Source organism: Solilutibacter silvestris (genome assembly GCF_050574925.1).
Taxonomy (GTDB): domain Bacteria; phylum Pseudomonadota; class Gammaproteobacteria; order Xanthomonadales; family Xanthomonadaceae; genus Solilutibacter; species Solilutibacter silvestris_A.
The window spans coordinates 225,258-273,837 of record NZ_JBCMOO010000003.1 but is presented as its reverse complement, the minus strand read 5'-3'; the positions used below and the strand labels follow the sequence as shown (position 1 = coordinate 273,837).

Genomic DNA, 48,580 nt, shown 5'->3' with positions numbered 1-48,580 from the left:
TGCGTACGAGCCTACATGGATGTATTCACGGCGTGTCGGCGGCTGCAGACAACCGCGATAGGCGCACAGCCGGGCGATGCTTTCAGCCCTTCTTCGAAGTGATCCAGCGATCGACCTTCTGCTCCAGGATCGACATCGGCACCGCGCCGTCCTTCAGCACTTCGGCGTGGAATCCGCGCGGGTCGAAACGATCGCCAAGCTCGGCCTGTGCCTTCTTCTTCAGGCGCTGGATGGTGAGTTCGCCGATCTTGTAGGCCACCGCCTGCGACGGCCACGCGACGTAGCGCTCGGCTTCCGCAGTGGCATCGGTGAGCGACACCGCCGAGTTCTTCATCATGTAGTCGATGGTCTGCTCGCGCGTCCAGCTCTTGCTGTGCAGGCCGGTATCGGTGACGAGGCGGATCGCGCGCCACAGTTCGTCCTGCAGGCGGCCGAAGTAGTCGTACGGCGTTTCATACACGCCCAGCGGCTTGCCCAGCGATTCCGCGTACAACGCCCAGCCTTCCACGTAGGCCGTGTTGCCGCCGAAGCGACGGAAGGCCGGCACGCCCTTCAATTCCTGCTGGATGCCGATCTGGAAGTGGTGGCCGGGAATCGCTTCATGCAGGAACAGGTCTTCGGCGGACCAGGTCTTGCGCGAGGGCAGGTCGAAGGTGTTGACGTAGAAGATGCCGGGGCGGCTGCCGTCTTCGCTCGGGCTCTGGTATTCGCCGCCAGCGGCGGATTCGGCGCGGAATGCTTCCACCGGACGGATCTCGAAGCCGGCCTTGGGCACCAGCGAGAACTGCTCGGGGATGCGCTTCATGATCCGCGCTTCCAGGCCGCGATAGAACTTCAGCAGATCGTCTTCGGACTTGAACTGGAACTGCTTGTCCTCGCGCATGAACTTGAAGAAGTCCTGCAGCGAGCCCTTGAAGCCGACATCTTTCATCACCTGCTGCATCTCGCCGTGGATGCGCTCGACTTCCGACAGGCCGAGTTCGTGGATCTGCGCAGGCGTCAGGTCGGTGGTGGTGGTCTGGCGCACGTTGAAGGCGTACCACGCGGCGCCATCCGGCAGCTTGTCGAGGCCGACGCTGTCGCGCGTCTTCGGCAGGTAGTCGTTGGCGATGTAGCCGCGCAGTTTACGGAACGCCGGCATGATGTCGTTGGCGATCATCGACTGGTATTCCTTCGTCAATCGCGCCTTGTCGGCTGCGCTGAAACTCGCCGGCATCTGCTTGATCGGCCCCCAGAATAGGCTGTCTTCGGCCTTGTCCTTGATGATGGCGTCGTACTGCGGCACCACCTTGGTCATCAGCGCCTTCGGCTGCACCACGCCCGCTTTCACGCCGGCCTGCATGTCGGCAATGATGCTGTCGACCAGCACCGGAATGCGGCGGCCGCGCTTCAGCCAGTTGTCGTAATCCTTCACCGTCTTGAACGGTTGCGCGCCGGTGCCGTTGCCGAGCTGAGCCATGTTGGTGGCGATGCTGCCCATCTGGTCCACCGGCATCATCCAGCCCGGATAGCGTTCGCTTTCCAGCGACTCCTTGGAGTCATGCACGAAGATGTCGTAGCTGATCAGGGCCTGGCCATCGAGGCCTGTGCTGCCGACCGATTCGATCTTCTTCAGCCAGCGCGCGGTGAAATCGTGACTCTGCTTGCGGAAGGCCGCGGAATAGAAATCCGGCAGCTGGTCGTTGTAGCGGTTGTCTCCCTGGTAGGTCGCGCCCAGTGGATTGAGCTTCAGCGATTCTTCCCAGTACTGCGCGTAGAGCGCATCGAGCTGCTTGGCCTTGGCGCTGCTCGCCGGCATCGCGTGCGAGGTCTTGGCCGGAGCGGCATGAAGGGTCGGGACTGCAGCGGCGATGGCTACCGCAAGAGCGAGACGGGCGAGGCGCATGGTCGACATCCGGTGGGGATAGCAGGCGAGTGTGCGCCAGCCCCGTATCGGCGACCCGTGCCCAAAGTCAGGGGCGAACGTAGTAGACGACGCCGGATTTGTCGTCGGTGAAGAGGAAGGCGTCGGGACCCACGCGCAGCACGCCGCAGGGGCGGCCCATCACCTTGCCGGCCTGCAGGAATCCGTTGATGAGGTCGCGCTGGCCCGAGCCGTCGCGACGCATCCGCACCAGCTTGTAGCCACGCCCGAGGCGGACGCTGCCGGAGCCATGGAGGGCGACCACGATTTCGTCGCCAAGCTGGGCGTTGTCGCCCTTGGCGAAGACATCGAAGCCGAGTGCCGATGCGTGCGCGGGAAACGTCGCCAGCGGACGCATCACATTCGCGCAACCTTCCTTGCGCGGGTATTTGGGATCGGCCTTGATCGCCTTGCCGGTGACGTAGCAGGACGGCCAGCCGTAATCGCCGGACTTGATCGCGTAGAAGGTTTCGTTGGGGACATTCGGACCGAGATGGTCGACGCCCTGGTTGGTTGCCAGCAACTGGCCATCGACCATCGCCATCCACACCGCATTGCGCAGGCCGCGCGCCACGATGCGCTGGCCGCTGCCATCGGGATTCATCTCCACCACCACCGCGCGCAAGGCCTCCGTTTCCACGCAGGCGTTGCAGCTGCTGCCGATCGAGACGTAGAGCCTGCCGTTGGACGGCACCACGGTGCGGGTGAGATGCCAACCGCCGTTGGCCGCGCTCATGCCGTGGTCGGGGAAGCGCGCGACCAATTGTGCCGATCCGGTTGGATGCAGTTCGCCCGGGGTGTAGCGATAACGCAGCAGCGAATCCGTCAGCGCGACATAGATCCACTGCACGCCCTGTGCGTCCTTGAAGAAGGCGACACTGTTGGGGTTGCGCAGGCCGGTCGCCCACGCCGTGATCTTGCCGACTTTCCCGTTCGCGGCATCGAAACCGTCGAGGATGTAGACCGCACCGCGCGTGTTGTCGCTGAGGTCGTGCATGTCGGTGAGGAAGATGCGGCCATCCGGGCTGCGCGTGAAGAAGCGCGGGCGCTTGAAGCCTTCGGCCAGCGGCGTGATGCGCAACGATGCCGGTGCCTGCAGGTCGAAGCTGTGGCCGTCCTTCAGCGCAATGCGGTGTGGCGTCAACGCATCGTTCGTTGCCGACCGGCCGATGGATGGCGCGATGGCCAGCGTTGCGGCGAGGATCAGGGCGGCGATGCGCATGGCGGTCGTTACTCGGGTTTGCGGAACGAAATCGATTCGGGCGCGACGGTGCCGCCGGAGATGATGAAGCTCATCGCCTGGTCGACGGACCATGTGGTCGCGACCAGGCGTTCGACCGGCACGATTTCCAGGTAACCGCCGGTCGGATTGGGCGTGGTCGGGATGAACACCGCGGCGAGTTCTTCGCCGGTGTTGGCGTCGTGGAAGACGCGCGTCACCAGCCCGACGGTTTTCATGCCCGGATGCGGGAATTCCACCAGCACCACGCGCTGGGTGCCATCGGGTGACGTCTGCACGGTGTCGAGCAATTTGCGCGCGCCGGAATAGACGCTGTTGGCGAGCGGAATGCGCGAGATCAGCGCTTCGAACCATTCCAGCAGCGCCTGGCCGACCAGGTGTTCCGCCAGCCAGCCGACAACCAGGATCACCAGCAAGGTGCCGAACAGCGCGACCGCGCCCATCACCACCGACTGCTGCAACCACGCCAGCGCCGGCGAGGTGTGTGCCAGCGACGACAGCAGCGGTTGCACCCACGGTCGGCTGATGTCGCTGAGCATGCGGAACACGAAGCTCAGCACCACCCAGGTCAACCAGATCGGCAGCAGGGTGAGGAGACCGGTGACGAGCAGCCGGCGCAGGGACAGATTGAAGCGTTTGGAGGCCATGGCGCGATTTTACGTTGTCGCGGTCTTCGGCGGCTTCCTGCGCACGTAGATCTGCTTGCGCACGCGCGCGATCACTTCGCCGGAGCCGTCGACGACGTCGGTATCGAACCAGTGCAGGACCTTGCCGCCGGATGCGGCTTCATCGACCAGCGACTGGATGTCGGCATCAGTGAGATGGAATTGCGCGAACACGTCGCCACGGCCCGGCTTGACGAATTCGATCGCCGCCGCCTTGTCCCAGACGAAGTAGTCGTTGCCGATGGCATGCATGATCAACAGCATCCAGAACGGATCGGTCATCGCGAACAGGCTGCCACCGAACTGGGTGTTGACGAAGTTGCGGTTCCATGGACGCTTGCGCAGCACCACGCGCGCGCTGCGCCAATCCTCGCCGATGTGTTGCACGCGGATGCCGGTGAACAGGAAAGGCGGCCAGATGTTCATCACCCAGCGCAGCCGCGTTGGCGTCACCCGCATGTCAGGACAGCAGCAGCGCCGACATCTGGCGGCGATACTTGCCCACCAGATCGTCGTCTTCGGTCACCCGGAAGGCATCGATCAACGCCTTGCGCGGCAGTCCGTCCTCGAACTGGCGGTCGCGACGCAGCATCTCCATGAACTGTTCGAGCGCGCCTTCGGCGTCGCCCGCCACCAGCTTGTGCGCGCCGAGCAGATGGCGCGCGTGGAGATCGCCGGGATTGGCGACGATCGCCTGTTCCAGCGCGGCCGCCGGCGGCGCATCCTTCAGCAATGCCGCGAAGCCGAGGCGCGCGCGTGCCTGCACGGCGCGGTCGTCAGTGGCGAGATTGGCCGGCAGCGCATCGAGCAGGGTTTCCGCTTCCTGCGCGGCGCCGGTCTTGAGCAATGCCAGCGCGAGGTCGAGGCGATGTGCGGGCTTGTCCGCTTCGGTCTCGACCAGCTTGCGCAGGCGCACCACTTCCTCGTGCGGGTCGACGGGGGCGGGCACGGCTTCGACAGCATCGCCGCCTGCGGCGGCTTCGATGCCGTTGCGGGCAAGGAATTCGCGTAATTGGCCTTCCGGCAGCGCGCCCTGGAAGCCGTCGACCGGCTGGCCATTGCGGATCAGGTAGACGGTCGGGATCGAACGGATCTGGAACGCCTGGGCGATCTCCGGTTCGCTTTCGGTGTTGACCTTGGCCAGCGTGAACGCACCGTTGAATTCGGCTGCGAGTTTTTCCAGCACCGGCGTCAGCGACTTGCAGGGGCCGCACCATTCGGCCCAGAAATCGACCAGGACCGGGCCCTGCATCGATGCCTGCAGCACCTCGCTCTCGAAGGTCGTCATGGAAACATCGAGCACGTGCGTGGACATGGATCACCTCGTCGGAACAGGTGCAAATGATCGCATGCCCGCTGCCGGGATGATCGCAACAAGGCAGACTGTCGCGATGAACCGGAATCATTTCGACCGCTGGATGGGCCTCGTCGCGCTTGTGGCATTCGTGCTTGCCTTGGCCTGGGCCAGCCATGCCAGCGAATGGACGCCGCGGCATGCGCTCGCGGTTGCGGGTGCACGGGACACGCCGGGCGCGCTCGTCTTCAATCTCCTGGCCTTCATCGTGCCGGGAGCGGCATTGCTGGCGGCCGCGCTATGGCGACGCTGGCATTCGCGCGATGCGAGTGGAATGGCGACTGGCATCGCCTTGTGGCTGCTCGCCATCGCGGCGCTGGCATGGTTCGCGCTCGGCCTGTCGCCGATCGATGCCGGCGACCTCGCGGGCGAGGGCGGCCAGCACCATGCCGCGCTATGGATGCTGTGGCTGATCGCGGTATCGGCTGCGACTGTGGCCCTGGTGATCGCTGCCGCGCCCGGGCAACGCGGGATGATGGGTGTCCTGGCCGTGCTGTGGTTCGTGGCCGTCTTCGTCCTTCCGGTCCTGCTGGGGGGCTGGGCGCAGGCATTGGCCGCCTTGGCGTGGATGGCCTGGCCGTTGACGGCCCCTGCCCACATCTGCATAATGACCGGCTCAGCGCGCCCGTAGCTCAGTTGGATAGAGCACCAGGCTACGAACTTGGGGGTCGGGCGTTCGAATCGCTCCGGGCGCGCCATTAACGGAAAAGCCAGCACATCGTGCTGGCTTTTTTCGTATACGCCCGGTCGATTTCCGCCGGGTTACTCCCCCGTCTCGCGGATCGCCGGATTGACCAGCGGATTCGGCTTGGCCGGCGCGATGCGTCGCATCGTGTTGGTATCGCGATGGTCGAATGCCGGCGTCTTGCCGCGGATGGCCAGATCGGTGCGGGTCACGTAGGTCCAGCTGTCGTCATCGTTGAAGTCGATGTCGATGCGGTAATAGTCGGTGCGGAACGCTTCCTCGAGGAAGGTGGTCGAGCAGATGCCGAAACGGGTATCGCCGCGACGGGCTTCGACCGAAATGCGCTTGTCGTCGGGGCGTGCGGTACCGCCGGCCAGTAGTGCCTGTCCGCGCGGGATGGTCAGGCTCTGCATGATCAATCCGGTCGCCGGCTCCCACAGCCAGTAGCCGACCTGGTCGTGGAAGGTGATCTGCTCTTCCGGCGTGTTGATGTGGACGTGATAGCGCAGTCCGTACAACAGTTGCGGTCCGTTCGACTGCGGGTCGATCGGCTGCATGCTGATGTATTCGCTGTAGACGCGACGCTCCGGGCCATCGGCCTTGGGATTGATGTCGACGCCCTTGTCGGAGCGCCACTCGCCAGCGAGTCGACGCAGCGGACCGAGGCTCGCCAGGGTGTCGGGCGAATACCCTTCCTGCTCGGTATAGATATCGGGGAGATCGTTGCTCATCGCTGTCCTGTCGCGAAGCCGGTGTTGTCGTCAACCATCATAGGCCAGCGCGTCGATCCAGTAGCGCCGCTTGCGCATGCCGGTTTCGGCATCGAAGCGTTCGTCCTCGAACACGCCACCGTTTTTCTCGATCACGCGGATCGACGCGAGGTTGCCGGGGTCGCAGGTGACGAGGACGCGCGGGATGTGCAACCGTTCGCGGGCATGCCCGGTCGCGAGGCGCAGGATTTCACTGGCATGGCCACGGCCGCGGAATTCCGGCAGCACCGCGTAACCGATATGGCCGGTCATCTGACCCAACGGGTGATCGAGGCAGTGGCGGATCGACGCGCGCCCGACGATGCGGTCGCCGACGAAGGCGAACAGGAAGATCGATGGCACTTCGCGGCCCGGCGTGGGATCGATGCCGAGCGCCTGTTTCCCCAGGACGTCCACGTATTCGGCAAGCGACATGCCCGGGCGATGGAAATGCAGAAAGGTCGGATTGTCAGTGGGCACTGCAGCCACTGCCCGCCGGAATTCGGCTTCTTCCTGTGGCGCGGGCAGTCTCAATTCCATGCGCTGGATGTTAGGGCATCATGTCGCCAACGCATCCATCGAACCGCCGCCCATGCCCATGACATTGATCGTCGTCGCCATCACTGTAGTGATCTCGTTCCTGGCATGGCAGAAGCCGGCGCTGATGGCGCGCCTCATCCTGTGGCCGCCTGCGGTCAACCGCAGCAAGCAGTACGACCGCCTGGTGACCTACGGCTTCATCCATGCCGACGGCATGCACCTGTTCTTCAACATGTTCACCCTGTATTTCTTCGGGCGGATCGTGGAACGGTTGTTTGGCACGCTCGGTTTCGTGGCGTTCTATCTCGCGGCGCTGGTGGTGTCGATCCTGCCCAGCTATCTCGCGCATCGCGATGACGCCGGCTATCGCAGTCTCGGCGCATCGGGCGCGGTCTCGGCCTGCCTGTTCGCCTTCATCGTGATCGCGCCGTGGGAAAAGATCTATCTCTACGGTGCGATCGGCATCCCGGCGATCATCTACGCCGTGTTGTATGTCGCCTATTCGATCTGGATGGATCGGCGCGGGCAGGACAACGTCAACCACAGCGCCCATCTCTGGGGTGCGGCGTTCGGCATGCTGGCGGTGCTGCTGGCCGTCCCCGGGGCGGCAGGCGATTTCCTGCGGGCGCTGTCCCATCCGAACGGCTGAAGCCTGATCGCATTCAATTTGATGAATGCGACATATTTCTCATAATTCGGTGCGCGACCCGAAATATCGGACTTTTCCTAAATCATTCAGATTCGAAGCTTGCTAGCGTGAGTCCGCCAAGACCCAAGGGGGGCGGAAGGGTTTCCGCAGGGTCTCCGGCATATGGACATCATTCCTAACGAAGGGGAGACAAAATGAAGATCATGAAGTCTTGCGTCGCATTGGCGCTGGCGTCGTTGGCCTGTGCCGCGCACGCGCAGTCCGGTTCCGCGAACTGGAACGGGTTCTACATCGGCGCCAACGCCGGGCAAGTCAACGGCAGTTCGAAAATGACGACGTCGGTCGTCTTCAGCCCGACGGGGTATTTCGCATCGTCGAGCACGCCGGCGATCAGTTCCAGCGGCACCGGCAAGGTGAAGCCGAGCGGCTTCGCGGGTGGCGTCGATCTGGGCTACAACTGGCAGAGCGGTGCCGTGCTCGTGGGCGCGGAATTCGACTGGAACAGCGTCGGCGCGAACAAGACCCGTTCGGCCTCGGCGACCTATCCGTGCTGCGCGCCGACCAGCTACACGGTGACTGAAAAGTCATCCATCGGCGACATGATGACGCTGCGCGGACGCATTGGTTACGTCCATGGCAATTCCCTGTTCTATGCAACGGCAGGCGGTGCCCAGGCACGCATCAAGCTGGAGGACCAGTTCAGCGATACCTTCGCCACCGCCAAGGAAAGCTTCAAGTCGTCCAAGAGCAAGACAGCTGCCATCTACGGCGTCGGTTACGAATACGCATTTCCCAAGAACTGGTCGTTGAAGGCGGAATACCTGCACGCCGACTTCGGCAAGGTGTCGGGAACAAGCACCAATCTCACCGCGTTCACGCCGCCGATCGCATTCCCGAGCAATACCTTCACGCATTCGAGCAAGACCAGCCTGGATCTGCTGCGGATCGGCGTCAATTACCGGTTCTGAACAGCGAGTCGGTGACGGCAAAACGGCCCGGAATCCCGGGCCGTTTTCGTTCGTTTCGGCTTCAGGCCAAGGCGTCTTCCGCGAGCGATTCCACGCTTTCCGGCAGCACCGGGTGGGCGAGCCATGCGGCCTGCAGCTCCGCGGCATTCGCGGCGGCCTTCTCCTGCTGGCGCTTGAAGATCGGGCACAGCTGGTTCATGTAGTCCACGTCGAAGCTGAAACGCTCGACCAGGAAATCGACGAACGCGCGCACCTTCGGCGATTGCGTCATGCCGCGCGGGAAGACCGCGTTGAATTCGTATTCGGGTCCGGTCCAGCCGGCAAGCACGCGCTGCACGAAGCCGTTTTCGACCAGCGGTTTCATCATCACGTCGGCCGACATCATCATGCCTTCGCCGCACAACAGTGCGCCCCTGAGCGCACCATAGTCGTTGGCGACGAAGACGGGCTCGACGCGGAAATCGGCGGTGCGTTCGCCATCGCCGAGCGTCCATATGAATTCGTTGCCATTGCGGCGCGATTTGGTGAATGCCAGCACGGAGTGATGCACCAGGTCGTCGGGATGCAGCGGCTCGCCGTGACGGCGAATGTATTCGGCGCTGGCGAATACCTGGGTGCGGAAAGTCGCCAGCCGGCGCGCGACGAGATTGGAGTCGGGCAGGTTGCCGACGCGCAGGGCGACGTCGATTTCCTTGTCGATCAGGTCGAGCGGTTCGTTGCTCAGGTGCATCTCCACGCGCACTTCGGGGTGGCGCTCGTGGAACTCGCCGAGCAACGGCGCGATCTTCTCGGTGCCCAGCGAGTAGGGTGCGGTGAAGCGCAACCAGCCGCGCGGACCGCTTTGCAACTGGCCGACGGCGCTTTCCGCTTCGTCGAGTTCGCGCGCAATGCGTTGGCAGTGTTCGAAATAGATGTTGCCGGCTTCGGTCAGGCCGAGCTTGCGCGTGGTCCGGTGCAGCAGTTGCGCGCCGAGGCGCGTTTCCAGTTCCTGCACCTTGCGGCTGACGGTGGTCTTGGGCAGGCGCAGCGAGCGCGCCGCGGAGATGAAGCTGCCGTGTTCGACCACCTTGACGAATACCAGGGTGTCGTTGAGATCGCGGGTCATAGGGGGAGTCTCGTTTCGATTGGACCGATCACGGGATAATTATTCCCTGAATTGCTGACTTATCAAGTGCCGGTCGTCGGCCTAACCTGCGCGCCATTCCCCTTGGTGCCGCCGTCATGCTTTCCGCCTCCGGTGTTCGTTGGATCTATGCCCTGGTCGTTTCGGCCGGGCTGGTTGGCGTGCCTTGGCTTGCTGTCATCGAGCTGCAACGTGCTGTTTCCATTGGAACTGCCGAGGCCTGGATGCTGGTCGGGGTGATGGCGATCGTCGCGGGACTGCCGGTGCTGATGGTCCTGCTGGTGGTGGTCGACTGGCTGCGCCGAGGCCTCCAACGGCATGCGACTGTCCCAGTGACGGGAGAAAATGTCCCATGAGCGGGATGGTCAAACCCGCCATCCTCGTCCTTGGCGCGACCGGGACCGTGGGCCGGGCGGCCGTGAAGGCCGCTGCCGACGCCGGCTGGCCAGTGGTGGCAGTGGCCCGCGATGCCCGTGGCCTGGCAGCGCTGGAAGTGCAATTCCCGGGCGCCATCCTGCGCACCATCGAGGCCTCGCTGGCGAACGATGCCGGCGCGCTGGCGCTTGTCGCGTCGTTGCGCGAAGTCGGGCAGCCCTTCCTTGGCGTGGTCGCCGCGCTGGGTGCAGGCGGCGTGCGTGGCCGCCTGATCGACCAGTCCTCGGAAGAGTTGCGCCGCAACTTCGACGAAGCGGTGTTGCCGCACCTGGTTGCCGCGCGCCATCTATTGCCATGGCTCGCCGAGTCGGGACGCAATTGCGGTTACGTGATGATCGGCGGTCCCGGCGGGCAGAACCCCTGGGCCGGTTACGGCCATCGTTCGATTTCCGCGGCCGCCCTGCGCATGCTCGCGCGCGTGCTGCACGACGAAGCACGCACCCACGCCGTGCGCTTGCAATTGCTGGAAGTCGAATCGCCAGCACGCACCGACGCCAACAAAAAACACGCCTGCCAGGGCTGGCCATGCGTCGACCACATCGGGCGCAAGGCGCTGGAACTGCTCAGGCACCGCAATGACGCGCGCTGCACCCAGGCGATCTTGACCCTGGAGCCGGACAACGCCGCACGCTCCGTGCACGAACTGCTCGACGCCGTCGCATCGAAATTTTCCCCATCAAAAAACGCCGCAAACAGGAATCAGGAGCACACGAGATGATGTACGACAATTCTTCCAGTCCGGAACTGCAACGCACGGCATCGGGCACGACATGGCCGGGGCTTGCGCTGGGTGCGGCGCTCATGGTGGTGCTGGCCGGTTGCAGCAGCCAGGCCGCGCCGAATGCCGGCATGCCGCCGCCGCCCGAAGTGAGCGTCGCCAATGTGCTGACGAAGTCGGTGCACCAGTGGGACGAGTACAGCGGGCATGTCGCCGCGGTGGAAAGCGTCGAGCTGCGGCCGCGCGTCAGCGGTTACGTGCAGCGCGTCGCCTATCGCGAAGGGCAGGACGTCCGCAAGGGCGATCTGCTGTTCGTGATCGACCAGCGTCCGTATCGCGCGGCACTGGATCGCGCGCAGGCCGATCTTGAGCGTGCCCGCAGCGAGTCGCGACTGGCGCAGGCGCAGGATGCCCGCGCGCAATCGCTGATCGAAGCGAAAGCGATCTCGCGCGAGGAATTTGACCAGCGCCGTGCCGCCACGTCCGGTACCGGTGCGTCGGTGCGCGCCGCCGAAGCCGCGGTCGCGGCCGCGCGATTGAATCTCCAGTTCACCGAAGTGCGTTCGCCGATCAACGGTCGCGCCGGTCGCGCGCTGGTGACCGAGGGCAATCTCGCCCAGGCCGATGCGACGCAATTGACGACGGTAGTGTCGCAGGATCCGGTCTTCGTCTATTTCGAAAGCGACGAGCAGAGCCTGCTGCGTTACGCCGAGATGGCCCGCAAGGGCGAGCGCAACGCGACGAAGAACCCGGTGCGCGTCGGGTTGGCCAGCGAGAACGGCTATCCGCATGAAGGCACCGTCGATTTCGTCGACAACCAGGTCGATCCCAAGACCGGAACCATCCGCGCCCGCGCGGTGCTGAAGAACCCCGATCGCCTGTTCACGCCGGGTCTGTTCGCACGCGTGCAGTTGCAGGGCAGCGGCGAGTTCAACGCCATGCTGATCGACGACAGCGCCGTGCTCACCGACCAGGACCGCAAATACGTCTATGTCGTCGGCCCGAACAACGCGGCCATGCGCAAGGACGTGGTGCTCGGTCGCAGCATCGACGGGTTGCGCGTGGTGCAGTCGGGTCTTGCGCCCACCGACAAGGTGATCGTCCACGGCGTGCAGAAGGTGTTCATGCCGGGCATGCCGGTGAAGCCGCAACAGATCGCGATGGGCGCCCCGGCGCCGCAGCCGGCAGCCGCAGGCCCCGCCTCGAACTGACGCGCCCGCAACAGACAAGGATCTTTCAATGGATTTCTCGAAATTCTTCATCGACCGGCCGATCTTCGCCGCGGTGCTGTCGATCGTGATCTTCGCCGCCGGCCTGATCGCGATGCCGATGCTGCCGATCAGCGAATACCCGGACGTGGTGCCGCCGTCTGTGGTGGTGCGCACGGTGTATCCCGGCGCCAATCCCAAGGTGATCGCCGAAACAGTGGCGACGCCACTGGAAGAGGCGATCAACGGCGTCGAAAACATGATGTACATCAAGTCGGTCGCCGGTTCCGACGGCGTGCTGGTCACCACCGTGACCTTCCGCCCCGGCACCAATGCCGACGATGCCGCGGTGCGCGTGCAGAATCGCGTCAGCCAGGCGCTGGCGCGCTTGCCCGAGGACGTGCGTCGACAGGGCGTGACCACGCAGAAACAGTCGCCGACCTTCCTGATGGTGGTGCACCTGACTTCACCCAACGGCAAGTACGACACGCTGTACCTGCGAAACTACGCGCGCCTGCACGTCAAGGACGCGCTGACGCGCTTGCCCGGCGTGGGTGATGCGCAGATCTTCGGTGGTGGCGACTACGCGATGCGTGCGTGGCTGGATCCCGACAAGATCGCTTCGCGTGGCCTGACCGCGGGCGACGTGGTGCGGGCGATGCGCGAACAGAACGTGCAGGTGTCGGCGGGACAGCTCGGCGCCGAACCGATGCCCGACAGCAAGTTCCTCACCCTGATCAATGCGCAGGGCCGACTGAAGACGCCGGAAGAGTTCGGGAACATCGTGCTGAAGTCCGGCAGCGATGGCGAAATCGTCCGTTTGTCCGATGTCGCGCGCCTCGAACTCGGCGCCGGCGATTACACCTTGCGCTCGCAACTCGACGGCAAGAACGCGGTCGGTATCGGCATCTTCCAGGCCCCGGGCGCCAATGCGCTCGATATCCAGAAGAACGTGATCGCGACCATGGACGGGATGGCCAAGCGCTTCCCCGACGGCATCAAGTACGAGGCGGTGTACGACACGACGATCTTCGTTCGCGATTCGATCAAGGCGGTGGTGTCGACCCTGCTGGAAGCGGTCGCGCTGGTGGTGCTGGTGGTGATCCTGTTCCTGCAGACCTGGCGCGCCTCGATCATTCCGTTGATCGCGGTGCCGGTGTCGATCGTCGGCACGTTCGGCGTGCTCTACCTGCTCGGGTTCTCGATCAACACGCTCAGCCTGTTCGGCATGGTGCTGGCGATCGGCATCGTCGTCGATGACGCCATCGTGGTGGTGGAGAACGTCGAACGCCACATCGAACATGGCGCCACGCCGTTGCAGGCCGCGCACTTGGCGATGAAGGAAGTGTCCGGTCCGATCATCGCGATCGCGCTGGTGCTGTGTGCGGTGTTCGTGCCGATGGCCTTCCTCTCGGGCGTCACCGGCCAGTTCTACAAGCAGTTCGCGGTGACGATCGCCATTTCGACGGTGATCTCGGCGATCAACTCGCTGACCCTGTCGCCGGCGCTGGCTGCACGCCTGCTGAAGTCGCACGATGCGGCCAAGGACGCGCCGTCGCGCCTGATCGATCGCCTGTTCGGCTGGGTGTTCCGTCCGTTCAACCGCTTCTTCAAGCGCAATTCCGATCGCTACGAAGGCGCGATGAAGCGCACGCTCGGTCGTCGCGGCGCGGTGTTCGCGGTGTATGCGGTGCTGCTGCTCGCCACCGGTTTCGTGTTCAAGCTGGTGCCCGCGGGCTTCATCCCGACCCAGGACAAGCTCTACCTGATCGCCGGCGTGAAGCTTCCGGAAGGCGCGTCGATCGCGCGTACCGACGCGATGCTGCGCAAGGTCGCGGATATCGCCCAGCACACCGATGGCGTTGCCCACACGATTTCGTTCCCGGGTCTCAACGCGTTGCAGTTCACCAATACGCCCAACACCGGCGTGGCCTTCATTCCGCTCAAGCCGTTCAGCGAGCGCCATGGCCGTACCGCCGAGCAGATCAACGCGGAAATCAGCCAGAAGATCGCCGGCCTGCAGGAAGGGTTCGCCTTCTCGATGCTGCCGCCGCCGATCCTGGGTCTGGGCAATGGCAACGGTTACCAGCTGTTCGTCGAAGACCGTGCCGGCCTCGGCTACGGCGCGTTGCAGAACGCGGTGCAGGGACTGCAGGGCGCGGTGATGCAGACGCCCGGAATGAGCTATCCGATCACCAGCTACCAGGCCAACGTGCCGCAGCTCGATGCCGAGGTCGATCGCGTCAAGGCCAAGGCGCAGGGCGTGCCGCTGACGGAGTTGTTCGACACGCTGCAGACCTACCTCGGTTCGGCCTACGTCAACGACTTCAACCAGTTCGGTCGCACCTGGCAGGTGATCGCGCAGGCCGACGGCAAGTTCCGCGGCAATGTCGAGGACATCGGCAACCTGCGCACGCGCAACGAACGTGGCGAGATGGTGCCGATCGGATCGATGGTGACGATCAAGCAAAGCTACGGACCCGATCCGGTGCTGCGCTACAACGGCTATCCCGCCGCCGATCTCGCCGGCGCCGCCGATCCGCGTCTGCTTTCCTCCGCGCAGGCGATGGCGGCGCTGGAAGGCACCGCACAGAAGGTGTTGCCCAACGGCATGAACATCGAGTGGACCGACCTCAGCTACCAGCAGGTGATGCAGGGCAAGGCCGCGCTGGTGATCTTCCCGCTCGCCATCCTGCTGGTGTTCCTGGTGCTCGCCGCGTTGTACGAAAGCTGGACGTTGCCACTGGCGGTCATCCTGATCGTGCCGATGTGCCTGTTGTCGGCATTGCTCGGCGTCAAGTTGACCGGCGGCGACAACAACGTCTTCGTGCAGGTCGGCCTGGTGGTGCTGATGGGCCTGGCGTGCAAGAACGCGATCCTGATCGTCGAGTTCGCCCGCGAACTGGAAATGCAGGGCAAGGGGATTGTCGAGGCGGCGTTGGAAGCCTGCCGCCTGCGCCTGCGCCCGATCGTGATGACGTCGATCGCGTTCATCGCCGGCACCGTGCCGCTGGTGTTCTCGCATGGCGCCGGTGCGGAAGTGCGTTCGGTCACCGGCATCACCGTGTTCTCGGGAATGCTCGGGGTGACGCTGTTCGGCCTGTTCCTGACGCCGGTGTTCTACGTCGCGCTGCGCAAGCTTGCGCGCCGGGAACTGGTGCGCCATGACGCGCTGCCCGCGCATTCGTCCACGACCGCCTCGTCGGTTCTCTGATCTCTCTCTCACGGCGGGCGAAAGCCCGCCTCATCAAAGGAACTCCAATGTCTGCCAACAGCAATTCCAAACTCGCGCTCGTCACCGGGGCCACCCGCGGCATCGGTTTCGAGACCGCCCGCCAACTTGCCAGCCAGGGCGTGCACGTCCTGCTTGCCGGTCGCGATCGCGGCAAGGCGGTCGAAGCCTCGTTGAAGCTGCAAGCCCAAGGGTTGCCGGTCGAGGCGATCGCACTCGACGTCACCAAGCCCGACAGCATCGCCGCGGCCGCACAGGAAGTCGCGCAGAAGCACGGCAAGCTCGACATCCTCGTCAACAACGCCGGCATTCTGGTCGATGACGCCGCCAAGGGCGTGTCCGGCCAGTCGCTCGCGACCTGGCGAACCACCTTCGACACCAACGTGTTCGGCCTGATCGAAACCACGCAGGCCTTCCTGCCGCTGCTGAAGAAGTCGGATGCGGGCCGCATCGTCAACGTATCCAGCCTGCTAGGCTCGATCTCGGAACACCAGAACCCCGAGTCCTTCATCTATGAGTTCAAGGGTGTTCCGGCCTACAACGTGTCCAAGAGTGCGGTGAACGCATGGACGGTGCATCTGGCGCACGCACTGAAGGACACCGGAATCAAGGTCAACGCCATCCATCCTGGCTACGTGCAGACCGACATGAACAAGTCCGGTGATCAGCAGAACGGCGAATTGCCCGTGCCGGAAGGTGCGCGCACCAGCGTGCAGCTTGCGCTGGTCGGCAACGATGGCCCGACCGGTGGCTACTTCTACTTCGACCAGGTGCTGCCATGGTGAGCCTTGCTACCGTTCGACCGCTCGTCGTCGCCATCGCTTCGGCGATGCTGGCGGCCTGCGCGGTCGGGCCGAATCATGTCTATCCCGCGATGCAGGTACCCGAGCGTTTCGTGCAAGCGGAAGCGGGCACGGATGTCGCGACGGCCGATCATGCAACGAATGCGTTCGACAGCGAATTCTGGCGCGGCTTCAACGATCCGTTGCTGACGCGCCTGGTCGACGATGCCTTGTCCGCCAACCACGATCTGCGCATCGCGCTGGCCAATCTCGATCGCGCCAATGCGTTGCTGCGTGGCGCCAAGTTCGATTACCTGCCGACGATCACCGCGCAAGGGCAGGCGTCCGACAATCGCGCCAGCGCCGACCAGCAACCCGGTGTTTCGCGTGCCGATCGCGATTACGAAAGCTACAGCGTCGGTGCGCAGGCGTCGTGGGAACTCGATCTCTTCGGTCGCGTTCGCCGCAGCGTGGAAGCGCAACGTGCGGACCTGCACGCCTCGTCGGCAGACCTGCAGGCATTGCAGGTGGCGATCGTCGGTGAAGTCGCGAACACCTATGTCGCCCTGCGTGGATCGCAGGAGCGCCTGCGCGTGGCGCGCCAGAACGCCGACAACCAGGCGCAAACGCTGAAGCTGGTCGAGGCGCGCTTCAACGCCGGCCGTGGCACCGAATTCGACACCTCGCGTGCGCGTGCGCAACTGGAAGCGACGCGATCGCGGGTGCCGGCGCTGGAAGCGCAGGTCGCCGTGTCGATGCATCGGTTGGCGGTGTTGACCGGGCACATGCCGGAAGCCTTGATTCCCGAGCTCACGCCGTCGGGCGCGCTGCCGGTATTGCCGGCGCGCATCGATCCGTCGACGCCGGGCGACCTGCTGCGTCATCGCCCCGACGTCGCCGCGGCCGAACAGCGCCTGCATGCGGCGACCGCGCGGATTGGCGTGGCCACCGCCGACTTGTTCCCGCGCTTCACGCTCGGTGGGTTGATCGGTTCGCAGGCGGCAGGGACCGGCGCTTTGTTCTCCCGCGATAGCGAAACCCATCTGGTCGCGTTGGGGATCGACTGGTCCTTCCTCGATGTCGGTCGGGTCCGTGCCCGCATCAAGGCCGCGAATGCCGATGCCGAAGGCCAGCTGGCGCAATACGAGAAGACCGTGTTGCTGGCATTGGAGGACACCGAGAACGCATTGGTCCGCCACGACCGTGCGCGCAGCGAGGACGCGCATCTGGAGCAGGCGGCGCTCGACAGCGCGAAGGCGGCACAACTGGCGCGCTTGCGTTATCACGCCGGCGCCACCGACTTGTTCGAGGTGCTGGATGCCGAGCGCACCCAGCTGCAGGCGGAAGACGCCTTTGCCGATGCCCGCACCCGCAGCGTCGGCAGCGCGATCTCGCTTTATAAAGCGTTGGCCGGAGGCTGGCCGGATCGCCTCCCGGAACGCAGGAAACTCGCGGCGCGATCGCCGTGAGGGCAGGGGCCGGACCGGCTGGCAGGGGCCTCCCCCATTGACCCGCAGCCGCTCCGGCCCTATGTTTTCCTATCTCCACCGGACACGGGTGGCCTGCGGCGACGCCGGCCGAGCGTGCGACATGAGCACTACCACCGCCCATCGCTGAAGCGTCCCGAGGTCCCGATCAACGGCGCCCTCGTGGCGCCGTTTGCGTTTGTGGTCCGCTTGTTCCGGATCGAATTCCGAATTTCCAATAGCCAGTCTGCTTCCCATGATCAACATCACGCTCCCCGACGGTTCGCGCCGTGAATTCGACCATCCGGTCACCGTCGCCGAAGTCGCCGGTTCCATCGGCGCCGGCCTCGCCAAGGCCGCGTTGGCCGGCAAGGTCGACGGCCAGCTCGTCGATACCGGCTTCCGCATCGATCGCGACGCCGAACTCGCCATCGTCACCGACAAATCGCCGGAGGCGCTCGACATCCTCCGTCACTCCACCGCGCACCTGTTGGCGCAGGCGACGCAGCGGCTGTTCCCGGATACCCAGGTCACCATCGGCCCGGTGATCGACAACGGCTTCTATTACGACTTCGCGCGCAAGACGCCGTTCACCCCGGAAGACCTCGAGAAGATCGAGGCGGAGATGAAGAAGATCGTCGCCGAATCGCTGCCGGTGGCGCGCTCGGTGCTGTCGCGCGATGAGGCGGTGAAGTTCTTCCGCGGCAAGAACGAGGAATACAAGGCGCAGATCATCGAATCGATCCCGGCCAACGAGGAACTCTCCCTCTATACGCAGGGCGAATTCACCGACCTCTGCCGCGGCCCGCACGTGCCCAACACAGACAAGCTGCGCGGCTTCAAGTTGATGAAGGTCGCGGGCGCCTACTGGCGCGGCGACTCCAACAACGAGATGCTCCAGCGCGTCTACGGCACCGCCTGGCTCAACGACAAGGACCTCAAGGCCTACCTGACCCAGCTGGAAGAGGCCGAGAAGCGCGACCACCGCAAGATCGGCAAGGCCCAGGACCTGTTCCACCTGCAGGAAGAAGGCCCCGGCCTGGTGTTCTGGCATCCCAAGGGCTGGGCGATCTGGCAGATCGTCGAGCAGTACATGCGCCGCGTCTATCGCCAGACCGGCTATGGCGAGGTGCGCTGCCCGCAGATCCTCGACGTGTCGCTGTGGCAGAAGTCCGGCCACTGGGACAACTACAAGGACAACATGTTCTTCACCGAATCGGAGAAGCACACGTACGCGGTGAAGCCGATGAACTGCCCGGGCCACGTCCAGGTGTTCAACCAGGGCCTGCACAGCTACCGCGACCTGCCGATCCGCTACGGCGAATTCGGCGCCTGCCATCGCAACGAGCCCTCGGGCGCGCTGCACGGCATCCTGCGCGTGCGCGGCTTCACCCAGGACGACGGCCACATCTTCTGCACCGAAAACCAGATCGAGTCCGAGGTCCGCGACTTCCACCAGCAGGCGCTCAAGGTCTATTCCGATTTCGGCTTTACCGACATCCAGATCAAGATCGCGCTGCGCCCGGATTCCCGTCTCGGCGACGATGCGACGTGGGACAAGGCCGAGGACGCGCTGCGTTCGGCCCTGCGTGGCGCCGGGGTGGAATGGCAGGAACTGCCGGGCGAGGGCGCCTTCTACGGTCCCAAGATCGAGTACCACCTGAAGGACGCCATCGGCCGTACCTGGCAGCTCGGGACCATGCAGGTCGACTTCATGATGCCGGGCCGCCTCGGCGCGGAATATGTCGATGAAACCAGCCAGCGCAAGCATCCGGTGATGCTGCACCGGGCCATCGTCGGCTCGATGGAGCGCTTCATCGGCATCCTGATCGAGCATCATGCCGGCCAGTTCCCGGCGTGGCTGGCCCCGGTCCAGGCGGTGGTGATGAACATCACCGACGCCCAGGCCGAATATGCCGATCAGGTCCGCAAAACCCTTGCAGAGCAAGGCTTCCGGGTGGTTTCCGATTTGCGGAACGAGAAGATCGGCTATAAGATTCGCGAGCACACGCTGCAGCGCGTGCCTTACCTGCTGGTCGTGGGCGACCGCGAACGCGAGGAAGGCCGGGTTGCGGTGCGTACCCGCGGAGGCGAGGACCTGGGGACCCAGTCGATCGAAGACTTCGCAAACAGGCTGCGTACGGAACACGTACCAGGCTGATCACACAACCGGGCTGCGATGAGAAACGCGGCCCGGACCCAGAACCCTCCGGAGACCGCAACATCAGTACGCCCGTCGATAACAAGCAGAACCGCAAGAACAACGAAATCCGTGTCCCGCGCGTGCGCGTGATCGGGTCCGACGGCGAAATGGTCGGGGTGCTCTCGCGCGACGAAGCGCTGCAGATGGCCCAGGAGGAGGGTCTGGACCTTGTCGAAATCCAGCCGCAGGCCGATCCGCCGGTCTGCAAGATCATGGACTTCGGCAAGTTCAAGTTCGAACAGCAGAAGAAGGCCAACGAGGCCAAGAAGAAGACCAAGCAGGTCGAGATCAAGGAAGTGAAGTTCCGCCCGGTGACGGACGAGGGCGACTACCAGATCAAGCTGCGCAAGATGCGCGAATTCCTGGTCGAAGGCGACAAGATCAAGGTCAACATCCGCTTCCGTGGCCGCGAAATGAGCCACCAGGAGCTGGGCATGGAGATGGCCAAGCGCATCGAGGGCGACCTCGGCGAGGACGTGGTGATCGAGTCCCGCCCGCGCCTGGAAGGCCGCCAGATGGTGATGATGATCGCCCCGAAGCGGAAATAAGCCGCTTCTCCTTGCACCCCGTTCACCTTTCCGCCATACTAGGCGGCTCCCGGTTTGCCGGGACGGGCCTGCCGCGCCCGCACGGATAGCGGCTCGAACCCGACATGGGCATGGATGGAAAGAGGGGCTTCGCGGCTTCCGCCCGGTCAGTCAGAACACAACGAAGGAACTGTCATGTCGAAGGTCAAGATCAAGACCCATCGCGGCGCGGCGAAGCGATTCCGCAAGACCGCCAGCGGCAAATACAAGTGTGGCCATGCCAACCGCAGCCACATCCTCACCAAGAAGGCCACCAAGCGCAAGCGCAACCTCCGCCAGACGAACCACGTTCGTGCGGAAGACGCAGGTCGTTTGGACCGCATGCTGCCCTATCTCTGAGGAGGACTGAACAATGGCACGAGTCAAGCGTGGCGTGGTCGCACGTCGTCGTCACAAGAAAGTCCTGAAGGCTGCGAAGGGTTATTACAACGCCCGCCGCAAGGTCTTCCGCGTTGCCAAGCAGGCCGTCACCAAGGCCCAGCAGTACGCGTACATCGGTCGCAAGCTGAAGAAGCGCCAGTTCCGCAGCCTGTGGATCGCGCGTATCAATGCCGCGTCCCGCATGCATGGTCTGTCCTACAGCCGCTTCATGAACGGCCTGCTCAAGGCCGGCGTCACCCTCGACCGCAAGGTCCTGGCTGACATCGCCGTGCATGACATGCACGCGTTCGGCGTGCTGGCACAGACCGCCGCCAAGGCGCTGGGCATGGAAGTGAAGCAGCCGGAAAGCCTGCCCAAGTCGTACGTCATGGAACCGGCCAAGCCGGCCAAGGCGAAGAAGCAAGGCTGATCCACAGCCCTGACGCTGGTTGCGGTCTGCAACCGGCATCTTCGGATGATGGGGAAGGGCGCGAGTCCTTCCCCATTTTCATTTGTGGCACGCGGAACGCACCGATTATTCTTTGCACATGAGCGAACTCGACAATTTGCAGGCCCAGGCGCTGTCCGACATCGCCGCCGCCGCGTCTCCCGATGCGCTGGAACAGTTGCGCGTCGCGCTGCTGGGCAAGAACGGCAGCATCACCGGCCGCCTGAAGGCGCTGGGCACGCTGTCGCCCGACGAGCGCAAGCTGCAGGGCGAGGTGGTGAACCGCGTGCGCACCGTCGTCACCGACGCGTTGACCGCGCGCAAGCAGTCGCTGGACAGCGCCGCACTCGATGCGCGCCTCACCGGCGAAACGCTGGACATGACGCTGCCCGGCCGCGACGGCGCGATCGGCGGCATCCATCCGCTCAACCGCGCGCTGGAACGCATCGTCGACATCTTCGCGCGCCTCGGCTACGAACTCGCCGACGGCCCCGAGATCGAGGACGACTGGCACAACTTCGAGGCGCTCAATTTCCCGCCGCACCATCCGGCGCGCGCGATGCACGACACCTTCTACTTCGGCGACGGCCGCCTGCTGCGCACGCATACCTCGGGCGTGCAGGTGCGCTACATGCAGGAGATCAAGCCGCCGTTGCGGATGATCGCCGCCGGCAAGGTCTACCGCAGCGACAGCGACCAGACCCATTCGCCGATGTTCCACCAGGTCGAAGGCCTGCTGGTGGACGAACACGCGACGTTCGCCGATCTCAAGGGCACCATCGCCGAATTCCTGCGCGGCTTCTTCGAGCGCGATTTCGAGATGCTGTTCAAGCCGACCTACTTCCCGTTCGTCGAACCCGGCGCCGACGTCGTCATCAAGTGGGACACCGGTGATGGCGGTTCGCGCTGGCTGGAAGTGCTGGGCTGCGGCATGGTCCACCCTGAAGTGCTGCGCAATGTCGGCATCGATCCCGAGCGCTACACCGGTTTCGCTTTCGGCATGGGTGTCGAACGCCTGGCCATGCTCCGTTACGGCGTCAACGACCTGCGTGCGTTCTTCGAGAACGACGTGCGGTTCCTGAGGCAATTCGCATGAAGTTTTCCGAACGCTGGCTGCGCGCACTGGTCCCGACCACGGCGACGCGCGAACAACTGGAATCGACGCTCACCGCGATCGGCCTCGAGGTCGAGGGCAGCGAGCTGCTGGGGCAGGGCCTCGACAGCGTCGTGGTCGCGCAGATCCGCGAATGCGTGCGCCATCCCGAAGCCGATCGCCTGCAGGTCTGCACGGTCGATGCCGGATCGCACGGCGTACTGCAGATCGTCTGCGGTGCCCCCAATGCGCGCGCCGGACTGAAGGCGCCGCTGGCGATGGTCGGCGCGCAGATCGGCGACATCACCATCAAGGCGGCCAAGCTGCGTGGCGTCGAATCGAACGGCATGCTGTGTTCGGCCAAGGAGCTCGGCATCGATGCCGATGCTTCCGGACTGCTGGAACTGTCGGCTGACGCACCGATTGGCACCGCACTGGCCGATTACCTCGAATTGCCGGATGCGGTGATCGAACTCGGCCTGACGCCCAATCGCGCCGATTGCTTCTGCCTGCGCGGCATCGCCCGCGATGTCGCGGCTGCAACCGGCACTGCGCTGGCCGAACAGGCGATCGCCGCAGTACCGGCGCAGTCGACTGCAACGCTGCCCATCACCCTGGATGCCGGTGCCGATGCGCCGCGCTATGCCGGTCGCGTGATCGAAGGCGTCGACGCGAAAGCCGCGACGCCGCTGTGGATGGCCGAACGCCTGCGTCGCAGCGGCATCCGTCCCGTCAGCTTCCTCGTCGATGTCACCCAGTACGTGATGCTTGAACTTGGCCAGCCGATGCATGCCTTCGATCGTGATCGCCTGCAAGGCCCGATCGGTGTCCGCCACGCCCGCAAGGACGAAGCACTGAAGCTGCTCGATGGTCGCGACGTCACCGTCGACGAGGGGTTCCTCGTCATCACCGACAACGATCGCGCAGTCGCATTGGCCGGCGTGATGGGTGGCCATGACACCCGTGTCACCGATGACACCCGCAATGTGTTCCTGGAGGCCGCGCATTTCGCGCCGGCGGCGATCATCGGCCGTTCGCGCAAGCTTGGCATGCACACGGATGCATCGCATCGCTTCGAGCGTGGCGTCGATCCCGAATTGCCACGGCAGGCGATCGAACGCGCGACCGCGCTGATCCTGGAAGTCGCCGGCGGCACGCCGGGTCCGGTCGGCGAAGTCACCCGCGATGTCGACCTGCCGAAGCCGCAGCCGGTCGCGCTGCGCCGCGAGCGCCTGGCGCGCGTGCTCGGCGTGAAGATCGCCGACGGCGATGTCGAACGCATCCTGCATTCGCTCGGTTTCGCGGTCAACGCGACCGCCGATGGCTGGACCGCGATCGCGCCGACGTCGCGCTTCGATATCGCGATCGAGGAAGACCTGATCGAGGAAGTCGCACGCATCCACGGTTACGACGCCATCCCGACCACGCTGCCGGCCGGTGGTGCCGCCGTGCGCGCGCCATCGGAAACGCGCGTATCGGATAGCGCATTGCGCCGCCAGCTGGTCGCGCGCGGTTATCTGGAAGCGCTGACCTTCGCCTTCGTCGATGCCCGCCAGTTGCAGACCTGGCAGATGGAAGAGGGCAGCATCGCGCTGGCCAATCCGCTGAGTGCCGAACTGGCGGTGATGCGCACTTCGCTGGCGCCCGGTCTCGCCGAAGCGCTGGCGCGCAATGCTGCACGCCAGCAATCGCGCGTGCGCCTGTTCGAACTCGGCAATGTCTTTCACGCGACGGGCGATGCGCCGCTGCACACCCAGCGCATCGCCGCGATCGCCTGCGGCACTGCCGCCGACGAGCAATGGGGCGACGCCAACGGCAAGCGCGCGAACGACGTGTTCGACCTCAAGGGCGATCTCGATTCGCTGGCGGCGCTGGCCGGCGTTGCGCTGCAATATCGTTCCGCCCGATTGGCATGGGCGCATCCCGGGCGCTGCGCCGAAGTCCTGCGCGGCGATACCCGGATCGGCTGGATCGCCGAACTGCATCCGTCGCTGTGCGACGCGCTCGATCTTCCCGCGCGCACCTGCGCCTTCGAGGTCGATCTCGCGCCACTGGCCCGGCGCGATGTCCCGACATCGCGGCCGCTGTCACGTTTTCCGTCTGTGCGCCGCGACCTGGCGTTGGTGGTGCCGCGCGAACTCGAGTGGAAAGCGCTGGCGAGCACCGTGCATTCGGCCGCAGGCGAGTGGTTGCGCGACTTGATCCTGTTCGATGTCTATACCGGGACGGGCGTCGGAACCACTGAAAAAAGTTTCGCCATGGGCTTGATTCTGCAGGAAGAATCACGCACCCTGACCGACCAGGATGTCAATGCAGTCATCACAAGGGTGATCGATACTGCAGCATCCAGGCACGGAGCCGTAGTGCGCGGATAAGGGGAAGCAACAATGGCGTTGACGAAAGCTGAACTCGCCGACCGATTGCATGAAGAGGTCGGATTGAACAAGCGCGAGTCGAAGGAATTCGTCGATGCGTTCTTCCTGTCGTTGTCCGAAGCGCTCTCCGATGGCCGCCAGGTGAAGATGTCCGGTTTCGGCAACTTCGACCTGCGCCGCAAGAACGAACGTCCCGGGCGCAATCCGAAAACCGGTGTCGAGATTCCGATCACCGCGCGCACCGTGGTCACGTTCAAGCCGGGTCAGAAGCTCAAGGAGCGGGTGGAAGGACATGCTTGATCCCGGCAGCAACAAGGAACTTCCGCCAATCCCCGCGAAGCGCTACTTCACCATCGGTGAGGTCAGCGAGCTGTGCGACGTCAAGCCGCACGTGCTGCGTTACTGGGAAACCGAATTCCCGTCGCTGAAGCCGGTGAAGCGCCGCGGCAACCGCCGCTATTACCAGCGCTCCGACGTGATGATGGTGCGCCAGATCCGCGGCCTACTCTACGAACAGGGCTACACCATCAGTGGTGCGCGCCTTCGCCTCGAGGGCGATCAGGGCAAGGCCGTCGCCGTCGCTGCGTCCGGATCTGCGTCCTCGCCGGCCCAGGATTCGCTGCGCAGCCTGCGAATCGAGCTGGAACAGATCGCCGCCCTGCTGAAGCGCTGACCGACGATCGCGTCTATAATGGATGCCCTCTCGGGGTATAGCGCAGCCTGGTAGCGCACTTGTCTGGGGGACAAGTGGTCGTCGGTTCAAATCCGGCTACCCCGACCAATAATTGCTTACGAATCAGCGGCTTGTGATGATAAATCACGGCCGCTTTTTCGTTTACACCCTATCGTCACCCTATGCAGTGAGCGAATTTTTTCAAGATGCGCGATGGCGATGGCGGGCAATGGGCGACCACACCGGGTCGACTGTCAGGGAAGGACCAGACTGAGCATGTGCATGTAAAGGCCGACTGCCTTGCGCTTGACGTAAGGCACGCCGTCCCGGGCATGGCTCTGGGCATACCAGAGCCTGCGTTGATTCCAATTGAACGTGTCAAGCGTACTTTCGGCGATCGCGATGCTGGGCTGGTTGATATGCGTTGCATGCCACCAGCCTGCGGGCAGGAACAGGGTTTCGCCTTCGGCAATGGTCAGCCGGGTTGGATCGGCGCGGGCGAATTCCGGATAGACCGCAGGGTCCACATGGTACGGGTCGGGAATCAGCGAATGGTTGTCCTGTTGTGGATTGGGATATAGAAAACGCGTATCGCCCGGCGCAAAAAGTATCGCGTCCTTGGGTCCATGCACTTGCGAAATGAAGACGTGCAGGTAGCTGTAGTCCCAATGCAACTTGCGGAAGCCGCTGCCTTTCGCGCCGATGAACAGCGCGACCTTTCCTCGATCCAGGCGCATCGAGCGGGGCAGTAGGCGGCTGTCGAGCAAGTTGTCCCTGGCAACATCAATGCGACCGACATCCGCCCAAAGTTCCGGGAATTGCTCATCCAGCTTCACTTCCTTCAGGTAGGGCGTGTTGTCCTGTCCCTCATTGCGCTTCAGGTCGTCGATGAAGTCGCCGATGCGATGGGACTTGCGATCGAAGGAAACCTGCTTGTCGGCGTAATGCTCGGCGAAGTAATCCAGGCTCCACTTCCGTCGGGCCGGCCAGTGATCGATGGCATCGGTCAGGATGACCGGGCGCGAACGGGCGACGTATTGGGTTCGGAAATCCGATTGGCTAAGGCCAGCACGGCGATCAATCTGAATCGGCATAGGGTCCTCCCTGAAAGCCATCACCATCGGCATCCTGTCCGACGATCCTTAGCGTATCAGAAGTCAAATACCCCGGTTCCCGGGGTGTTTGATGCCATGTCGCCTATCTGCCGGCGCGCAATCGCCCGTCTTGCTGCTGAGGAAAACGCGCTTCGATCGCCTTGCGGATACCTGCGGCATCGAGTCCTGCTTCGCTCAGCAGATCCTCGCGGCTGGCGTGATGCTGGAAGGCATCCGGCAATCCCAGGTGCAGGATCGGCATCGTGATTCCGGCATCCGCCAGCAATTCCGCCACGCCGGAGCCGGCGCCGCCGGCGACGACGTTGTCCTCAAGGGTGACGAAAGCGTCGTGCGTCTTCGCCAGCTCAAGGATGAGCTCGCGATCCAGCGGCTTCACGAAACGCATGTTGACCACGGTGAACCCAGATTCCGCGCCGACCGTTTGCGCTGCCGGCACGATGGCACCGAACGCCAGCAACGCGATCCGTTGCCCGCGCTGTTTCACTTCGGCCTTGCCGATCGGCAGCGTGGCGAGGCCGGATTGCACGGCGACGCCGGGACCGGTGCCGCGCGGGTAACGCACGGCTGCAGGTCCGTTGAATTCGAACCCGGTACTCAGCATCTTGCGGCATTCGTCCTCGTCGGACGGCGCCATCACCACCATGTTGGGCACGCAGCGGAGATAGGAGAGATCGAGATTGCCGGCGTGCGTCGCGCCGTCGGGACCGACCACGCCGCCGCGATCGATCGCGAACAGCACGTCGAGGTTCTGGATCGCGACATCGTGCACCAGCTGGTCGTAACCGCGCTGCAGGAAGGTCGAGTAGATCGCGACGACCGGCTTCGCGCCTTCACAGGCCATGCCCGCCGCCAGCGTCACCGCATGCTGTTCGGCGATGGCGACGTCGAAATAGCGATCGGGATATTCCTTGCTGTAACGCACGAGGCCCGAGCCTTCGCGCATCGCCGGCGTGATCGCGAGCAGTTTCGGATCGCTTGCCGCCATATCGCACAGCCAGTCGCCGAAAACATCGGTATAGGTCGGTTTCTTCACCGCCCCCGGCTTCGACACCATGCCCTGCTCGGGATCGAAGGGCGATACCGCGTGGTAGCCGATCTGGTCGGCTTCGGCGCGTTCGTAGCCCTTGCCCTTGGTCGTGATGACGTGCAGCAGCTGCGGACCCTTCAGGGTCTTGAGCGTGTTCAGCGTATCGACCAGCGCGTTGACGTCGTGGCCGTCGATCGGACCGGTGTAGTGGAAGCCCATTTCCTCGAACAGCGTGGATGGCACGAACATGCCCTTCCAGTGTTCTTCCCAGCGCTTGACGAAACGCGCCGGGGCCTTGTCCTTGTCGCCCAGCAATTTCTTGCCGCCTTCGCGGATGGCATTGAGCGTGCGGCTGCCGGTCATGCGGCCGAGCATCTTGGTCAGTCCGCCAACGGCTTCGCTGATCGACATGCGGTTGTCGTTGAGGATCACCAGGATGTCGGGATCCTGGTCCATGCCGCCGGCGTGATTGAGCGCTTCGTAGGCCATGCCTGCGGTCATCGCACCGTCGCCGATCACCGCGACCACCTTGCGATCGTTGCCGGCGTTGCCATCTTTGAGACGGCTTGTTGCGATCGCCATGCCGAGCGCGGCGGAAATCGATGTCGAGGAATGGCCGACGCCGAAAGTGTCGTAGATCGACTCCTCGCGCTTGGGGAACGGCGCGATGCCGTCCTTCTGCTTGACGGTATGGATGGCGTCGCGGCGACCGGTGAGGATCTTGTGCGGGTAGGCCTGGTGGCCGACGTCCCAGACGATGCGGTCTTCCGGCGTGTCGTACAGGAAGTGCAGCACGGTGGTGAGTTCGACCACGCCAAGGCCGGCGCCGAAGTGGCCGCCGGACTTGCCGGCCGATTCGATCAGGTAGGCGCGCAGCTCATCGGCGATGGCGCGCAGTTCGCTTGCATCGAACTTGCGGAGGTCGGCGGGGGAATCGATCCGCGACAGGCGCGGATAACGGTCGGCATCGATCATTCCGCCATTTTACGACCACGCGGGAAGGCGCGGTGTCGCCGGTGTGAAGCGGAGCGGAATCAGCCGCGCAGGGCGGCGAGAATGCCCGGCGCCGGCACGTTGGCGCCGTCCACGCTGGCGGCTGCGAAACCGGTCGCGAGATTGGCGTTGACGAAGTCGGCGACGTCGGTGGCCGGGACGCTGGCCGCCACGGCGATTTCCTCGACGGTCGCCGGGCCCTTCATCATCGCGGTGGCGATGCGGAAGTGCTTGGGGTATTCGCGCTCGGTCTGCGGCCATTTGGTGAGCTGGTAATGGGCGTGCTCGGGCAGGCCAGCGACCACGCGGCCATTGCCGGCGAGCAGGCCGGCCAGCCACACCAGGCGCGTCAGCGGCTGTGCTTGGTCCGACGACCAATCGGCATCGGCGAGCGGACGCAGTTCGTTTTCGGCCACCGGGGCGTCGAAATAGGCGATCAGCGGCTTGAGGCCAGTCGGTCCCTGGTATTCGCGGCGACCGGGGTGAATGCGCAATTCGGGGCCGTCGCCGCGCTGGAACACGACCGCACCCTTCAGGGCGCCTGGCGCCAGCCAATCGGCGAGAGTCGGTTGGTGGACCGGTTCCGGCGCGACATTGACAGCCACCGGTGCCGGCACGGGGGCCGGATGCGGCGCGCTGACGGCTGCAGCGGGCGAGGGCGGCAGGTGATCCTGCTGCGTCGGCGCGGGGGTGGTGCCGGCCGGCGTTGCAGGCTGCAGTGGCGCGATCTCTTCAACCACTGGCTGCGCGGCGACGGGTGCGGGGGCAGGCACGGGAGCAGGTGCCGCAGGCTCCGGTTCCACGGCGACGGCTTGTGCGCCGCGCTGATCGGCGAGCATGCCCAGCAGGTTGGCGAATTCGATGTGGTCGAGCGGTTTGGCGAGGCGCGAGTCGGACTGCGTGCGCGTGGCCTGGGTATAGCCGATGACATGCTTTCCGGCGTTGTGGAGCTGCATGAAGCTCATCGGCCCGTACAGGCTGTCCATGTCGACGATGACGAAATCGGCATCGTTGCCCGAGTCCGCCACTTCGAAACGGTTGCCGGCGGCCTGGTTGGCGGCCTGGAATGCCTCGGTCAACGCGGCCTGCGTTTGGCCATCCATGCCCGTCATGCCCAGCTTCAACTTCATCGAACCACCGATACGACCGGAAACCGATGATTCTAGGGGCGTAACGCGCCGATCTACCAGTGTGCGGTTGCCGTTTTGTTAATGGCGTGGCGATTTCTTCGGCAGTTGTGCCTTCAGGAATTCCATCTGGTCGGCAAGAATGTGACGATTGCTGAGAATCAGGTGCTCGATCCAGCTCGGCCGGTAGGGGATGGCCAGCAATGGCATCGCGGCTTGCTGTGGCGTGCGGTTGCCCTTGCGCGAATTGCAGCTGACGCAGGCCGTGACCACGTTCTCCCACACGTCCCTGCCGCCGCGCGAGACCGGCTGCACATGGTCGCGGGTCAGCAGGCTGCGGCTGTAGCTGCTGCCGCAATACATGCACAGGTGCTGGTCGCGGGCGAACAGCGCCGGATTGGTGAGTGCCGGCGTCGGCATGCCGGGACGGCCGCGGGCGTGGTTGCGGGCGGCGATGATCGGATGCAGCAGCAATTCGCTTTGTTCGCCGGTCAGGCGCGAGGTGCCGCCGTGCAGGGTGATGCAGGGGTCGCCCAGGGTCCAGGCGACGGCGTCACGGGCGTAGAGGCAGGCGGCGTCCTGCCAGCTGATCCAGTCGAGGGCCTGTCCATGCGAATCCAGCGCAAGCAGGCGCACGACGCTTGCGCGCCGGATCTCGGTAACAGGGGACAGGGTGCCCAATGCCGGCTCCGCGTTGGAGGCGGCCAGTTGCAGACGACGATGCGTGTGCGCTGGCTCCATACGGGGAGTCAGCATATACCTGATTGTTGACGTTTTGTGTACGGCGCCTGTTCAGTCCCCGAACAACTCCGCGGGCATCGCCATCAGCGGGGCGGCGCCGGATTCGATCGCGGCCTTGTGCGACAGGGTGCGCGGCAGCATGCGGGCGAAATAGAAGCGCGCGGTATCGAGCTTGGCCTGCTTGAAAGCCGCGGTCTGTGCCGATGCATTCGCAGCGGCGATGCTCCGCGCCCACCAGTAGGCCAGCACCACGTAACCCGAATAGAACAGGTAATCGGTGCTGGCGGCCCCGAGTTCTTCCGGGTTCTGCGCCGCGCGCTGGAGGACGCCGGTGGTCAGCTGCGCCCACTCCGCGGCCTTGGCCTTGAGCGGGCCGATGAATTCGGCGAGGGCGGCATCGCCTTCGTGCTGTTTCGCGAAGTCTTCGATCATCGCGATGAACAGCTTCAATCCGGCGCCTTGCGTCGATGCCGTCTTGCGGCCGATCAGGTCGAGCGACTGGATGCCGGTAGTGCCTTCGTACAACGTGGTGATGCGGGCATCGCGCGCCAGTTGTTCCATGCCGTGTTCGCGGATGTAGCCGTGACCGCCGAAGCACTGCAGCGCGTTGTAGGTGTTCTCGATGCTCCACTCGGTCTGGCAGGCCTTGGCGATCGGCGTCAGAAAGCCGACCAGCGTTTCGGCTTGCGCGCGTTCGTTCGCATCCTTGGCATGATGCGAGGCATCAAGCAGCGAGTACGCGTGCAGCGCCAGCAGGCGGCTGCCTTCGACCAGCGACTTGATCGACAGCAGCATGCGCCGCACGTCGGGGTGGACGATGATCGGATCGGCCGGCTTTTCCGGGAATTTCGCGCCAGAGAGCGAGCGCGTCTGCAGGCGTTCGCGCGCGTAGCGCAAGGCGTTCTGGTAGGCGCGTTCGCTGAGTCCCAGGCCCTGCAGGCCTACGCCGAGGCGCGCGGAATTCATCATCACGAACATCGCCTGCAAGCCCTTGTTGGCCTCGCCGACCAGCCAGCCCTGCGCGCCATCGAAGTTCATCACGCAGGTGACGGAACCGTGGATGCCCATCTTGTGTTCGATCGAGCCGCAACGCAGTGCGTTGCGCTCCCCCATTGCGCCATCCTTGCCGACCTTGAACTTCGGCACCACGAACAGCGAGATGCCCTTGGGGCCGGGCGGTGCATCGGGCAGGCGAGCGAGCACGAGGTGCACGATGTTCGGAACGAGATCGTGTTCGCCGCAGGTGATGAAGATCTTGGTGCCAGTGACGGAATAGCTGCCATCGGCATTGGGTTCGGCGCGGGTCTTCAGCAGGCCGAGGTCGGTGCCGGCGTGCGGTTCGGTCAGGCACATGGTGCCGGTCCAGCGGCCTTCCACCAGCGGACGCAGGAAGGCTTCCTTCTGCCACTCCTCGCCGTAGCGGTTGAGCGCTTCGACCGCGCCATGCGACAGCATCGGGAAGTTGCCCCAGGCGAGGTTTGCGGCATCGACCATTTCGGTCAGCGCCGCGCCCAGCACCTCGGGCATGCCCTGGCCGCCGTAGTTGGGATCGTTGGTGAGGCCGGTCCAGCCGCCCTCGACGAACTGGTCGAAGGCCTGCTTGAAGCCGGGGGGCGCGACGACATCGCCGGTCGCGGGATCGAACTTGCAGCCGACCTCGTCGCCGATGGCGTTGATCGGCGCGAGCGCGGTCTCGGTGAAGCGCGCGGCTTCTTCCAGCACCGCATCGACGATGTCGGGCGTGACTTCGTCGTAACCGAGTGCTGCAAATTCGCGGTCGACGCCGAGCACGTCGTGGAGGGCGAAGCGCAGGTCGGCGAGGGGAGCTTTGTAGGTACTCATGGGCTGGAATCCGGCGGAGTCAGGTCAAGCATACCCTAGCGTATTGTTCTAGCGCAGGACGCCGGGCAGGCCGGGCACCGGGTTGAGCTGGTTCTTGCCGTCGATGGTGTAGCTGCGCTGCTTGTTGCCCTCGGGCGTCACCTGGACATCGCCCTTCAGCGTGTAGTTGATGCCCTGTCCGGAAGCGAGGACATCGGCCATCACCAGCCGTCCCGCACCATCGGGGACATGGCTGATGGTGGCGAGATCGCCGGACTCGCCCGGAATCGACAGTGCGGGGGTGGCCTTGAGATGTCCGGCCGGCTGGCCGTTCACTTCCAGAGCGAGATCGATCGTGTCGAAACGCATCGCCATGCTGCTGTAGTTCTGCAGGCGCAACTGCACCTGCCAATTGCCGCGTGCGTCCACCGTCAATTGCTGGATGCTCGCGGCGGGCTCCGAAACGCGCTTGCCGCCAGTGGAAGAACAGGCAGCGAGCAACAGCGCCAGGCCGATGGCGAGGACGGCTTTGTAATTGCCCGTTCCCGGGGTGCGTTTCGATGCGTGCATGGAAGACCTTTTCATGGGTAGACGTAGATCGCCAGGGCGTTGCCGTTCTTGCGGGTGGTCGGGATCGAAATGCCAACCCCGGTGCCGATGCCGACACGCCCGCCACCATAACCGCCGCCGACGGAGACGCCAGTGCCACCGCCGCTGGTTTCATTGGCGATGCCCTGCAGGATGATGCCGTTGGCGCCGAGCTTCGCGGCTTCTTCCTTCAATCGCGCGACGACCTTGTCGGTCTTCTGCTGCGAGGTCATCGCGAACGATTGCGAGCTGATGGCATCGATGACCGCGATCTGTTCGTAGCGGCCCTGCGGCGGCTCCGAATACAGCTTCACCTGGTCGGGCGAAATGGCCGGGCGCGCTGCGCCGGTCAGCACGTGCGAAGACGTCGCGCACCCGGCAAGGCCGAGGGCAAGAAGCAACAGAAATACCCGCAGGATCGGTTTCATCTTGTTCTCCCGTCGCCGGCGTTTGCGGGCGATCGGCGCAAGCCTACGCCAAAACCCGTCTTAACCGTATTGACATGTTGCGCTCTTAGCTTGGTGCGTTCATTCGCGGCACAGCACCGCCAAGTCCAGGGATCGCTTCATGTCGAACATCGCGTCGTTCCGCCCATTCCCGCAGCACCCACTTGCACGCGCGCTGCGCAATGCGCTGCTCTGTGCATGCGCGTTCGCCCCGATGGCCGCGTTCGCCGCCGAGCCCACCCAGAGCACGAGCGTTCCCGATGCCGCGAAGGACGACAAAGCCGTCGCGACGCAGGCGGATGCCGCACCATCGAGCCTTGGCACGGTGGTGGTCAGCGCCAAGGGTTCGACGCGATCGGCGGTGTCGATCTCCGGCACGGAAATCCAGAAAATCCAGCCCGGCGCGAGTCCGCTCAAGGCGATCCAGACGCTGCCGGGCGTGCTGTACACGACCGCCGATCCGTGGGGCAACAATGAGCAGAACACATTGCTGTTCGTGCACGGGTTCAGCACGCAGCAGCTGGGGTTCACGCTCGATGGCGTTCCGCTCGGCGACCAGCAGTACGGCAACTACAACGGCCTCTCGCCGCAGCGCGCGATCATCAGCGAGGACGTCGGTTCGGTGACGCTGTCATCGGGTGCCGGCGATCTTGCCACCGCATCGACTTCGAACCTGGGCGGCACCGTCGCCACGCATTCCTCCGATCCGGCGAAGAAGGCCGGCGTCAGGTTCGCGCAGACGATCGGCAGCTACAACACGACCCGCACCTACCTGCGTGGCGACAGCGGCGAACAGAACGGCAATTCGATTTACGCCGCGATCATGCACCAGGACCAGCAGGCCTGGGATTTCAAGGGCCACCAGCGCGGCTGGCAGGGCGACGGCAAATTCGTGCACAACGGCAATGCCGGCAAGTTGACGGTCTACGCCGCGTATTCCGACAAGATCGAACCGAACGAGGACAGCCTGTACCACGGCACGCCGGCGGGAGAGGGCAGCAGCCATCGCGACAACCGGCCGTTCATGTATCCGGATTTCTCGCGGGCCCTGGCCTACCTCGGCGCGAACGGTGCACCGCCGGCGGCGGACGGCAACAACTACCTCAACTATTACAGCGACGCGCAGCGCACGGACTTCCTCACCTACGTCAAGTACGACTGGAAGTTGAGCAACGCGTTCACCTGGTCCAACCAGGTCTACTTCCATCACGATGACGGTGTCGGCGTGGTCGCGGGTCCGCTCAACGCAGCCGGCCTGCCGAAACTGTTCGGCGTCTACTTCCCGGGGCAGAACCTGAAGCAGGTGTTCGGCAACTCCGGTTACGCGACGCGCACCACCGAATATGAAATCAATCGCCAGGGCTGGCTGTCGTCGCTCGACTGGCGCATCGGGAATCACCAGGTCAATGCCGGCCTGTGGTACGAGAAGATCGCTTCCTCGACGCGCCGCCGCTGGTATGCGCTCGACGTCAACAATCCGAGCACGCCGTACCAGCGCCCGCTCGATCTCGCCGATCCGCTGATCACCCAGTACCACAGCGAAATCCGCAACGAAGTGGTGCAGGCATATATCCAGGATGCCTGGCATGTCAGCGACAGTTTCACGCTGCAGGCCGGATTCAAATCGAGCTACCAGTTCGCCCACGGCACGGTGCCGGTGCAACCGTTGCCCAATTCGACGGCCGGTTTCCTGCAAATGCCGGAGGGCCGCATTTACACGCGCGGGAAGTTCCTGCCGCAGGTCGGCGCGCTGTGGAACATCACGTCGGGCGACGAGCTGTTCGTGAACATCCAGAAGAACATGCGCCAGTTCATCACCTACGGCGGGGGCGGCTTGTCGCCGTGGAGCCTCGGCAGCCAGGATCTGTTCAACACTTTCAAGCGCAATGTCTCGCCGGAAACCGCATGGGCCTATGAAGGCGGCTGGCGCTTCCAGCACGGCCTGCAACTGGGACCAATCACCGGTATCGACGGGCAGGTCAGCGCCTACCACGTCAATTTCTCCAACCGCCTGCTTGCGGTCGGGGCGTCTGCAGGCTTCACGACGATCAATCCGGGTGCGGTGATCATCAACAACGTGGGTGGGGTGAAGACGGACGGCGTCGACTTCGCCGCGACACTGCACTTCGGCGAGCACTTCAGCTTCTACGATGCGGTGTCGTTCAATCGCTCGCGCTACCAGGACGACTATCTCTCCGGGACCACGGTCGTGCCGACCGCCGGCAAGAACGTCCCGGCAAGCCCGGACTGGATGAACAAGTTCGTCGCCAGCGCGCAATTCGGTGCGTTCGATGCGCAACTGGTCGGCGATTACGTCGGCAAGCGCTACGCGACCTATACCAACGACCTGTCGGTGCCGAGCTATTTCCTGCTCAATGCCCAAGCTTCGTATGCGTTGCCGATCCGTGCGGGCTGGTTGCACGATGCCAAATTGAGCCTCAACGTCAGCAACCTCGCCAACAGGAAGGGCATTTACGAGGTTCTCACCACCGCAGCGTCGGGTACCTACAACACCTATCCGATCCCGCCACGGCAATGGTTCCTGACCTTCTCGACCAAGCTGTTCTGATGAAACTCGATCGCCGCACTTTTCTTGCAGCCGGCGCTGGCGCCGTTGTCGTAGCAGGCTTGCCGGGCAAGCTGTCGGCCGCGCCGCAGCGTCGCGCCGAAGTGTTCGGCCATCGTGGCGCCTGCGCGTTGCGGCCGGAACACACGCTGGCCTCGTACGCCAAGGCGATCGCCGATGGCGCGGATTACATCGAACCCGATCTCGTCAGTACGAAGGACGGCGTGCTGGTGGCGCGTCACGAGGACGAGATCGGCACGACCACCGACGTCGCTTCGCGTCCCGAATTCGCGGCGCGCCGCACCAGCAAGACCGTCGACGGGGAGACGTTCACCGGCTGGTTCGTCAGCGATTTCACGCTGGCGGAATTGAAGACGCTGCGCGCGAAGGAACGCATCCCCGACGTGCGCGCGGCGAACACCGCCTACGACGGCCAGTTCCAGGTGCCGACGTTCGAGGAAATCATCGAATTTGTCGCGGCGCAGTCGGCCACCATCGGGCGCGTCGTCGGCATCATCCCCGAGCTCAAGAACTCGACGTTCTTCCGGTCGATCGGCCTGCCGCTCGAAGACCGCTTCCTTGCGGTGCTGGACGGGCATGAATACACGCGACGCGCGCCGGTGGAAATCCAGTCGTTCGAGATCGCCAACCTCAGGTATTTGCGCGGGAAGCTCGGCAAGCGCGGCAACATCCGCATCATGCAGTTGACCGGCGACCCACGGAAATCGCCGGCCGACGTGGTTGCCGCTGGCGGCAGGACGCCATGGGCGGAGATCACCAGTGCGGCAGGACTCAGGGAAGTCGCCAAGTACGCCGATGTGATCGCGCCCAACGTGCAGGTACTGATTCCGCGCGATGCCGATGGCCGCCTCGGCCAGCCGACCTCGGTGATCCGCGATGCCCACGCCGTGGGCCTGCTTGTGCACACGTGGACGTTCCGCCCCGAGAACCGCTTCCTGCCCAGGGACTTCCGCAACGGTGCGGGCGACAACGCGCGCAATGTCGAAGGGTCCATCAAGGAAATCCGGCGCTATCTCGACGCCGGGATCGACGGATTCTTCACCGACGATCCCGCGGTGGGGCGCATGGCCCTGGCTTGAGTTGGAGACAAGAAAAAAGCCCGCATCGCTGCGGGCTTTTTCGGATCATGGTGGCCAGGGAGGGAATCGAACCCCCGACACGGGGATTTCGACTGCTTCCGGAAATGGAGCCATTCAATGACTAGCCACTTACGCTGCTTGTCTCTTAGGTTATAGCTGCTGATTGATAGTGAATTGAGTTCTTTTTTGCGTCACAGTCGTGGTTGCGTATAGGCACTGTTGAACGCAGATTCCCCGTAGCAACATCCGGCATGAGATTTCCATCAAAAAAGATGTGATACAAATCACGGCAGGTATTTGCCAGGGGGTGGCAGTGAAAAAGTTGCTATGGGAGCGAGTCGCTCGTTTGTGCCTGATTGTGGGCGTCATGGTTCTCGCCGGCGCTTCGCTGGACGTGAAACCTCAAACTAGTCCGACCGGCGACGTGATGATTAACACGACATCACGTGGGCAAAACTGGACTCTGTCGGAACATCCCGCTCATGTGGGCTCACCTGCGAAGTCTTCTGCCCAGCGCATGCCAATGCTGGCGAATACCTCTACAAGCGCAACCAGCACCGCCTATTACGGGGCGCCATATACATCATGGAACAATCCCACGCTAAGTGCCGACATTCAGGCGTGGCGCACATGGTGGCTTTCGCAATGGCCATCTTATGCGTTCTGTACCTATAACTTGACGTTATACGACCCGCAGGCTTATTCGGGATTGGTCGCGACCGAGACAATGAATCCGCCATGTGGCGGTACTCAGCCATTTTATGCAACGGCTTATTCCTATGCTCCCGGCAAAGTATTAGGCAAGCCCTGTAATTGTGTTGGCGATCCGATCAATTTCGGCACAGGTAACGAATATCGCGACGATACGGATTTTGACATTGGCGTGCTGGCGCTTCATCGCTATTACAACAGCAACACGTCGGTGGCTCCCGGTCATTTCGGAGCTCATTGGCGGCACACTTTTGATCGCAGCATTGAGTACTTCAGCAGTGGGTCCAGTGCACGTGTGACGGCATATCGCCCTGATGGACGCCAAGTAGCGTTCACACTACAAACCGGCGTTTGGAAAGCCGATGCAGATGTATCAGATGCGCTCATCGCAACTTACGATGCTTCCAACAATCTGACGGGTTTTATTTTTACCGATGCCACGACGCGGCATCAGGAAAACTATGACTCGCAGGGTCATTTGTTGGGAATTGTCGATACCAATAATCAGATCACCGTTTTCACCTATAGCAATGCCTCAACGCCGGCGAGTATTGCACCATCATCGGGTCTTCTGCTGACGGTGCAAGACCCGAGGGGCCGGCAACTCGCGTTCACCTATAACGCGCAAGGCAATGTGGCGACGGTGACGTTGCCGGATAGCGGTGCGATTAATTATGCCTACGACAGCAATGGCAACCTCGTCAAAGTCACCTATCCGGATACAAAGTACCGGCAATACGTTTACAACGAAGCCACACTAACATCCAACACCAATCTCCCCAATGCTCTGACCGGTGAGATTGATGAATCGAGTGTCCGTCTGACCGATATCGGCTATGACTCGCAAGGACGAGCCATTCTGTCCAGGTCCGCAGGTGGCGTGGATCTCACGCAGGTCAGTTATGGATCTGGCGGTTCCAATACGGTGACCTATCCCGCCGGTGTACAGGTGACCTATGGGTTTTTGACACCGAATGGCACGGTTCGCGCGAGTTCAGCCAGTGGTCCTTGCGGACCTAATTGTGGTCAGGGTTATTCGTCTCTGACATTCGATGCAAATGGCTATCCCGCAACGAGCATCGACTTCAACAACACGACTACTGCGACAACGTACAGCAGTGCTGGACTGCTGACGGAAAAAATCGAAGCACAAGGCAAAAGCACCCAGCGCACGACGAATACAACCTGGAACACCGCGCTTCGCGTGCCGTTATCCCGTACGGTCCTCGATAACGCCAACGCCATCGTCGCTTCGACCTCTTGGGCCTACAACAGTGCTGGGCAAACCACGGCTCGCTGCGAGATCGATCCCTCGCTGTCTGCTGCAACGAGCTACACCTGTGGCAGCAGTGCCAATGCGCCGACGGGTGTGCGTCAGTGGACCTACACCTACTGCACCTCTGTAAATGGCACGCAATGTCCCCTGGTTGGGTTGCTGCTGTCGGTCAAGGGGCCGCGCACTGATGCGAACAGCGCCACCACCTACAGCTACTACCTGAGTGACGATCCGACTTGCGCTTCGACACCACAGGGAGCATGCGCGCATCGCAAAGGCGATTTGTGGACGACGACCAATGCGCTTGGCCAGGTCACCGAAACATTGGCCTATGACGGTGCAGGCCGCGTGCTGTCGGTAAAGGACCCGAACGGAATCATCACCGATTACACCTACACGGCCCGTGGTTGGCTGGCGAGCAAGACAGTACGCGGAGATGGCACATCGGCCAATCCCAGCCGCAGCACCCGAATTGAATACTGGCCGACGGGTCTTGTCAGCTTCGTCTATCAGCCCGATAACAGCTTCACGGCCTTCACCTATGACGCAGCACATCGGCTGACCGACGTCTACGACAACGCCGGCAACAAGGTTCACTACACCCTGGACAACGCCGGCAACCGCACCAAGGAAGACACCAGTGATCCCAATGGAACGCTGACGCGGACCCTGTCACGGGTGTACAACCAGCTGGGTCAGTTGCAGCAGAGCCTGACGGCTAACAATCACGCAACAACATACGTCTATGACGCTAATGGCAACACCACAGGCGTGAGCGATGCCTTGGGCCACGCCACCGGCAATGCTTACGATCCGCTGGGGCGCCTGATCCAGGCCTTGCAGGACACGACTGGCATCAATGCCAGCACTCAATTGACCTACGACGCCAATGACCACCTGACCCAAGTGTTGGATCCCAAGGGGTTGGCGACCACGTATGGCTACAACGGCTTGGGCGATCTGACCCAGCTGACAAGTCCGGACACGGGAGCAACCGGCTATACATACGATGCTGCCGGCAATCGTCTGACCCAGACCGATGCGCGTGGCGTCACTTCCAACTACGCCTACGATGCGCTGAACCGGTTGGTCGCAGCCAGCTACTCCGATTCCAACTATAACCAGAGCTACACCTACGATGCGGTGCAGGGTGTGTGCCAGGCAGGCGAACAGACTGCGAAGGGTCTTCTGACCGGAACGCAAGCCAAGGGTGCAACGACGCAATACTGCTACGACCGTTGGGGCCAGCTGGTGCGCAAGGTGCAGACGGTGGGCAGCCTGACGCAGGTCACCCGTTATGCCTATGACACCTATGGACGGATGCAAGGCCTGACTTATCCGGATGGCGGCGTGGTGGACTACGTGCGCAACACGCTGGGGCAGATCACCGAGGTCGGCTATACGCCGGCTATTGGTAGCCGCAGCGTGATCGTCACTAGCGTGACGTATGCACCGTTCGGTCCATCAACGGGCTGGAACTATGGCAATGGACGGACGCTGAGCCGGACGCTCACGCTCGACTATCGTCCCAATGCGATCCAGGATAGCCAGTCCGGCGGTCTCAGTTATGCCTACGGCTTCGATGCGGCAGGCAATCTGGGCGCACTGATGGACGGTACACAGACGACAAGCCTCGGCAAGTTCGTGTATGACGGAATGAACCGTTTGACGCAGCAGCAGAACGGAGCAGGATCGCCGCTCTATACCTGGAGTTACGACGCAACGGGTAATCGCACGCAAGCGCAGAGCATCAACAGTGGAACGCAGGCCTATACCTACGATACCGGCAGTCACCATCTGATCCAGCTTGCGGCGGCCACCCGCACCTATGACGCGGTGGGCAATACCACTGACATGGGGAACGGGAAGGGCTACAGCTACGGCCCCGACAGCCGAATGAGTGCGGTGTTGATCGCGGGCGTAGCCACGATGCAGTACGCCTACGATGCACGTGGGCAGCAGGTGTCGCGCACGAGCGGAAGTGCGACCAGCGTGTTTGCCTACGACGAGGCGGGTCACTGGCTGGGTGAATATGACAGTGCGGGCGCTGCCAAGCAGCAGGTGATCTGGCTGGATGACATGCCGGTGGGCGTCATCACGACTACGAGCGGCATTCCCACACTTGCTTACATCGAACCGGATCACCTAGGCACGCCAAGAGCGGTGATTGACCTAACCAGAAACGTTGCAATCTGGGGCTGGCCGCTGACGAGCGAGGCGTTCGGGAATGTACAGCCGGACCAGGATCCGGATGGGGATGGCGTGTTGTTCGGGTTCGACATGCGGTTCCCGGGGCAGCGCTATGACGCCAATACGGGACTCAATCAGAACTGGAATCGTGACTACGAAACGGCATCGGGTCGCTACTCGCAGAGCGATCCGATTGGGTTGGCGGGTGGAATTTCGACGTACGGCTATGTAGGCAGTGGTCCACTTGGAGCAATTGATCCACAGGGACTGTTTATGACCTCTGTGGATGCGTACTGCATGCAGGATCCATCAGGGTGTGCAGACATGTTCCGCGACATGACACATGGTGCGGCCCAAGTGCAGCGAAATCTTGGGAACGAGTGTGCTGCGCAAGGGTTGGATGCTGCCAGTGATGTGTTTGAGGCGGCGGCGCCCATACTGCCCCTACTTACTGTGGGGGGGATGGCCAGCAAGGGGTTGGGGGGGCAGAATCCGCTATATAAGTCAGCTGTTGATCAGTTCAAAAATACTAAGTTGTCAAATGCCGGTCGCGCGTTAACTAAGCATCCCGAAGTCATTGGGGAAACAAAAGAAACCTTGCGACAAATGTTGCGTACGGATAGTGCAATCAATGACGCAGCACATGCAGCATTGAGGGACATCATGCGAAATGGCGCTACGACGACTCCTGTGCTTGGCCGATATGGAGTCGTGACGCAAACTCGGATTCCAGGTGGATTTGGGGCGCGTTGGGCATCCGACGGCAGCTTTATCGGATTTATCAACCCATAAGGGCTACGACTATGACCACCTTTGAAATTTATAGATGGCGGAAGACTACCGATATCAACCGCGAGCATGCGCTATTCGAACTGTTGGACGGGGATACAGCGATACTGGATGTTGGATTCACGGATGATGGAATATTCGAAGTTGCTTTCAATCCAAGCATCGGCGGCAAAGTGATAGAGCTTGAGAGTCTTCTAAAGCTGCTTGGCGAAGGGAGAGTCCTCGCTGATCACGATCGCTAGTCGGAGCGTAGGCGATTCACAATGAATATGCCAACCAATGGAGAATTGTTTCCATGCCCTTGTTGTTTTTCTCGAACTCTTGGCGAGCAAGGGAGCTATGAAATATGCGGCGTTTGCGGCTGGGAGGATGACCCCGCTCAATCGGAAGATCCAGATTATGCAGCCGGAGCTAACAGAGACAGTTTGAACACTGCTCGAAAAAAAATGGCAGGAGAAGAGAAGTAATACATAATCCTTGGAAATGCGGGGCCAAAAATTGGCTTGAAAGACATAGATGCCGTCGAGATGGCGCTAGGAGCCCAGTTGACGCCTACCTATCGAGTTTTTATTGCAATTCAACGGTGGTGTTCCAACGTCAGACACTATAGATATTCCGAGCGCTCCAGGATCGCCAACAGATGTGCAGGTGTTCTTCGGTATTGGCAGATTGACGCAAAGCAGTGATCTATTTTTTGGGACCTCTCGCTGATTGCCAATCGGTGTCCAGAGCGTCACGTTTTGCTAATTGCCTGTGACTCTGGAGGGAACCTCTTTTGCTTAGACGTCAAGCGTGGAATTACTACAGAAGTCGTGTACTGCAATCTGAAATCGGTTGAATGCACGTTCTATAGGGGGCGGCTGGCGGAGCGGACGGAACTCGAACCCTTGATGGCCCTTAAGGCGATCATTGAGATATGTCGCCGCGCGAGCAAGTGCCGGACTGGCTGCTTCTTGATTGAATGCAAGAGCATGTATAAAAACCCAGAATTGGCTAGGGTTTAGTTGATTCGCTATAGCCTCAGAAGGGATTGAGCTTCCACGTCATGCCACTGAGCTATTTCCGAATCTAACTCACGCCAGATGCTGTGTAGGTCACTGTTGTCCCCATTGAATAGCGGCTGGTTGAGGTGCTGGAACTGGTCAAATTGTGGCGTAGGCAAGACGGTTCCAATGCCTTCGAAGCAGAACCATCGGCCAGTTAGTTCAGCAACCTGAGCTAACTCCTTGATAGCAGCCTTTGCATCGTCTAAACCCCATTGATCCAATACACGGCCCTGTCTGCTAGCTTCCGTGGCGGCGTGAGCGATTTCTACATTCACATGCTCTACGATATCGTTAAGTCGAGCGAGCCTTTCCGTTAGAGCATCGAAGACTTCTACTCTAATAATGTCGTCGGGACTAGAGTTTCCGGGACTGGTTCCGCTTAACCAGTCGAACTCAATATGGCGTTGCTCTGAAATGTGATATCGAAGATCGGATGGGACCCAAAATGCGGTCCCTGGCTGTTGAGTTCCGACGAAATCCCAATAACGCGCTCTAACTGTCTCGTAGTTGTATTCGGAGCCAGAGATGCTCACAACGAAGACCTTTCGAGTCAGTTTCTCTCGGGCACAGCGGGCGTCGTGAATCAGTCCTCCTATTGAGCAAACGCCGCGTGGACCGCTGATCGCTTCAACTTCAACAAGCTTCCGAATTCCCTGCATGGTTCTGCTCCAGAAGCCCGAGGCGAGCATGTCCAGATACATGCCATTTAGCATCTTGCCTCTCCGTGTATCTGGTGCACGGCGGACTATTTCCGCCAAGCAAGAGAACGCAGCAAGGTCCCAAGCCATAGTCGACAGGGAACTGGTGATTGAATTCCTGTCCTGGCTAAAGATTCGCTTCCATAGATCAATTCGTTCTTGCATGGATATCCCTAATTGCGCCTGTGTTCGACATATTGAGGGGCTGATTTGCGAATGGATCGCGAAAGCTCGCGAGTGTTTGGCGAATCGATGGAGCTAGCTGCCCAACGATATCGGACTGGCAAGAGGCGGTGCCGGAAATAGGAATCGAACCGTAGGCCGATTGAGTTTGGCGGAAACGGAGGGATTCGAACCCTCGATATGCTTTGGCCTGTTCCATTAGTCGGGGATGTCCGGTGGACGCCTGTGGCATTGGCCGTACATGGGCTCGAGGAGGGAAGAGAGATCAAATCGAGCCCATGCGAATTTGAGAGTGGGCTAGCAGCGCGGCTTCATCCGGTGCCGGAGTACTTTCACGGAATTGGCATCAGCCAGTTCCGTCACCGGCAGATCAAGGATCACGTTGACGATCGTGGCCAGATCATCGTTCGACATCGTGAAATCCGTTGGAATGCCGCCAAGATAATCGCCCTTGTTCCGGTCGATTTGCGCTAGCAGCCCGCGGATAAAGTCCGACTTGGACGGGCGTTGGCTTTCCGTCGCCACGGCCGTGACGGAATCATTCGGTGTCACTTCAGCCCGGCGGGCGTCATCGCTGATCGCCCGGATGCACTCGGCCAGCGACGGCCAGTATTTGAGGTCGTAGCGGACGTTGAGTTTGTCCAGTTCCGGCTTCAAGAGCATGCCATATCGACCACTTTGATCACCCGCTTGGTCAATCACACCGGCAATGTCGTACAGCGTCTCGGAGCCAAAACCGGAGCGTTCGTGCAACTCCTGGCGCTGTTCCAGGAGCGAGGCCAACGTTTCCGCGGCTTCCTCGATGTCCCGGTTCACCGCGATCAATTCCGCCCGGTCAGCCCGCTCCTGGGCGATCTGTTCGGGCGTCATGTACGCGCCCATCCACGTCAGGCAGTTCAAGAAGATCTTGAAGGCCATGCCGTCCTTGGAGAGCGGGGGGTAGATTTCGTCGTAGACGGGGCCCATGGCGGCACTGGCGGCCAGTAGGCGTTGAGCCACGGCGGTTTCCGAGAAGGCAATCTGTGCCTCGGTGTTGCGCTGGATCTCCTCGCGCAAATGGGTTTCACAGGCGAGTCGGGCAGGGGTGGACTTGGCCATGCTTTGAGTCTTCGGTATTGGGGTTGCCGGCAGCGTAGGGCGCAGATTGCGGCGTGTCGGTATCCGAGTTGAAGAAAAAATGAAGCAACTCGAAACCGATGTGCTCTAGTGCAACGATAACGGTCACCATACGGTCACCGGGAATGATGTGGAGCAAAGAAAAAGGGCCTGCATCGCTGCAAGCCCTTGATAAATATGGTGGCCAGGGAGGGAATCGAACCCCCGACACGGGGATTTTCAATCCCCTGCTCTACCAACTGAGCTACCTAGCCGTAGCCGGCCATTGTAATGCCTTCACTGAATGAGGGCAAGATCGGCATTCAGACGCTTAACCGGGCTACAGATCGATTCTGGCATCATCATGCCGTCAAAGGGGCAGGAGACCGAGATGCGAATCGCCACACTTTCGATTGTTGCCGCCATGGTCCTGTCGACGGCGGCATGCAGCACCACGCCGTCGGCCTCCTCTTCCGCGCGTGAGGCGAAGGAGGCGGCAGCCCTCGCGCGTTACCAGTCCGCAGCCGGTGCGCCGGTTTCCAGCATCAGCAACTTCGGGGCGCCGCGCTGGGAGTCCGTGGATGGCAGCCATATCGTCTATACCACCACGCCGACGCGGCAATATCTGATGACCTTGAGCGGTCCATGCATGGACTGGGCAGTCGGAGCCTACATTATCGGTGTCAGCTCGGACATGGGCCGGATCAACACCAACTTCGACAAGGTCTATGTCTCGCGCGGGCCCGCTTGCAGCATCAAGCAGATCCAGCCGCTGGATACCGGGAAGCTGAAGTCGACGCCGGATGGGGAAGCGCGCGTCATCTGAGCGCGCTTTCAATCTTGAGACATCAACCTTCGGGGATGTAACCCGCGGGTTTTTCCGCATCGCCACCGAACAGGAATTTCTCCATCTCGGTTTCCAGGCGCGCGCGATCACTGGGGTTGCGCGGCGACAGTCGCAATTCGTTGATCAGCATGGTCTGGTGGGCCAGCCATGCCGCCCATGCCGCCTTGCCGATGTGATTGAAGACGCGTTGGCCGAGTTCGCCCGGCCACGGCACGAAGTCGAGGCCTTCGGCTTCCTGGTGGCTGTAATCGCAGTGGACGGTGCGGCTCATGGCATGGACTCCAGCAGTCGGCGGATCGGCGCGGGAATGCCGAATTCGGCAAGTTCCGAACGGGCGACCCAGCGGTGATCGTCATTGTCGCCCACATGCGCTTTCGCAGTGGCGAGTCGCGCACGCAGCGGATGCAGTTGCAGGCGGAAATGGGTGAAGACGTGTTCGATCGATTCCAGTTCCGACGAGGATGTCATTCGCCCCTGATCGCCAAGCCATGCATCGCGATCCGCTGTCGTGTCGAATTGCGGCAGCGACCATAGCGATGCCCACACGCCGGTCGGAGGACGACGTTGCAGCAGGACGCGACCGGTCTTGTCTTCCAGCCAGGCCACATGCGTTTCGCGTTCGGGCTTGACCTTGTTCGGGCGTGGCGTCGGCAGCGATGAAGTGCGGTTGGTGGAGTAGGCGACGCAATCCGTGCGCAACGGACATTGCGCGCAATCGGGATTCGCGCGGGTGCACAGCGTGGCGCCGAGATCCATCTGCGCCTGGGTGTAATCAAGCAAGCGTTCATCGGGAAGATGCGAAATCGCGAGTTCCCACATCCGCTTTTCGATGGCCGGCGTGCCCGGCCAGCCTTCGATGCCGTGGTAACGCGCAAGCAGGCGCTTGACGTTGCCATCGAGGATGGCGAAACGATCGCCCCAGGCCTGCGCGAGGATCGCGCCCGCAGTGCTGCGGCCGATGCCTGGCAGTGCGAGCAGTGCATCGAAATCGCGCGGCAGGTCGCCGTCGTGCAATTCCATGCAGCGCTGCGCGGTGGCATGAAGGTTGCGGGCGCGGGCGTAGTAGCCGAGTCCCGACCACAGCGCCAGCACCTGGTCGCGTGGCGCGGCGGCGAGTACCGGAAGATCGGGCAGCGCGTCGACGAAACGCTGGAAATAGCCGGTGACGACACTGACCTGCGTCTGTTGCAGCATGATTTCCGAGAGCCATACCCGATACGGCGTGCGCCGCTGGCCTGGCAAGTCCTGCCACGGCAGGTCATGGCGACCATGCGCGTCGAACCACTTCAGCAGCCGGGTGGCGAAACGGTCGCTCAATTCGAGAGAGCGTCGGGCAGCAGCGCGTCGACGAAGGTTTCGGCGTCGAACACGCGCAGGTCTTCCGGGCGTTCGCCGATGCCGGCGTAGCGGATCGGGATGCCGAATTCGCGCGCCAGCGCGAACACCACGCCGCCCTTGGCGGTGCCGTCGAGTTTGGTCACCACGAGTCCCGACACCGGCACCTTGGCGCTGAACGCACGCACTTGGGCGATGGCGTTCTGGCCGGTGGTGCCGTCGATCACCATCAGGATTTCGTGCGGTACCGCGCTCGATTGCTTGCCGAGCACGCGGACGATCTTGGCGAGTTCTTCCATCAATCCGCCCTGCGTATGCAGGCGGCCGGCGGTATCGGCGATCAGCACTTCGACGCCACGGGCCTGAGCGGCCTGGTAGGCGTCGTAGGCGACGGCGGCGGCATCGGCGTTCTGGCCTTGCGCGACGACTTGCACGTCGTTGCGTTCGCCCCAGGCCTGCAACTGCGCGACCGCAGCGGCGCGGAAGGTGTCGCCGGCGGCGAGCATCAGGCTGCGATTCTCGTCGCGGAACTTGCGCGCGAGCTTGCCGATGGTGGTGGTCTTGCCGACGCCGTTGACGCCGATGGTGACGATCACGAACGGACGTGCGCTGCCATCGATCAACAACGGCTTGGAAACCGGTTCGAGGATGGCGACCAGTTCGGCGCGCAGGGCCTTGAACAGGGCGGCGGCATCGGCGAATTCGCGCTTGCGCATGCGGGCGCGAAGATCCTCGACCAGCGCGGTCGTCGCGCCGACGCCGACGTCGGCGGTGATCAGCGCGGTTTCGATCTCGTCGAGCAGGGCATCGTCGAGCGTGGGGTTGCGACGGAACAGGCCGCCGAGGCTGCGGGCGATGCCGCTGCCGGAAAGGCGCTGGCGCCAGCCGGGCTTGCCGGGTGCGGCGGCCGGTGCGGCATTGGCAAAGTCGTCGTCACCAGCCGGTGTCGCGGGCGCATCCGACGGCGCTGCGGAAGGCGGCGTGGCGGGTTGCTGCGGGGGTTCGGAAGGCGCCGGTGCGGCGGCTTCGGGCTTGTTGCGGCGGAACCAGCTGACCATTCCGGATGCGATGACGGACAATGGCAGGCATGGTATCACCCAGTTCAAATCGCCCGGCCGGCACGGTGCGCATCGTCGGCGGGCGCTGGCGCGGCACGAAATTGCCGGTTCCGGACGTCGCCGGCCTGCGTCCGAGCTCCGACCGCGTGCGCGAGACGCTGTTCAACTGGCTGCAGTCGGCATTGCCCGGTGCGCGCGTGCTCGACCTCTTCGCCGGGACCGGTGCATTGGGGCTGGAAGCGCTGTCGCGCGGCGCGGCCTCGGCCACGCTGGTGGAACGCGATCGCACCGCCTGTGCGGGATTGCGCGCGAGCATCGATCGTCTTGGGACTGGCGATAGCGCACGGCTCATCCAGGCCGATGCGTTGGCAT

General features: G+C 62.9%; 42 protein-coding genes, 3 tRNA genes and 2 pseudogenes (1 of these 47 running past the window's edge). 26 read left to right on the top strand and 21 right to left on the bottom strand.

The window, feature by feature from the left end; all coding sequences use genetic code 11:
- Positions 1-82: 82 nt before the first annotated feature.
- The 5 genes from ABE093_RS08015 to trxA form a co-directional block, all read right to left on the bottom strand.
- Complete coding sequence (locus ABE093_RS08015) at positions 83-1,885, bottom strand: DUF885 domain-containing protein (protein WP_430760355.1); 1,803 nt, start codon at positions 1,883-1,885, stop codon at positions 83-85.
- 67 nt (positions 1,886-1,952) lie between these two features.
- Complete coding sequence (locus ABE093_RS08010) at positions 1,953-3,125, bottom strand: PQQ-dependent sugar dehydrogenase (RefSeq protein ID WP_430760354.1); 1,173 nt, start codon at positions 3,123-3,125, stop codon at positions 1,953-1,955.
- 8 nt (positions 3,126-3,133) lie between these two features.
- Positions 3,134-3,790: a DUF502 domain-containing protein gene (locus tag ABE093_RS08005; RefSeq protein WP_430760353.1), complete on the bottom strand. Its 657-nt coding sequence runs from the start codon at positions 3,788-3,790 to the stop codon at positions 3,134-3,136.
- Between the two features lie 9 nt (positions 3,791-3,799).
- Positions 3,800-4,234 carry a DUF4442 domain-containing protein gene (locus ABE093_RS08000; RefSeq protein WP_430760631.1) on the bottom strand — a complete coding sequence of 145 codons (435 nt, stop codon included), beginning with the start codon at positions 4,232-4,234 and terminating at the stop codon, positions 3,800-3,802.
- A 34-nt stretch (positions 4,235-4,268) separates the two neighbouring features.
- The gene (gene trxA / locus ABE093_RS07995) at positions 4,269-5,123 is read right to left on the bottom strand and encodes a thioredoxin (RefSeq protein WP_430760352.1); all 855 of its coding nucleotides are present in this window, start codon (positions 5,121-5,123) and stop codon (positions 4,269-4,271) included.
- A gap of 76 nt (positions 5,124-5,199) precedes the next feature.
- Between trxA and ABE093_RS07990 the strand changes: the two genes are divergently transcribed.
- Together ABE093_RS07990 and ABE093_RS07985 are read left to right on the top strand one after the other, a co-directional pair.
- Complete coding sequence (locus ABE093_RS07990; RefSeq protein ID WP_430760351.1) at positions 5,200-5,793, top strand: hypothetical protein; 594 nt, start codon at positions 5,200-5,202, stop codon at positions 5,791-5,793.
- Positions 5,784-5,860 (top strand) — tRNA-Arg (locus tag ABE093_RS07985). Before ABE093_RS07990 ends, ABE093_RS07985 begins: the two co-directional genes overlap by 10 nt.
- 64 nt (positions 5,861-5,924) lie before the next feature.
- Here ABE093_RS07985 and ABE093_RS07980 read toward each other — a convergent pair.
- Together ABE093_RS07980 and ABE093_RS07975 are read right to left on the bottom strand one after the other, a co-directional pair.
- Positions 5,925-6,578 (bottom strand): FABP family protein, encoded by a 654-nt coding sequence (locus tag ABE093_RS07980; protein ID WP_430760350.1) that lies wholly within the window; start codon positions 6,576-6,578, stop codon positions 5,925-5,927.
- Between the two features lie 30 nt (positions 6,579-6,608).
- Positions 6,609-7,136, bottom strand: a complete 528-nt coding sequence (locus ABE093_RS07975; protein ID WP_430760349.1) for a GNAT family N-acetyltransferase — start codon at positions 7,134-7,136, stop codon at positions 6,609-6,611.
- A gap of 52 nt (positions 7,137-7,188) precedes the next feature.
- Here ABE093_RS07975 and ABE093_RS07970 point away from each other — a divergent pair, with 52 nt between their 5' ends.
- Together ABE093_RS07970 and ABE093_RS07965 are read left to right on the top strand one after the other, a co-directional pair.
- Entirely contained in the window at positions 7,189-7,785 is a 597-nt protein-coding gene (locus ABE093_RS07970) for a rhomboid family intramembrane serine protease (protein WP_430760348.1), read from the top strand.
- 203 nt (positions 7,786-7,988) lie between these two features.
- Complete coding sequence (locus tag ABE093_RS07965; protein ID WP_430760347.1) at positions 7,989-8,753, top strand: outer membrane protein; 765 nt, start codon at positions 7,989-7,991, stop codon at positions 8,751-8,753.
- Between the two features lie 61 nt (positions 8,754-8,814).
- On the opposite strand, the gene ABE093_RS07960 is transcribed toward ABE093_RS07965, so the two are convergent.
- Positions 8,815-9,858 (bottom strand): LysR substrate-binding domain-containing protein, encoded by a 1,044-nt coding sequence (locus ABE093_RS07960; RefSeq protein WP_430760346.1) that lies wholly within the window; start codon positions 9,856-9,858, stop codon positions 8,815-8,817.
- Positions 9,859-9,974: 116 nt separating this feature from the next.
- Between ABE093_RS07960 and ABE093_RS07955 the strand changes: the two genes are divergently transcribed.
- The 15 genes and pseudogenes from ABE093_RS07955 (at position 9,975) to ABE093_RS07885 (ending at position 25,564) form a co-directional block, all read left to right on the top strand.
- Complete coding sequence (locus ABE093_RS07955; RefSeq protein WP_430760345.1) at positions 9,975-10,232, top strand: hypothetical protein; 258 nt, start codon at positions 9,975-9,977, stop codon at positions 10,230-10,232.
- The gene (locus ABE093_RS07950) at positions 10,229-11,029 is read left to right on the top strand and encodes an SDR family NAD(P)-dependent oxidoreductase (protein ID WP_430760344.1); all 801 of its coding nucleotides are present in this window, start codon (positions 10,229-10,231) and stop codon (positions 11,027-11,029) included. Before ABE093_RS07955 ends, ABE093_RS07950 begins: the two co-directional genes overlap by 4 nt.
- Positions 11,029-12,240: an efflux RND transporter periplasmic adaptor subunit gene (locus ABE093_RS07945; RefSeq protein WP_430760630.1), complete on the top strand. Its 1,212-nt coding sequence runs from the start codon at positions 11,029-11,031 to the stop codon at positions 12,238-12,240. The genes ABE093_RS07950 and ABE093_RS07945 overlap by 1 nt, the downstream gene beginning before the upstream one ends.
- 28 nt (positions 12,241-12,268) lie before the next feature.
- Positions 12,269-15,451 carry an efflux RND transporter permease subunit gene (locus ABE093_RS07940; RefSeq protein WP_430760343.1) on the top strand — a complete coding sequence of 1,061 codons (3,183 nt, stop codon included), beginning with the start codon at positions 12,269-12,271 and terminating at the stop codon, positions 15,449-15,451.
- Positions 15,452-15,498: 47 nt separating this feature from the next.
- Positions 15,499-16,254: an SDR family oxidoreductase gene (locus ABE093_RS07935; protein WP_430760342.1), complete on the top strand. Its 756-nt coding sequence runs from the start codon at positions 15,499-15,501 to the stop codon at positions 16,252-16,254.
- Positions 16,248-17,720, top strand: a complete 1,473-nt coding sequence (locus tag ABE093_RS07930; RefSeq protein WP_430760341.1) for an efflux transporter outer membrane subunit — start codon at positions 16,248-16,250, stop codon at positions 17,718-17,720. Before ABE093_RS07935 ends, ABE093_RS07930 begins: the two co-directional genes overlap by 7 nt.
- A 253-nt stretch (positions 17,721-17,973) precedes the next feature.
- Complete coding sequence (thrS, locus tag ABE093_RS07925; RefSeq protein ID WP_430760340.1) at positions 17,974-19,878, top strand: threonine--tRNA ligase; 1,905 nt, start codon at positions 17,974-17,976, stop codon at positions 19,876-19,878.
- 62 nt (positions 19,879-19,940) lie between these two features.
- Positions 19,941-20,468, top strand: a complete 528-nt coding sequence (gene infC / locus ABE093_RS07920; RefSeq protein WP_430760629.1) for a translation initiation factor IF-3 — start codon at positions 19,941-19,943, stop codon at positions 20,466-20,468.
- A gap of 174 nt (positions 20,469-20,642) precedes the next feature.
- The gene (gene rpmI / locus ABE093_RS07915) at positions 20,643-20,846 is read left to right on the top strand and encodes a 50S ribosomal protein L35 (protein ID WP_430760339.1); all 204 of its coding nucleotides are present in this window, start codon (positions 20,643-20,645) and stop codon (positions 20,844-20,846) included.
- 13 nt (positions 20,847-20,859) lie between these two features.
- Positions 20,860-21,210: pseudogene (gene rplT, locus ABE093_RS07910) on the top strand (50S ribosomal protein L20); the annotation flags it as partial.
- Between the two features lie 205 nt (positions 21,211-21,415).
- Positions 21,416-22,411, top strand: coding sequence for a phenylalanine--tRNA ligase subunit alpha (gene pheS / locus ABE093_RS07905; RefSeq protein ID WP_430760338.1), 996 nt, complete (start codon positions 21,416-21,418; stop codon positions 22,409-22,411).
- Positions 22,408-24,783 (top strand): phenylalanine--tRNA ligase subunit beta, encoded by a 2,376-nt coding sequence (pheT, locus tag ABE093_RS07900; RefSeq protein WP_430760337.1) that lies wholly within the window; start codon positions 22,408-22,410, stop codon positions 24,781-24,783. The genes pheS and pheT overlap by 4 nt, the downstream gene beginning before the upstream one ends.
- A 12-nt stretch (positions 24,784-24,795) precedes the next feature.
- Positions 24,796-25,083 carry an integration host factor subunit alpha gene (locus ABE093_RS07895; RefSeq protein ID WP_430760336.1) on the top strand — a complete coding sequence of 96 codons (288 nt, stop codon included), beginning with the start codon at positions 24,796-24,798 and terminating at the stop codon, positions 25,081-25,083.
- A complete protein-coding gene (locus ABE093_RS07890; RefSeq protein WP_430760335.1) occupies positions 25,076-25,456 on the top strand; it encodes a MerR family transcriptional regulator in 381 nt (126 codons plus the stop codon). The genes ABE093_RS07895 and ABE093_RS07890 overlap by 8 nt, the downstream gene beginning before the upstream one ends.
- Positions 25,457-25,487: 31 nt before the next feature.
- Positions 25,488-25,564: transfer RNA gene (locus ABE093_RS07885), tRNA-Pro, on the top strand.
- 146 nt (positions 25,565-25,710) lie between these two features.
- Here the strand turns inward: ABE093_RS07885 and ABE093_RS07880 are convergent.
- From ABE093_RS07880 to ABE093_RS07850, 7 genes are all read right to left on the bottom strand, one after another.
- Positions 25,711-26,550, bottom strand: coding sequence for a cupin-like domain-containing protein (locus tag ABE093_RS07880; RefSeq protein ID WP_430760334.1), 840 nt, complete (start codon positions 26,548-26,550; stop codon positions 25,711-25,713).
- 103 nt (positions 26,551-26,653) lie between these two features.
- On the bottom strand, positions 26,654-28,573 hold the full coding sequence (gene dxs / locus ABE093_RS07875; RefSeq protein ID WP_430760333.1) for a 1-deoxy-D-xylulose-5-phosphate synthase: 1,920 nt from the start codon (positions 28,571-28,573) through the stop codon (positions 26,654-26,656).
- Between the two features lie 59 nt (positions 28,574-28,632).
- A complete protein-coding gene (locus tag ABE093_RS07870) occupies positions 28,633-29,721 on the bottom strand; it encodes a hypothetical protein (RefSeq protein ID WP_430760332.1) in 1,089 nt (362 codons plus the stop codon).
- A gap of 78 nt (positions 29,722-29,799) precedes the next feature.
- The gene (locus tag ABE093_RS07865; protein WP_430760331.1) at positions 29,800-30,474 is read right to left on the bottom strand and encodes an HNH endonuclease; all 675 of its coding nucleotides are present in this window, start codon (positions 30,472-30,474) and stop codon (positions 29,800-29,802) included.
- Between the two features lie 36 nt (positions 30,475-30,510).
- Positions 30,511-32,301, bottom strand: a complete 1,791-nt coding sequence (locus ABE093_RS07860; protein ID WP_430760330.1) for an acyl-CoA dehydrogenase C-terminal domain-containing protein — start codon at positions 32,299-32,301, stop codon at positions 30,511-30,513.
- 48 nt (positions 32,302-32,349) lie between these two features.
- On the bottom strand, positions 32,350-32,850 hold the full coding sequence (locus tag ABE093_RS07855) for an LEA type 2 family protein (protein WP_430760329.1): 501 nt from the start codon (positions 32,848-32,850) through the stop codon (positions 32,350-32,352).
- Positions 32,851-32,861: 11 nt separating this feature from the next.
- Positions 32,862-33,296 (bottom strand): hypothetical protein, encoded by a 435-nt coding sequence (locus ABE093_RS07850; RefSeq protein WP_430760328.1) that lies wholly within the window; start codon positions 33,294-33,296, stop codon positions 32,862-32,864.
- Between the two features lie 139 nt (positions 33,297-33,435).
- On the opposite strand from ABE093_RS07850, the gene ABE093_RS07845 reads away from it, so the two are divergent.
- The 5 genes from ABE093_RS07845 (at position 33,436) to ABE093_RS07825 (ending at position 42,413) form a co-directional block, all read left to right on the top strand.
- Positions 33,436-35,883, top strand: a complete 2,448-nt coding sequence (locus ABE093_RS07845; protein WP_430760327.1) for a TonB-dependent receptor — start codon at positions 33,436-33,438, stop codon at positions 35,881-35,883.
- Entirely contained in the window at positions 35,883-36,980 is a 1,098-nt protein-coding gene (locus ABE093_RS07840) for a glycerophosphodiester phosphodiesterase (protein ID WP_430760326.1), read from the top strand. Before ABE093_RS07845 ends, ABE093_RS07840 begins: the two co-directional genes overlap by 1 nt.
- Before the next feature lie 313 nt (positions 36,981-37,293).
- Entirely contained in the window at positions 37,294-41,949 is a 4,656-nt protein-coding gene (locus ABE093_RS07835) for an RHS repeat-associated core domain-containing protein (RefSeq protein ID WP_430760325.1), read from the top strand.
- An 11-nt stretch (positions 41,950-41,960) separates the two neighbouring features.
- Positions 41,961-42,188, top strand: a complete 228-nt coding sequence (locus ABE093_RS07830; protein WP_430760324.1) for a hypothetical protein — start codon at positions 41,961-41,963, stop codon at positions 42,186-42,188.
- A gap of 21 nt (positions 42,189-42,209) precedes the next feature.
- The gene (locus tag ABE093_RS07825; RefSeq protein WP_430760323.1) at positions 42,210-42,413 is read left to right on the top strand and encodes a CPCC family cysteine-rich protein; all 204 of its coding nucleotides are present in this window, start codon (positions 42,210-42,212) and stop codon (positions 42,411-42,413) included.
- Positions 42,414-42,958: 545 nt separating this feature from the next.
- On the opposite strand, the gene ABE093_RS07820 is transcribed toward ABE093_RS07825, so the two are convergent.
- From ABE093_RS07820 to ABE093_RS07810, 3 genes are all read right to left on the bottom strand, one after another.
- Entirely contained in the window at positions 42,959-43,693 is a 735-nt protein-coding gene (locus tag ABE093_RS07820) for a hypothetical protein (protein ID WP_430760322.1), read from the bottom strand.
- A gap of 477 nt (positions 43,694-44,170) precedes the next feature.
- Positions 44,171-44,971 carry a hypothetical protein gene (locus tag ABE093_RS07815; RefSeq protein ID WP_430760321.1) on the bottom strand — a complete coding sequence of 267 codons (801 nt, stop codon included), beginning with the start codon at positions 44,969-44,971 and terminating at the stop codon, positions 44,171-44,173.
- Positions 44,972-45,167: 196 nt separating this feature from the next.
- A tRNA-Phe gene (locus ABE093_RS07810) sits at positions 45,168-45,243 on the bottom strand.
- Between the two features lie 116 nt (positions 45,244-45,359).
- Here ABE093_RS07810 and ABE093_RS07805 point away from each other — a divergent pair.
- On the top strand, positions 45,360-45,794 hold the full coding sequence (locus ABE093_RS07805; RefSeq protein ID WP_430760320.1) for a DUF6491 family protein: 435 nt from the start codon (positions 45,360-45,362) through the stop codon (positions 45,792-45,794).
- A 22-nt stretch (positions 45,795-45,816) separates the two neighbouring features.
- Here ABE093_RS07805 and ABE093_RS07800 read toward each other — a convergent pair whose 3' ends face one another.
- The 3 genes and pseudogenes from ABE093_RS07800 to ftsY form a co-directional block, all read right to left on the bottom strand.
- The gene (locus tag ABE093_RS07800; RefSeq protein WP_430760319.1) at positions 45,817-46,086 is read right to left on the bottom strand and encodes an oxidative damage protection protein; all 270 of its coding nucleotides are present in this window, start codon (positions 46,084-46,086) and stop codon (positions 45,817-45,819) included.
- Positions 46,083-47,132: an A/G-specific adenine glycosylase gene (gene mutY / locus ABE093_RS07795; RefSeq protein ID WP_430760318.1), complete on the bottom strand. Its 1,050-nt coding sequence runs from the start codon at positions 47,130-47,132 to the stop codon at positions 46,083-46,085. Before mutY ends, ABE093_RS07800 begins: the two co-directional genes overlap by 4 nt.
- Positions 47,129-48,064 (bottom strand): annotated as a pseudogene (ftsY, locus tag ABE093_RS07790) (signal recognition particle-docking protein FtsY); the annotation flags it as partial. The gene mutY and the pseudogene ftsY, both read right to left, overlap by 4 nt.
- A gap of 164 nt (positions 48,065-48,228) precedes the next feature.
- On the opposite strand from ftsY, the gene rsmD reads away from it, so the two are divergent.
- Positions 48,229-48,580, top strand: partial view of a 16S rRNA (guanine(966)-N(2))-methyltransferase RsmD gene (gene rsmD, locus ABE093_RS07785; protein ID WP_430760317.1) — the 5' portion only. Its footprint extends 236 nt past the window's final position; the window shows 352 of its 588 coding nt (coding positions 1-352); its start codon is at positions 48,229-48,231; its stop codon lies beyond the right edge, outside the window.

Excerpts from the sequence above, each read along its gene's own strand:
- ABE093_RS07815 (WP_430760321.1), bottom strand. The coding sequence starts at position 44,971 with ATGGCCAAGTCCACCCCTGCCCGACTCGCCTGTGAAACCCATTTGCGC.
- ABE093_RS07935 (WP_430760342.1), top strand. The coding sequence starts at position 15,499 with ATGTCTGCCAACAGCAATTCCAAACTCGCGCTCGTCACCGGGGCCACC.
- ABE093_RS07840 (WP_430760326.1), top strand. The coding sequence starts at position 35,883 with ATGAAACTCGATCGCCGCACTTTTCTTGCAGCCGGCGCTGGCGCCGTT.
- ABE093_RS07800 (WP_430760319.1), bottom strand. The coding sequence starts at position 46,086 with ATGAGCCGCACCGTCCACTGCGATTACAGCCACCAGGAAGCCGAAGGC.
- ABE093_RS07960 (WP_430760346.1), bottom strand. The coding sequence starts at position 9,858 with ATGACCCGCGATCTCAACGACACCCTGGTATTCGTCAAGGTGGTCGAA.
- ABE093_RS07980 (WP_430760350.1), bottom strand. The coding sequence starts at position 6,578 with ATGAGCAACGATCTCCCCGATATCTATACCGAGCAGGAAGGGTATTCG.
- ABE093_RS08010 (WP_430760354.1), bottom strand. The coding sequence starts at position 3,125 with ATGCGCATCGCCGCCCTGATCCTCGCCGCAACGCTGGCCATCGCGCCA.
- ABE093_RS07850 (WP_430760328.1), bottom strand. The coding sequence starts at position 33,296 with ATGAAACCGATCCTGCGGGTATTTCTGTTGCTTCTTGCCCTCGGCCTT.
- ABE093_RS08000 (WP_430760631.1), bottom strand. The coding sequence starts at position 4,234 with ATGAACATCTGGCCGCCTTTCCTGTTCACCGGCATCCGCGTGCAACAC.
- ABE093_RS07860 (WP_430760330.1), bottom strand. The coding sequence starts at position 32,301 with ATGAGTACCTACAAAGCTCCCCTCGCCGACCTGCGCTTCGCCCTCCAC.
- ABE093_RS08015 (WP_430760355.1), bottom strand. The coding sequence starts at position 1,885 with ATGCGCCTCGCCCGTCTCGCTCTTGCGGTAGCCATCGCCGCTGCAGTC.
- ABE093_RS07945 (WP_430760630.1), top strand. The coding sequence starts at position 11,029 with ATGTACGACAATTCTTCCAGTCCGGAACTGCAACGCACGGCATCGGGC.
- ABE093_RS07880 (WP_430760334.1), bottom strand. The coding sequence starts at position 26,550 with ATGCCGATTCAGATTGATCGCCGTGCTGGCCTTAGCCAATCGGATTTC.
- ABE093_RS07890 (WP_430760335.1), top strand. The coding sequence starts at position 25,076 with ATGCTTGATCCCGGCAGCAACAAGGAACTTCCGCCAATCCCCGCGAAG.
- ABE093_RS07845 (WP_430760327.1), top strand. The coding sequence starts at position 33,436 with ATGTCGAACATCGCGTCGTTCCGCCCATTCCCGCAGCACCCACTTGCA.
- ABE093_RS07825 (WP_430760323.1), top strand. The coding sequence starts at position 42,210 with ATGAATATGCCAACCAATGGAGAATTGTTTCCATGCCCTTGTTGTTTT.
- ABE093_RS07975 (WP_430760349.1), bottom strand. The coding sequence starts at position 7,136 with ATGGAATTGAGACTGCCCGCGCCACAGGAAGAAGCCGAATTCCGGCGG.
- pheT (WP_430760337.1), top strand. The coding sequence starts at position 22,408 with ATGAAGTTTTCCGAACGCTGGCTGCGCGCACTGGTCCCGACCACGGCG.
- ABE093_RS08005 (WP_430760353.1), bottom strand. The coding sequence starts at position 3,790 with ATGGCCTCCAAACGCTTCAATCTGTCCCTGCGCCGGCTGCTCGTCACC.
- ABE093_RS07970 (WP_430760348.1), top strand. The coding sequence starts at position 7,189 with ATGCCCATGACATTGATCGTCGTCGCCATCACTGTAGTGATCTCGTTC.
- trxA (WP_430760352.1), bottom strand. The coding sequence starts at position 5,123 with ATGTCCACGCACGTGCTCGATGTTTCCATGACGACCTTCGAGAGCGAG.
- ABE093_RS07870 (WP_430760332.1), bottom strand. The coding sequence starts at position 29,721 with ATGAAGTTGAAGCTGGGCATGACGGGCATGGATGGCCAAACGCAGGCC.
- ABE093_RS07895 (WP_430760336.1), top strand. The coding sequence starts at position 24,796 with ATGGCGTTGACGAAAGCTGAACTCGCCGACCGATTGCATGAAGAGGTC.
- rpmI (WP_430760339.1), top strand. The coding sequence starts at position 20,643 with ATGTCGAAGGTCAAGATCAAGACCCATCGCGGCGCGGCGAAGCGATTC.
- ABE093_RS07930 (WP_430760341.1), top strand. The coding sequence starts at position 16,248 with ATGGTGAGCCTTGCTACCGTTCGACCGCTCGTCGTCGCCATCGCTTCG.
- ABE093_RS07855 (WP_430760329.1), bottom strand. The coding sequence starts at position 32,850 with ATGCACGCATCGAAACGCACCCCGGGAACGGGCAATTACAAAGCCGTC.
- ABE093_RS07805 (WP_430760320.1), top strand. The coding sequence starts at position 45,360 with ATGCGAATCGCCACACTTTCGATTGTTGCCGCCATGGTCCTGTCGACG.
- ABE093_RS07965 (WP_430760347.1), top strand. The coding sequence starts at position 7,989 with ATGAAGTCTTGCGTCGCATTGGCGCTGGCGTCGTTGGCCTGTGCCGCG.
- dxs (WP_430760333.1), bottom strand. The coding sequence starts at position 28,573 with ATGATCGATGCCGACCGTTATCCGCGCCTGTCGCGGATCGATTCCCCC.
- thrS (WP_430760340.1), top strand. The coding sequence starts at position 17,974 with ATGATCAACATCACGCTCCCCGACGGTTCGCGCCGTGAATTCGACCAT.
- pheS (WP_430760338.1), top strand. The coding sequence starts at position 21,416 with ATGAGCGAACTCGACAATTTGCAGGCCCAGGCGCTGTCCGACATCGCC.
- ABE093_RS07820 (WP_430760322.1), bottom strand. The coding sequence starts at position 43,693 with ATGTATCTGGACATGCTCGCCTCGGGCTTCTGGAGCAGAACCATGCAG.
- ABE093_RS07990 (WP_430760351.1), top strand. The coding sequence starts at position 5,200 with ATGAACCGGAATCATTTCGACCGCTGGATGGGCCTCGTCGCGCTTGTG.
- ABE093_RS07955 (WP_430760345.1), top strand. The coding sequence starts at position 9,975 with ATGCTTTCCGCCTCCGGTGTTCGTTGGATCTATGCCCTGGTCGTTTCG.
- ABE093_RS07865 (WP_430760331.1), bottom strand. The coding sequence starts at position 30,474 with ATGCTGACTCCCCGTATGGAGCCAGCGCACACGCATCGTCGTCTGCAA.
- ABE093_RS07940 (WP_430760343.1), top strand. The coding sequence starts at position 12,269 with ATGGATTTCTCGAAATTCTTCATCGACCGGCCGATCTTCGCCGCGGTG.
- ABE093_RS07950 (WP_430760344.1), top strand. The coding sequence starts at position 10,229 with ATGAGCGGGATGGTCAAACCCGCCATCCTCGTCCTTGGCGCGACCGGG.
- ABE093_RS07830 (WP_430760324.1), top strand. The coding sequence starts at position 41,961 with ATGACCACCTTTGAAATTTATAGATGGCGGAAGACTACCGATATCAAC.